This is a genomic window from Stenotrophomonas sp. ESTM1D_MKCIP4_1 (assembly GCF_003086895.1).
Classification (GTDB): domain Bacteria; phylum Pseudomonadota; class Gammaproteobacteria; order Xanthomonadales; family Xanthomonadaceae; genus Stenotrophomonas.
Genome location: NZ_CP026004.1, coordinates 965,663 through 1,020,391, shown reverse-complemented (window position 1 = coordinate 1,020,391; position 54,729 = coordinate 965,663). Strand labels below are relative to the sequence as shown.

The 54,729-nt window shown below is 64.6% G+C and carries 57 protein-coding genes, 3 tRNA genes, 1 other RNA gene and 2 pseudogenes (1 of these 63 running past the window's edge); 23 read left to right on the top strand and 40 right to left on the bottom strand.

Annotated elements, in window-relative coordinates:
• The 7 genes and pseudogenes from C1924_RS04760 to C1924_RS20450 form a co-directional block, all read right to left on the bottom strand.
• Positions 1-1,306 carry the 5' portion of a PepSY-associated TM helix domain-containing protein gene (locus C1924_RS04760; protein WP_108764258.1) on the bottom strand. It extends 200 nt beyond the left edge of the window, so the window shows 1,306 of its 1,506 coding nt (coding positions 1-1,306); it begins with the start codon at positions 1,304-1,306; its stop codon lies off the left edge, out of view.
• 11 nt (positions 1,307-1,317) lie between these two features.
• A complete protein-coding gene (locus C1924_RS04755; protein WP_108764257.1) occupies positions 1,318-3,453 on the bottom strand; it encodes a TonB-dependent receptor in 2,136 nt (711 codons plus the stop codon).
• Positions 3,454-3,572: 119 nt separating this feature from the next.
• A complete protein-coding gene (locus C1924_RS04750) occupies positions 3,573-3,986 on the bottom strand; it encodes a DUF2946 family protein (protein WP_108764256.1) in 414 nt (137 codons plus the stop codon).
• 213 nt (positions 3,987-4,199) lie between these two features.
• On the bottom strand, positions 4,200-4,580 hold the full coding sequence (locus C1924_RS04745; RefSeq protein ID WP_108764255.1) for a tautomerase family protein: 381 nt from the start codon (positions 4,578-4,580) through the stop codon (positions 4,200-4,202).
• 102 nt (positions 4,581-4,682) lie between these two features.
• Positions 4,683-5,003 (bottom strand): HigA family addiction module antitoxin, encoded by a 321-nt coding sequence (locus C1924_RS04740; protein ID WP_108764254.1) that lies wholly within the window; start codon positions 5,001-5,003, stop codon positions 4,683-4,685.
• Positions 5,004-5,134: 131 nt separating this feature from the next.
• Positions 5,135-5,302 (bottom strand): annotated as a pseudogene (locus tag C1924_RS04735) (type II toxin-antitoxin system RelE/ParE family toxin); the annotation flags it as partial.
• Between the two features lie 701 nt (positions 5,303-6,003).
• Positions 6,004-6,162, bottom strand: coding sequence for a hypothetical protein (locus tag C1924_RS20450; RefSeq protein ID WP_216821577.1), 159 nt, complete (start codon positions 6,160-6,162; stop codon positions 6,004-6,006).
• A gap of 66 nt (positions 6,163-6,228) precedes the next feature.
• On the opposite strand from C1924_RS20450, the gene C1924_RS04725 reads away from it, so the two are divergent.
• Complete coding sequence (locus tag C1924_RS04725; RefSeq protein ID WP_108764252.1) at positions 6,229-6,792, top strand: hypothetical protein; 564 nt, start codon at positions 6,229-6,231, stop codon at positions 6,790-6,792.
• Between the two features lie 72 nt (positions 6,793-6,864).
• On the opposite strand, the gene C1924_RS04720 is transcribed toward C1924_RS04725, so the two are convergent.
• The 14 genes from C1924_RS04720 to C1924_RS04655 all read right to left on the bottom strand — a co-directional run bounded on the left by C1924_RS04720 (position 6,865) and on the right by C1924_RS04655 (position 18,404).
• Positions 6,865-6,939: transfer RNA gene (locus C1924_RS04720), tRNA-Val, on the bottom strand.
• A gap of 135 nt (positions 6,940-7,074) precedes the next feature.
• On the bottom strand, positions 7,075-7,428 hold the full coding sequence (locus tag C1924_RS04715) for a PilZ domain-containing protein (RefSeq protein ID WP_079220849.1): 354 nt from the start codon (positions 7,426-7,428) through the stop codon (positions 7,075-7,077).
• Positions 7,425-8,381, bottom strand: coding sequence for a DNA polymerase III subunit delta' (locus C1924_RS04710; RefSeq protein ID WP_108764251.1), 957 nt, complete (start codon positions 8,379-8,381; stop codon positions 7,425-7,427). The genes C1924_RS04715 and C1924_RS04710 overlap by 4 nt, the downstream gene beginning before the upstream one ends.
• Complete coding sequence (tmk, locus tag C1924_RS04705) at positions 8,378-9,043, bottom strand: dTMP kinase (RefSeq protein ID WP_108764250.1); 666 nt, start codon at positions 9,041-9,043, stop codon at positions 8,378-8,380. Before tmk ends, C1924_RS04710 begins: the two co-directional genes overlap by 4 nt.
• Positions 9,040-10,101 carry an endolytic transglycosylase MltG gene (gene mltG, locus C1924_RS04700; protein ID WP_108764249.1) on the bottom strand — a complete coding sequence of 354 codons (1,062 nt, stop codon included), beginning with the start codon at positions 10,099-10,101 and terminating at the stop codon, positions 9,040-9,042. Before mltG ends, tmk begins: the two co-directional genes overlap by 4 nt.
• Positions 10,102-10,351: 250 nt before the next feature.
• On the bottom strand, positions 10,352-11,716 hold the full coding sequence (locus tag C1924_RS04695) for an aminodeoxychorismate synthase component I (RefSeq protein WP_108764248.1): 1,365 nt from the start codon (positions 11,714-11,716) through the stop codon (positions 10,352-10,354).
• A 228-nt stretch (positions 11,717-11,944) separates the two neighbouring features.
• Positions 11,945-13,207, bottom strand: a complete 1,263-nt coding sequence (gene fabF / locus C1924_RS04690) for a beta-ketoacyl-ACP synthase II (RefSeq protein ID WP_108764247.1) — start codon at positions 13,205-13,207, stop codon at positions 11,945-11,947.
• Positions 13,208-13,349: 142 nt separating this feature from the next.
• Entirely contained in the window at positions 13,350-13,589 is a 240-nt protein-coding gene (gene acpP / locus C1924_RS04685; protein WP_005415509.1) for an acyl carrier protein, read from the bottom strand.
• A gap of 153 nt (positions 13,590-13,742) precedes the next feature.
• The gene (gene fabG, locus C1924_RS04680) at positions 13,743-14,486 is read right to left on the bottom strand and encodes a 3-oxoacyl-ACP reductase FabG (protein ID WP_108764246.1); all 744 of its coding nucleotides are present in this window, start codon (positions 14,484-14,486) and stop codon (positions 13,743-13,745) included.
• A gap of 81 nt (positions 14,487-14,567) precedes the next feature.
• Positions 14,568-15,512, bottom strand: coding sequence for an ACP S-malonyltransferase (fabD, locus tag C1924_RS04675; protein ID WP_108766968.1), 945 nt, complete (start codon positions 15,510-15,512; stop codon positions 14,568-14,570).
• Between the two features lie 141 nt (positions 15,513-15,653).
• Positions 15,654-16,436: a serine/threonine protein phosphatase gene (locus tag C1924_RS04670; protein WP_108764245.1), complete on the bottom strand. Its 783-nt coding sequence runs from the start codon at positions 16,434-16,436 to the stop codon at positions 15,654-15,656.
• Between the two features lie 74 nt (positions 16,437-16,510).
• Positions 16,511-17,491 (bottom strand): beta-ketoacyl-ACP synthase III, encoded by a 981-nt coding sequence (locus C1924_RS04665; RefSeq protein WP_108764244.1) that lies wholly within the window; start codon positions 17,489-17,491, stop codon positions 16,511-16,513.
• A 91-nt stretch (positions 17,492-17,582) separates the two neighbouring features.
• Positions 17,583-17,777: a 50S ribosomal protein L32 gene (gene rpmF, locus C1924_RS04660; RefSeq protein ID WP_004154640.1), complete on the bottom strand. Its 195-nt coding sequence runs from the start codon at positions 17,775-17,777 to the stop codon at positions 17,583-17,585.
• Positions 17,778-17,894: 117 nt separating this feature from the next.
• Positions 17,895-18,404, bottom strand: a complete 510-nt coding sequence (locus tag C1924_RS04655; protein WP_108764243.1) for a YceD family protein — start codon at positions 18,402-18,404, stop codon at positions 17,895-17,897.
• A gap of 114 nt (positions 18,405-18,518) precedes the next feature.
• Between C1924_RS04655 and C1924_RS04650 the strand changes: the two genes are divergently transcribed.
• A complete protein-coding gene (locus C1924_RS04650) occupies positions 18,519-19,091 on the top strand; it encodes a Maf family nucleotide pyrophosphatase (RefSeq protein ID WP_108764242.1) in 573 nt (190 codons plus the stop codon).
• Between the two features lie 89 nt (positions 19,092-19,180).
• Here the strand turns inward: C1924_RS04650 and C1924_RS04645 are convergent, their stop codons facing one another.
• Positions 19,181-21,025: a glycosyltransferase family 39 protein gene (locus C1924_RS04645; protein ID WP_108764241.1), complete on the bottom strand. Its 1,845-nt coding sequence runs from the start codon at positions 21,023-21,025 to the stop codon at positions 19,181-19,183.
• A 44-nt stretch (positions 21,026-21,069) separates the two neighbouring features.
• On the opposite strand from C1924_RS04645, the gene C1924_RS04640 reads away from it, so the two are divergent.
• Genes C1924_RS04640 through C1924_RS04625 form a run of 4 tightly spaced genes read left to right on the top strand, consistent with a single transcriptional unit; the run spans position 21,070 to position 25,436 of the window.
• Positions 21,070-22,023, top strand: a complete 954-nt coding sequence (locus C1924_RS04640; RefSeq protein WP_108764240.1) for an AAA family ATPase — start codon at positions 21,070-21,072, stop codon at positions 22,021-22,023.
• A 2-nt stretch (positions 22,024-22,025) separates the two neighbouring features.
• Complete coding sequence (locus C1924_RS04635) at positions 22,026-22,970, top strand: DUF58 domain-containing protein (RefSeq protein WP_108764239.1); 945 nt, start codon at positions 22,026-22,028, stop codon at positions 22,968-22,970.
• Complete coding sequence (locus C1924_RS04630; RefSeq protein WP_108764238.1) at positions 22,963-24,912, top strand: DUF3488 and transglutaminase-like domain-containing protein; 1,950 nt, start codon at positions 22,963-22,965, stop codon at positions 24,910-24,912. Before C1924_RS04635 ends, C1924_RS04630 begins: the two co-directional genes overlap by 8 nt.
• A complete protein-coding gene (locus tag C1924_RS04625) occupies positions 24,909-25,436 on the top strand; it encodes a Slp family lipoprotein (RefSeq protein ID WP_108764237.1) in 528 nt (175 codons plus the stop codon). The genes C1924_RS04630 and C1924_RS04625 overlap by 4 nt, the downstream gene beginning before the upstream one ends.
• Before the next feature lie 119 nt (positions 25,437-25,555).
• On the opposite strand, the gene C1924_RS04620 is transcribed toward C1924_RS04625, so the two are convergent.
• From C1924_RS04620 to dnaX, 4 genes are all read right to left on the bottom strand, one after another.
• Positions 25,556-25,915 (bottom strand): histidine triad nucleotide-binding protein, encoded by a 360-nt coding sequence (locus C1924_RS04620; protein ID WP_108764236.1) that lies wholly within the window; start codon positions 25,913-25,915, stop codon positions 25,556-25,558.
• A gap of 55 nt (positions 25,916-25,970) precedes the next feature.
• Positions 25,971-26,570 carry a recombination mediator RecR gene (recR, locus tag C1924_RS04615; protein ID WP_108764235.1) on the bottom strand — a complete coding sequence of 200 codons (600 nt, stop codon included), beginning with the start codon at positions 26,568-26,570 and terminating at the stop codon, positions 25,971-25,973.
• A gap of 175 nt (positions 26,571-26,745) precedes the next feature.
• A complete protein-coding gene (locus C1924_RS04610) occupies positions 26,746-27,066 on the bottom strand; it encodes a YbaB/EbfC family nucleoid-associated protein (protein WP_005408298.1) in 321 nt (106 codons plus the stop codon).
• Positions 27,067-27,072: 6 nt separating this feature from the next.
• Positions 27,073-29,130, bottom strand: a complete 2,058-nt coding sequence (gene dnaX, locus C1924_RS04605; protein ID WP_108764234.1) for a DNA polymerase III subunit gamma/tau — start codon at positions 29,128-29,130, stop codon at positions 27,073-27,075.
• 144 nt (positions 29,131-29,274) lie between these two features.
• Between dnaX and C1924_RS04600 the strand changes: the two genes are divergently transcribed.
• The 4 genes from C1924_RS04600 (at position 29,275) to C1924_RS04585 (ending at position 31,776) form a co-directional block, all read left to right on the top strand.
• Positions 29,275-29,367: transfer RNA gene (locus tag C1924_RS04600), tRNA-Ser, on the top strand.
• 84 nt (positions 29,368-29,451) lie between these two features.
• Positions 29,452-30,924 carry a site-specific integrase gene (locus C1924_RS04595; RefSeq protein WP_108766967.1) on the top strand — a complete coding sequence of 491 codons (1,473 nt, stop codon included), beginning with the start codon at positions 29,452-29,454 and terminating at the stop codon, positions 30,922-30,924.
• 90 nt (positions 30,925-31,014) lie between these two features.
• Positions 31,015-31,302: a hypothetical protein gene (locus C1924_RS20445; protein WP_216821603.1), complete on the top strand. Its 288-nt coding sequence runs from the start codon at positions 31,015-31,017 to the stop codon at positions 31,300-31,302.
• Positions 31,303-31,776, top strand: a complete 474-nt coding sequence (locus C1924_RS04585; protein WP_108764233.1) for a hypothetical protein — start codon at positions 31,303-31,305, stop codon at positions 31,774-31,776.
• Positions 31,777-32,327: 551 nt separating this feature from the next.
• On the opposite strand, the pseudogene C1924_RS04575 reads toward C1924_RS04585, so the two are convergent.
• Positions 32,328-33,791, bottom strand: a pseudogene (locus C1924_RS04575) (MobA/MobL family protein); the annotation flags it as partial.
• 263 nt (positions 33,792-34,054) lie between these two features.
• Here C1924_RS04575 and C1924_RS04570 point away from each other — a divergent pair.
• The 3 genes from C1924_RS04570 to C1924_RS04560 all read left to right on the top strand — a co-directional run bounded on the left by C1924_RS04570 (position 34,055) and on the right by C1924_RS04560 (position 37,234).
• Positions 34,055-34,414, top strand: a complete 360-nt coding sequence (locus tag C1924_RS04570; protein WP_108764231.1) for a hypothetical protein — start codon at positions 34,055-34,057, stop codon at positions 34,412-34,414.
• Between the two features lie 3 nt (positions 34,415-34,417).
• On the top strand, positions 34,418-35,530 hold the full coding sequence (locus tag C1924_RS04565) for a hypothetical protein (protein ID WP_159094751.1): 1,113 nt from the start codon (positions 34,418-34,420) through the stop codon (positions 35,528-35,530).
• Positions 35,531-35,842: 312 nt separating this feature from the next.
• Entirely contained in the window at positions 35,843-37,234 is a 1,392-nt protein-coding gene (locus C1924_RS04560; RefSeq protein ID WP_108764229.1) for a site-specific integrase, read from the top strand.
• A gap of 92 nt (positions 37,235-37,326) precedes the next feature.
• On the opposite strand, the gene C1924_RS04555 is transcribed toward C1924_RS04560, so the two are convergent.
• From C1924_RS04555 to C1924_RS04545, 3 genes are all read right to left on the bottom strand, one after another.
• Positions 37,327-38,337 (bottom strand): DUF3800 domain-containing protein, encoded by a 1,011-nt coding sequence (locus tag C1924_RS04555; RefSeq protein ID WP_108764228.1) that lies wholly within the window; start codon positions 38,335-38,337, stop codon positions 37,327-37,329.
• A 101-nt stretch (positions 38,338-38,438) separates the two neighbouring features.
• Positions 38,439-39,110: a helix-turn-helix domain-containing protein gene (locus tag C1924_RS04550; protein ID WP_254051211.1), complete on the bottom strand. Its 672-nt coding sequence runs from the start codon at positions 39,108-39,110 to the stop codon at positions 38,439-38,441.
• 378 nt (positions 39,111-39,488) lie between these two features.
• A complete protein-coding gene (locus C1924_RS04545; RefSeq protein ID WP_108764227.1) occupies positions 39,489-39,827 on the bottom strand; it encodes a helix-turn-helix transcriptional regulator in 339 nt (112 codons plus the stop codon).
• A gap of 106 nt (positions 39,828-39,933) precedes the next feature.
• Here C1924_RS04545 and C1924_RS04540 point away from each other — a divergent pair, with 106 nt between their 5' ends.
• From C1924_RS04540 to C1924_RS04520, 5 genes are all read left to right on the top strand, one after another.
• Entirely contained in the window at positions 39,934-40,707 is a 774-nt protein-coding gene (locus C1924_RS04540; protein WP_108764226.1) for a hypothetical protein, read from the top strand.
• Positions 40,708-40,778: 71 nt separating this feature from the next.
• On the top strand, positions 40,779-41,093 hold the full coding sequence (locus C1924_RS04535; RefSeq protein WP_108764225.1) for a hypothetical protein: 315 nt from the start codon (positions 40,779-40,781) through the stop codon (positions 41,091-41,093).
• Positions 41,090-41,428 (top strand): hypothetical protein, encoded by a 339-nt coding sequence (locus tag C1924_RS20525; protein ID WP_108764224.1) that lies wholly within the window; start codon positions 41,090-41,092, stop codon positions 41,426-41,428. Before C1924_RS04535 ends, C1924_RS20525 begins: the two co-directional genes overlap by 4 nt.
• 598 nt (positions 41,429-42,026) lie before the next feature.
• Positions 42,027-42,989 carry an Abi family protein gene (locus C1924_RS04525; RefSeq protein ID WP_159094750.1) on the top strand — a complete coding sequence of 321 codons (963 nt, stop codon included), beginning with the start codon at positions 42,027-42,029 and terminating at the stop codon, positions 42,987-42,989.
• 486 nt (positions 42,990-43,475) lie between these two features.
• Positions 43,476-44,621 carry a DUF3667 domain-containing protein gene (locus tag C1924_RS04520; protein ID WP_108764222.1) on the top strand — a complete coding sequence of 382 codons (1,146 nt, stop codon included), beginning with the start codon at positions 43,476-43,478 and terminating at the stop codon, positions 44,619-44,621.
• 11 nt (positions 44,622-44,632) lie between these two features.
• Here C1924_RS04520 and sugE read toward each other — a convergent pair whose 3' ends face one another.
• Positions 44,633-44,950 carry a quaternary ammonium compound efflux SMR transporter SugE gene (sugE, locus tag C1924_RS04515; RefSeq protein WP_108764221.1) on the bottom strand — a complete coding sequence of 106 codons (318 nt, stop codon included), beginning with the start codon at positions 44,948-44,950 and terminating at the stop codon, positions 44,633-44,635.
• Between the two features lie 300 nt (positions 44,951-45,250).
• On the opposite strand from sugE, the gene ffs reads away from it, so the two are divergent.
• Positions 45,251-45,347, top strand: an RNA gene (gene ffs, locus C1924_RS04510) — signal recognition particle sRNA small type.
• A 90-nt stretch (positions 45,348-45,437) separates the two neighbouring features.
• Here the strand turns inward: ffs and C1924_RS04505 are convergent.
• Genes C1924_RS04505 through C1924_RS04495 form a run of 3 tightly spaced genes read right to left on the bottom strand, consistent with a single transcriptional unit; the run spans position 45,438 to position 47,340 of the window.
• Entirely contained in the window at positions 45,438-45,827 is a 390-nt protein-coding gene (locus C1924_RS04505) for a DUF4440 domain-containing protein (protein ID WP_108764220.1), read from the bottom strand.
• A complete protein-coding gene (locus C1924_RS04500; protein ID WP_108764219.1) occupies positions 45,824-46,591 on the bottom strand; it encodes an MBL fold metallo-hydrolase in 768 nt (255 codons plus the stop codon). The genes C1924_RS04505 and C1924_RS04500 overlap by 4 nt, the downstream gene beginning before the upstream one ends.
• Positions 46,591-47,340 carry a 3-deoxy-D-manno-octulosonic acid kinase gene (locus C1924_RS04495; protein ID WP_108764218.1) on the bottom strand — a complete coding sequence of 250 codons (750 nt, stop codon included), beginning with the start codon at positions 47,338-47,340 and terminating at the stop codon, positions 46,591-46,593. The genes C1924_RS04500 and C1924_RS04495 overlap by 1 nt, the downstream gene beginning before the upstream one ends.
• Positions 47,341-47,361: 21 nt before the next feature.
• Here C1924_RS04495 and C1924_RS04490 point away from each other — a divergent pair, with 21 nt between their 5' ends.
• On the top strand, positions 47,362-48,408 hold the full coding sequence (locus tag C1924_RS04490; protein ID WP_108764217.1) for a glycosyltransferase family 9 protein: 1,047 nt from the start codon (positions 47,362-47,364) through the stop codon (positions 48,406-48,408).
• 51 nt (positions 48,409-48,459) lie between these two features.
• Here C1924_RS04490 and C1924_RS04485 read toward each other — a convergent pair whose 3' ends face one another.
• Together C1924_RS04485 and C1924_RS04480 are read right to left on the bottom strand one after the other, a co-directional pair.
• Positions 48,460-48,846 (bottom strand): DUF6165 family protein, encoded by a 387-nt coding sequence (locus C1924_RS04485; RefSeq protein WP_108764216.1) that lies wholly within the window; start codon positions 48,844-48,846, stop codon positions 48,460-48,462.
• Positions 48,847-49,104: 258 nt separating this feature from the next.
• Positions 49,105-49,195: transfer RNA gene (locus C1924_RS04480), tRNA-Ser, on the bottom strand.
• 166 nt (positions 49,196-49,361) lie between these two features.
• On the opposite strand from C1924_RS04480, the gene C1924_RS04475 reads away from it, so the two are divergent.
• The gene (locus tag C1924_RS04475; RefSeq protein WP_108764215.1) at positions 49,362-50,066 is read left to right on the top strand and encodes a protein phosphatase 2C domain-containing protein; all 705 of its coding nucleotides are present in this window, start codon (positions 49,362-49,364) and stop codon (positions 50,064-50,066) included.
• A 133-nt stretch (positions 50,067-50,199) separates the two neighbouring features.
• On the opposite strand, the gene dnaQ is transcribed toward C1924_RS04475, so the two are convergent.
• The 3 genes from dnaQ to C1924_RS04460 are packed head-to-tail and all read right to left on the bottom strand — an operon-like array spanning position 50,200 to position 52,042.
• Complete coding sequence (gene dnaQ, locus C1924_RS04470) at positions 50,200-50,928, bottom strand: DNA polymerase III subunit epsilon (protein WP_108764214.1); 729 nt, start codon at positions 50,926-50,928, stop codon at positions 50,200-50,202.
• A 4-nt stretch (positions 50,929-50,932) separates the two neighbouring features.
• Complete coding sequence (gene rnhA / locus C1924_RS04465) at positions 50,933-51,385, bottom strand: ribonuclease HI (protein WP_108764213.1); 453 nt, start codon at positions 51,383-51,385, stop codon at positions 50,933-50,935.
• Positions 51,386-51,397: 12 nt separating this feature from the next.
• The gene (locus C1924_RS04460; RefSeq protein ID WP_108764212.1) at positions 51,398-52,042 is read right to left on the bottom strand and encodes a class I SAM-dependent methyltransferase; all 645 of its coding nucleotides are present in this window, start codon (positions 52,040-52,042) and stop codon (positions 51,398-51,400) included.
• 11 nt (positions 52,043-52,053) lie between these two features.
• On the opposite strand from C1924_RS04460, the gene gloB reads away from it, so the two are divergent.
• A complete protein-coding gene (gloB, locus tag C1924_RS04455) occupies positions 52,054-52,818 on the top strand; it encodes a hydroxyacylglutathione hydrolase (protein ID WP_108764211.1) in 765 nt (254 codons plus the stop codon).
• A complete protein-coding gene (locus C1924_RS04450; protein ID WP_108764210.1) occupies positions 52,815-54,020 on the top strand; it encodes a lytic transglycosylase domain-containing protein in 1,206 nt (401 codons plus the stop codon). The genes gloB and C1924_RS04450 overlap by 4 nt, the downstream gene beginning before the upstream one ends.
• A 177-nt stretch (positions 54,021-54,197) precedes the next feature.
• On the opposite strand, the gene C1924_RS20520 is transcribed toward C1924_RS04450, so the two are convergent.
• Positions 54,198-54,729, bottom strand: a 532-nt coding sequence (locus C1924_RS20520) for a transposase (RefSeq protein ID WP_254051210.1), incomplete at its 5' end; no start/stop codon positions are given.

Below are 54,729 nucleotides of genomic sequence, written 5' to 3'. Positions count from 1 at the left end.
TCAGCAGCGGATCGCCAGTGGCCAGATCGAAGTACACCCGCGTGGCATGCGCATCGCCGAAGTCGGCCACCGCCACCGGGAAACGCCGCACCGCCGCGCCGTTCATCGCCTCGGGCGCGCGCGGGTAGAACCAGGCATCGGGCGTGTGCAGGATCGCGAACGTCCGCAGCGGGGCCGTGCTCATCGCCTGTGCGCGCTGCTGCAGCCACGACATGCGCAAGGCCCGGGCGACGTGGAGCCGCCCATCCGCGAGCGACACGATGCGGGTACCGCCCCGCCCGTCCAGCAACACCGCGAACAGTTCGCCACCGATGCGCCGCCATTGGACTTCCACTGGCGCAACGCCTTCCTTTGCCGCTGCATGCAGCAAGGCCTGCGGCTGGGCCACCGCAGACTCCAGCGACACCGGCGCACCGCGATAGCGTGCGGCATCCACCGTACCCGCAGAAGTAGTGAACACCTGCAGCGGATTCATCGACATCAGCCCGCTGAAGATCCAGGTGAACACGAAGGCCGATGCCATCAATCCAACCAGATGGTGCCAGCGCATCCACGGCTCGACGTAGGGCGTTTTCGCGCCCGAGCGATACCGGCCACGGAAGCGCCACCGCCACACGCCCACTACGATGCCGCTGATGGCCGCCAGCGTGCACAGCCCGGACAGCGCGATCACCACCCACGTCCACACCGGGTCCACCGACTGCATGCGCAGGAAGTACAGCCAGTGCAGCCACGCGCCCACGTAGTTCCAGCGCTGCTGGTGGTACGGCGCATCCAGCACCACTTCACCCGTGTGAGAGGACACGTACACGCTGCCCGGCTGCGGGCCGCCCACCTCCACCTTGTACAGCGGCCGATGGGCGTCCAGCCCTCGCGAATGCGTCCAGCGATCCTCGTCCACGCGCACGGCGCCCAGGAAGGCAGGGCCACCGGCAAACGCCGCCGCCGCAAGTTCGGCACGCTGCGCCGACACCGGCAGCAGCGCGTGGCCGGTGTCGGCCGACCACACGCCGACGTTGGCCCCGCTGCGCACCACGTACACCGGCTTACCACGCAATGTGGTCAGTGCGATGCTTTCCGGTTCGGCCTGCACCGCGTTGGGCAGCACCGACAGACCCTTCATCGTGTGCGCACCATCGAGCACCGGCAACGCGGCCAGCCGCTCGCCCGGGGTCAACTTCGGGTAGCCGATGAACAGCATCACCATGCCGCTGACGAACCACAGCAGCATCAGCAGGCAACCGCCGATGCCCAGCCATCGGTGCAACAGGTAGGTCCAGCGCTTGGCGGTGGATCGCAGCGACATCAGCGACGTCCTCAGAAGCGATGGTCGACGGTGAATTCGACGCGGCGGTCCGCGCCCAGCAGCCACTGCGTGCTGGTGTAGTACGCCGTGGCGTAGTACGCCTTGTCGAACACGTTGAACAGTCGCGCGCTTACCCGGGTACGCGGCGCCGCCTGCCAGGTCAGGGCCAGATCGGTGGTGCTGTAACCCGGCAGTTCCAGGGTGTTGGCGTTGTCCGCGTAACGCTTGCCGACATAGTGCGCGCCACCAGCCACGGTCCAGTCCGGCAGGAACTGCCAGCTCAGCCACACGTTCGCCATCCGCTCGGCCACGTTCGGCGGCACGTTGCCATCGCGCGAGACCACCACCGCCGGCGAGCCGGTGGTTTCCAGGAAGTCCTCGAATTCGGCCTTCAGTACCGTGGCATTCGCATCCAGCGACCAGTGCGGTGCGAACGCCCAGTTCAACGATGCCTCGATACCACGCGAGGTCTGCGCGCCCACCTGCACGCGGCGATCCGGCTGCAGCGGGTCACGGCTGAGCAGGCCGGTCTTGCGGATGCGGTACGCGGCCAGCGTCCACTCGCCGCCATCGAAGGCCTGCTTCATGCCCACCTCGAACTGGCGGCCCTTGGCCAGGTCGAATGCACCGTTGGCCGGGCTGATCATCAGCAGGCCACTGACCGGATCGGCCGCCTGCGAGTACTGCGCGTACAGACTCAAGGTCGGCCGCAGCGCGAACACCGTACCCGTGCGCCAACCGGTGCTGCTGTAGGTCTTCGAAAACGCTGCCGCGCCGCTGATGAGATCGGTGCGGTCGATGGTCGCGCGGTCATGGCGCAGCCCGCCCAGCACCGACCAGCGCTCAGTGAGCGTCAGGTGGTCTTCGGCAAACAGCGCGTACTGCTCGGCGCTGTTGCGGTAGCGCGGCAGGTTGGGGGCATCGCTCGCGAACTCGCCCGGCACCGGATGGAACGGATCGACCGGCCCGGAGCTGCCGGCGTAGGTGTTGTTGGTGTGCTTGAAGTGCGCACGGTTGGCGTCCAGGCCCACTGCAAAGCTGTTGTCGAGGCCACCCACCCGCCCCTGCACACGCAGCGTCGAGGTCAGCCCGGTCTGGTCCTGGTTGTGGGTGATCTGCGTGTTGTCCGAACGATCGATCAGCCCCGTGGCATCGTTGTAGACGTAGGCCTCGGCGTTGCGCCAATCGCGCTGGCTGTCGATCTGGTAGACACGCGTGCGCCACTCGACGTTCGCGGTCGGCGTCCACAGCGCATCCAGCTGGGTCCAGCGGTCGCGGAAGCGGATCTCGCTGTCGGCCACGTTGTAGTTGCGATGGCGCAGCGCATCCAGCTGGCGGCCCTCCACCAGCGGCGTGCCGAAGTAGCGCATCGGCTGCTGGTAGCCCTGCGCGTGGGTCAGGGTCAGCTGCAGGTCCGTGCTCGGCTGCCACAGCAGTGCGCCGGAGAACGTCGCATCGTTGTTGCGGCCACGGTCGACCCAGCCACCGCTGTAGTTGCCGCTGACATCCACGCGGTAGGCCAGCGCCGGCGTCAGCGCGCCACCGCTGCCGACGCCCAGGCGCGCAGTGTCCTCGCTGCCCACGGTCACGCTGATCTCGTTCTCGATGGCACCGCGCGTCGGCTTCTTCGGCACGATGTTGATGACCCCGCCAATGGCGCCATCGCCATGGATGACGGAGGCTGGACCGCGCAGCACTTCGATGCGCTCGATGGACCAGGTATCGAAGGGGAAAGTAACGCCCACCCCGCCGTACTGGCGCAGGCCGTCGTACAGGCGCATCACCGACGCGCCATCGGTGAAGCCACGGCTGGACAGCGCACTCAGGCCATTGCCCGGGTGCGGCATCGCACTGATGGCACCGGCACGGCTGATCGCATCATTGAGGTTGCTGTCACCACGCTGTTCCAGCTTGTCGCGGTCGATGACGGTGAGCGCAGCCGGCGTCTGCAGCACGCTCAGGCCGAGCGCGGAGCCCGCACTGGCCGAGGCCGACAGCTCGCCATGGCGGGTATCGACCACGCGCACGGTGTCCAGGGTGGTGGGGTCTGCCGCATCGGCATGGGCCGGTGCGGTGTACAGGGCGCAGGCGCACAGCGCCGGCAGCGTCGCCCAGCGCAGGGCAACGACGTTCGGGTTGGTTTTCATGTTTCCACGGCATGCAATGCCGCCCCATCAGCGAGGGCAGCAGAAAGAAAAGCGCACGCAGTAGTGCCAGGCCATGCCTGGCAGCTTTGAATCCATCAGGGAACGACCGCGTGCGCGGCTCAGCCAGCCAACACGCCCGGCGGCCCACGCGCACCCAGCGTTCCCGCCAGACTGACCGGCAAGGCCAGCAACGTACCCAACCGCGCCCGGCACACGGGCAGCAGAGGCACCAATAGCAGAAACACCGCCACCAACAGCGTGATCAACCGCGCTGCAATCAGGCAGTACTCGCAGTCCACGCCCATCTCATGTTCGGCATGTGGATCGACGGCCGGCGTGCGGGCGGTTTCGTCGTGCGTCATCGCCATCGCGTGGTGGTCGTGATGCCCTTCCATCGCGTGCTGCGCGTGTCCGGCGTGCGCGCTGTGATCCATCGCGCCGTGGTCCATCGCCGCCATCACCGGCGCTTCGGCGGGCGCCGGTCCATGCGCCATCCAGCGGCTCACCAGCGGGGCAAGCAGCACCAACAGCATGGCAAGCCATGCCAGGGTCTGGAACCGGCGGTGGAATCGGGGGCGACGCACCCGCCCATTCTACGGCGCAGCGGCCAACCCTGGACCACGCTCAGGGTTTTACCCCTGCGACACGGTGACGCAGGTCCACATCCTGGCCACGCCCGCGAACCCGCACGCTCGGCGCTCACCAGTAGATCCACGCCATGCGTGGATGCTCTTGCTCCTGGCGAATCAACTCACGTACTGCGCCACCCCATTCCCGAACGACCAGTTCTCCCGCTTCACTTCCACCAGATTGATGAATACGTCCTCGCGGCGGATACCCACCGCCGCATGCAGGCCATCGGCAATTCCGAGGTACAACGCCTTCTTCTGCTCCACCGTCCGCCCCTCGTTCCACGTGATCTGGATACAGACGAAATCGTCGGTGCGGTCCACGCCCAGATAGCCGGGGTCGTAAACAAGGGTGCCGGCCTCGTGTTCCTGGAACACCTGGAAGCGGTCGTTTTCCGGCACCCCCACCGCGCGCATGGCCTGGTAGATCACCTCCCCCACGCGCTGCAGATAGTCGGCGGATTTACCTTTGCGAAGATCGATACGGGCGAGCGGCATGCTGACACTCCAAGGCCTGAAGGGGACAACCGTGGGCCGAGCCTACGCCCGCCGGGGGCGGCGGCACAGTGCCGTGATGAGATCCTGCGAAAGTACCTGGGCTCAAGCCGCTCGTGGGCGGATATGCGCCAGGACATCACCCAGCTCGCGACGGGCAATTTCAAGATCGAAATTCGTCTGCAGATTCAGCCACAACTGCGCAGTAGTGCCGAAGTATCGGCCAAGCCGCAATGCGGTATCAGCCGTTATGCCGCGACGGCCAGCAATGATGTCGGACACGCGGGCCGGTGTTACCTCGATGGCCGCAGCGAGTGCCCGGGCAGACATGCCAAGTGGCGTCAGGAAATCTTCGGCAAGAATTTCTCCTGGGTGGACCGGCGGGAGCGGGTTGGCGGCACGCTTGTTCGCGATGACGTTCGACATTCATTTTTTGCTGCAGGTTGACCTGCAACTCCTCCACTAAAGGGCCAGAAATCCTCTATCGGCTCGCACATGCCGGCGCGGGTCGACCGATGCATCGCGTGAACGCATTCATTGCACGGACGGCGCTTGCATCAATGGTAATCAGTCACTTCGACGTCGTAGGCATCACCGTCTTCCCATCGAAAGCAGATTCGGTACTGATCGTTGATCCTGATGCTGAACTGCCCTTGCCGGTCACCCTGCAACTGCTCCAGCCTGTTGCCGGGCGGGGCCCTCAGATCACTCAGTTCAACGGCGGCCTTGGGGCTTGCCCGCCTCTGACAGCATTGGCATCACCGTCCACCTGCCGTGTCGCGATCAGCACCTCAGTTCATGGATGGAGCGCGTTCCATCGGACCGGTTGCTGAAGTGCCTGTTTGTACCTGTCCACAGTAAACGAGCCGGTGAACAGAATGATGGAACTCTCCAGCGCCAGCGCAGATTTGCAACTTTCCTCACTGACTCGGCAGATTCCGCGGGTCGATGATCGCCCCGCCAAGGCAGCAGCACGCCTCGGTCGGGATTGGCGTCTCGAATAAACGAACAAGCTTCAAGGGCCGCGATAGCAATCGCAGCTGAGAGAATGGACCTACTGCCTTCAATGGCGGCCGGTGCGTGGGGATCGACAGATCCGCCAGGCCTTCTTCTCCCTTGAAGTTTGTTTGCCTTGGTACGCCAACCCGCACCGTCCGCCACCTTCATTCCGAAGGTGGCCCTACGCCAGTGAGGGTTTTGCCATGACCGACCGAGCCGCATCGCTTCCACGCCTCTACGCGCTGATTGACGACATCGCCGATCAGGTTCCCGACGACATCGCACGCGAGATCGAGTGCGCGTTGGACGAACATAACCTGCCCCTTCAAGCCCCCACATTCTTCGCCTGCCTCGACGCCATTCGGCGAGCCGAAGGTGCAAACGGGCAGCCCTGCAGCCCCGCAGGCTGGCGGCCAACGAGCACGCCTCACTCAGCCGTTCGCTGGCCGGGCTCTCCGCGCTGCTCGACATTCTGCAGGCCGCCGAGCGCGCGCGTGTCGAAGGCGGCCCGGACGAACAGATGGGCGGCTTCCACACCGATGGGCTGATCGTGGCCGCGCGGCAGCTGGTCTGCGAGGCCACCCATTGCCTGGAAAGCGGAACGCCCTGAACGCCTTGGCTACAATCGCGCAGGGATTCGCAGGAAGCCGAAATGGAAGCCGAACACCTGGAGTACTTCAAGGCGGCGCTGGAAGGCCGCGCAACCATCGGCTGGAAGGTGTGGTTTGCCGCCAACCAGCAGGCGTTGTCACAGCTGTTGAGCCGCCCTGCCCTGCTGCGCTTGAAGTTCAACCAGCTGGATGAAGCCGAACGCCTGCTGGCCGAGGCGGGCATCGTGCCCGACAGCACGGCGGGCAAGCGCTATGAAATGTACTGCGCGCAGTTCGCATTGGATGTGCTGGATGAACGAGGCAGGCCGCTGCCAGCCATCTGGCGCGCCGCGCACGGTGGTGCCATCGGCCTGCTTGCCGATGGCGAACACGAAGCGGGCCAGGCGAAGCTGCTTGCGGAATTCCGCCGCGCCCGCAAGCGCGGTCTGCCGCAGGCACACAAATGGCTGGGCGATCTCTGCTTCGAGGGAGAGATGGAACTGCACGGCGGCAATGCCGAGGTGGGCCGTCAGCTGCTGGCGGTGGTGGTGCAGGCCGGTAGCGGCCACGACCTGCTGGACAGCACGGCGATGATCGCGCGCGAGTTGCTGGAGGGTCTCGACTAAGGCAATGCGGCTGCGTGGAATGCGGCCAACAAAAAAGCCCCCATTGCTGGAGGCTTCTTTCGTTCTGCAACATGGTGGGCGGTACAGGGATCGAACCTGTGACCCTTGCCGTGTGAAGGCAATGCTCTACCGCTGAGCTAACCGCCCGGTGTGTTGCTGAGCCGCTCATTATAGGGGCTTTTCAGAGGCCGTCAACCGTTTTTCACATTCGTGTTCACGGGCGTTTCGAGGGGCGCAGCCGAGCATGGGCTCGGCTCTAGCAGGGCGGCGATGCGCGCCCCGTTACATCGTGTGCGTCGGCTTGTCCGAGCTGGTCAGGCCGGCCAGCAGGGTCTCGATCTTGTGGCGTACGTTCTCGCCTTCCTGGCCATCGGCCAACTGCACGCCGATGCCGGCCACGCGGTTGCCCTGTGCGCCAGCCGGGGTCACCCAGATCACCTTGCCAGCCACCGGCAGGCGCTCGCTGGAATCGGGCAGGGTCAGCAGCAGGAACACTTCGTCGCCCAGGAAGTAACGCTTGGGCGTGGGCACGAAGATGCCGCCATTCTTCACGAACGGCATGTATGCGCTGTACAGCGCGGCTTTGTCCTTTACAGCCAGGGACAGGATGCCCTGGCGGGCGTTGCTGGCACTCATCGATTTCCCCTTGCGGCAGGCCGCTCGTTCACCTTGTTCCAGGCCAGCAGCAACTCGACCACCGCAAGGTCTGCACGCACGGTGGTGCGCAGCAGGTCGCGGGTGCGGTTGGCAGCATCGAACCACGCTGCAAGCTTGTGCAATCGGTCCGGCGCGGTCAAGGCGTCGGTGCTGGCCTGGGCCAGCGCCAGATCGGCGGCAAAGCGCAGGCGCAGGGCCGCGTTCTCATCACCACACCACTTCTGCGCCAGCTCCACCGCACCGGTCTTGCCAGCGGCCAGCTGTTCCAGTTCACGGCCCACTTCGCGGCGCAGGCTCAGGCCGTCTTCGCGCAGCCAGTTGTCGGCCTGGCCCGGATGGCCACGCGCCGCATCCAGTGCTTCGCGTGCGGACGCTTCGCTGTGGCCCTGTTGCTGCAGCCAGGCCATCGCTTCATCGCGCGGCGGCAGTTTGAATTCCAGGCGCTGGCAGCGGCTGCGCACGGTCTGCGGCAGGCGCGCCGGGTCACTGCTGATCAACCACAGGTAGCGGCCGGGCTGCGGCTCTTCCAGGGTCTTCAGCAGTGCGTTGGCAGCCGAGCGGTTGATGGCATCGGCCGGGTCGACGATCACCACCTGGGCCACGCCGTACTGCGGGGTCAGCGCCAGCTTGTTGGTGATCTCGCGCACCTGCTCGATGACGATCTCGGTGCGCAGCTTGTCGCCGCTCTTGTTCGGAATGAAGCTGACCAGCTGCAGGTCCGGGTGCGTACCGGCAGCAATCAACTGGCGCGTGCGCGTGGCATGCGCGGCATCGCCACGGGCCAGCACGTGGTCGGCCAGGGCCAGCGCCACCTCATGCTTGCCCAGCCCGGCCGGGCCGCAGATCAACAGGCCATGGCCGAGCCGGTCGGCATCCAGCGCGGCCACGGTCTGGTCGAAGGCGCGCTGCTGCCAGGGGGAGAAACTGCTCATGCGCCCTCCCCGGCCTGCAGCCAGCGTTCCACCGTGGCCACGACATCGGCGGCCACGCGCTCCTGCACCTGACCGGCATCGATCAGGGCGAAGCGCTGCGGGTCCTGCTGCGCGCGGCGGCGGAACACTTCGCGCACGCGCTGGAAGAAATCATCCTGCTCGCTTTCAATGCGGTCCGGCCACAGGTCGCGGCCATTGGCCCGGGCGCGGCCCACGGCCACGTCCACATCCAGCAGCAGGGTCAGCCCCGGCAGCAGGCCCACGGCGCGGCGCTCCAGGTCGGCAATCCACTGCGGGTCCAGGCCACGGCCACCGCCCTGGTAGGCATAGCTGGAATCGGTGAAGCGGTCGCTCAGCACATAGGCACCGCGCTGCAGTGCCGGCTGGATGACCTGGCGCACGTGCTGGGCACGCGCGGCAAACACCAGCAGCAGCTCGGCTTCGGCGCTGAGTGGTTCGGCGGCGATCTCGGCGTCGGGCTTCAGCAGCAGCCCGCGGATGCGCTCGGCCAGCGGCGTGCCACCCGGTTCGCGGGTCAGCACCACCTCATGGCCGTGGCTGCGCAGGCAATCACGGATGGCATTGATGGCGGTGGTCTTGCCCGCGCCCTCGCCGCCTTCCAGGCTGACGAAACGCGGGTGGCGAAGCAGCGCGGAACTCATTGCGCCGGGGTCTCCTTGGTGCGTTGCTGGCGCAGCTGCTGCAGGTAGCGGGCAACGGCGGCGTTGTGCTGGTCCAGGCTGGGCGAGAACACGTGCGCGCCACTGCCGTCGCCCACGGCGACGAAGTACAGCGCATCGCCTGCGGCCGGCTGTGCGGCGGCCATCAGCGCATCGCGGCTGGGCATGGCAATCGGCGTCGGGGTCAGGCCCGCACGGGTGTAGGTGTTGTAGGGCGTATCGGTGGTCAGGTCGCGGCGGCGGATGTTGCCGTCGTAGGCCGTGCCGATGCCGTAGATGACGGTGGGATCGGTCTGCAGGCGCATGCCGATCTTCAGGCGGCGCATGAACACCCCGGCAATCTGCGGGCGCTCGCTGGCCAGCGCGGTTTCCTTTTCGATGATCGAGGCGAGGGTCAGCAGCTCATACGGGCTGTTGATCGGCAGGTCGGCGGCGCGGCTTTCCCAGGCCTCGTCCAGCGCTTTTTCCATTGCGGCATGGGCGCGCTTGAGCACGTCCATGTCACTGTCGCCGCGCTGGTAGACGTAGGTTTCCGGCAGGAAGCGGCCTTCCGGATGCTGGCCGCCGAAACCCAGGCGCTGCATCAGCGCGGCATCATCCAGCGAATCGGTGGTGTGCAGCAGCGGTTCGGCGCGCTTGAGCGCGGCACGCACCTGGCGGATGTTCCAGCCTTCGACGAGGGTGACGCGATGCTGCAGCACCTTGCCCGCACGCATGCGCAGCAGCAGCTCACGCGGGGTCAGGCTGCCGTCCAGCGCGTACTCGCCCACCTTCAGCTTGCCGGCGGCATCAAGCTGGCGCGCCAGCAGCTGCCACTGGGTGTCCTGGCCTTCGTCCACACCGGCCTCGCGCAGCTTGCGCAGCACGCTGTTCATGCCATCGCCGCTGGCGATGACCACGCTCTCGGCGGAGGGGGTGATGTGGCGGTCGGCGAACTGGCTCTGCTGGTAGAAGAACCACGCGCCCGCGCCCGCCAGGACGGCGCCCAGCACCACCACCAGCATGACCACGAACAGACACCCGCGCTTGGCTCCCGCCATGGACTACCTCTGAATGCGATTCCGCCGTGCAGGATACCGTGCCGGGTGGTGCGGGGTCATGACCGGCGCCCCGGTAGTGCCGGCCGCTGGCCGGCAGGGGCCTGGTGGGTGCCGACCGTTGGTCGGCACGGGCACCGATCCGCGCGATTGCCGGCCAGCGGCCGGCACTACCTGGGATCCGGTGACCCCTGCCAGCCCAGCGTGGGGTCAGAGCCCTCGCGCGTGGCGCGCGGGATCCGACCTCGGCCGGTTACCCCTGCTGGCCCAGCGCGCGCAGCAGGCCGCGGGCCTTGGCGCGGGTTTCGTCCAGTTCCTTGTCCGGGTCGGAATCAGCCACGATGCCGGCGCCGGTACGGAAGCTCACCTCATGCCCGTCCACTTCGGCGGTGCGGATGAGGATGTTCAGGTCCAGGTCGCCATCGCGGTTCAGCCAGCCGAAGGCACCGGTATAAGCCCCCCGCGGCACCTGCTCCAGCTCGCTGATGATCTGCATGCAGCGCACCTTGGGGCAGCCGGTGATGGTGCCGCCCGGGAAGGTCGCGGCAATCACCTCGCCCGGGGTGACCTCGGGGCGCAGATGGCCGCTGACGTTGCTGACGATGTGGTGCACGTGGGCATAGCTTTCCACGGTCATCAGTTCATCGACCACCACGGTGCCGGGCAGGCAGATGCGGCCCAGGTCGTTGCGCTCCAGGTCGATCAGCATCACGTGCTCGGCGCGTTCCTTGGGGTGGCCGACCAGCTCCTGGATGCGCGCGGCATCATCATCGCCTTCAAAGCGTGGGCGGGTGCCCGCAATCGGCCGGGTCTGCGCGTGTCCGGCATGCACCGATACCAGCCGTTCCGGCGAGGAACTGACCACGTGGCGGCCATGCGCACTGAACAGGCCAGCGAACGGTGCAGGATTGGCGCGGCGCAATTGCGCGTACAGCGCCTGCGGACTGACCGGCGCGGCGAACTGCGCGCTCCAGCGCCGCGACAGGTTGACCTGGAACACATCACCAGCACGCAGGTAGTCGATCACCTGGCGCACGCCGTCGGTGAAGCGCTGCGGCGCGTCCTCGCCCACCGACTGCGGTGGCTGCCAGCCCTGCCCGGCCTCGGGCAGCGTGGCCGAGGCCTGTGCCACCAGCGCGTCCAGCAGGGCCTGCTCGCTGGCTTCGGCGATGACGAAGCTGGCATCGTTCTCGTGGTCATGCAGCACGGCCGCCGGGCAACGCAGGGCCAGCGCGGTCGGGCGGCCGTCATCGCGTGCACGCGCGGGCAGTACCGGTTCGATCTGGCTGGCCACTTCGTAATCGAGCATCAGCGCCCAGCCGCCACGGAACGGCAGGCTGTGGCTGCCGTCGTGCGGCAGGCGTGCGGCCTGCCAGGCGCGGTCCAGTGCCTGCAGGAAGCTGCCCGGCTGCACGGCGTCGTGCTGGTCGCGCACCTGGCCGTCGGCATCCAGCCGCAGGCGCTCGCCCTGCGCGGCCAGCAGCAGGCTCCAGCGCCCCTGGGCGGTGCCCGAGGCGGTGGATTCCATCAGCAGCGGGAAGCGCGCGGGGTCGTGCTGTTGCAGGGCCAGCAGATCGATCGGGTGTGGCAGCGGGTGGATCAGCGGGGCGTGGGTCATGGCAGCCAGTGTGGGGGTTCAGATGCACGGAAGCCGCCTTGCGGCGGCTCCGTGGTGCTCCGGATGCCGACAGGTAGAGTCGACTGTCAGTCGACTGCTCTTCGCGGGAAGCCATCCCCCCGCGCTGCGCGCGGTAGTCGACTGACAGTCGACTCTACCGCGCACCCATCAGCGATCATTACGGCGGCTCGAAAGGCAGTCGACCCACGGTCGACCCCGCCGCGTCGGTCAGACGCGCTTGAAGATCAGCGTGCCGTTGGTACCGCCGAAGCCGAAGCCGTTGGACATCACCACGTCGACCTTGGCCTGGCGCGCTTCGTTGGGCACGTAGTCCAGGTCGCAGCCTTCGCCCGGCTGTTCCAGGTTGATGGTCGGCGGAATGATGTTGTCCTGCAGCGCCATCACCGAGAAGATCGCTTCCACGCCGCCAGCGGCACCCAGCAGGTGGCCGGTCATCGACTTGGTGGAGCTGACCATCATCTTGTAGGCGTGGTCGCCGAAGGCGGTCTTCATGGCCATGGTTTCGCCCAGGTCGCCCAGCGGCGTGGAGGTGCCGTGCGCGTTGAGGTAACCGACCTGCTCCGGGGTCACGCCGGCATCGCGCATGGCCATGGCCATGCAGCGGGCGGCGCCTTCGCCGTTCTCGCTCGGGGCGGTCATGTGGTACGCGTCGGAGCTGGCGCCGAAGCCGGCCAGTTCACAGTAGATCTTGGCGCCACGGGCCTTGGCGTGTTCGTACTCTTCCAGCACCAGGATGCCGGCGCCGTCACCCAGCACGAAGCCGTCGCGGTCCTTGTCCCACGGGCGCGAGGCCTGTTCCGGGGCATCGTTGCGGGTGCTCATGGCCTTCATCGCGCAGAAGCCGCCCAGGGCGGTCGGCGAGGAGCCGCGCTCGGCGCCACCGACCACCATCACGTCGGCATCGCCGTACTGGATCATGCGCATGGCGGTGCCGATCGAATGGTTCGAGGTCGCGCACGCCGAGACCGCCGAGAACGACGGGCCCTTCAGGCCGGTGATGATGCTCAGCTGGCCCGGCAGCATGTTGATGATGGTCTTGGGCACGTAGAAGGGCGAGATCTTCTTGCCCTCGTGGAACTCGATGGTCTGCTCTTCGATACCCAGCAGGCCGCCGATGCCGGCGCCGACGATGGCGCCCATGCGCTCGGCATTGGCTTCGGTGATTTCCAGGCCCGAATCGTGCAGGGCCATGAACGAGGCACCGAGGCCGTAATGGATGAACGGGTCCATCTTCTTGGCATCCTTGCCGCTGACCCGGTACTTGCCGAACAGTTCGTTGTCGGCGGTGATGTCAAAGCTTTTGACCTCACCTGCAATCTTGGTGGTGAACCGATCCAGGTAGGCATCCGAAACGTTGGTCAGCGGACCGATGCCCGAACGACCCTGGGTGATGCCTTCCCAGCTGCTGGCCAGATCATTGCCCAACGGCGAGACGATACCCAGGCCGGTTACGACGACGCGACGCTTCATTGCTGATTCTCCTGACCCGATGAACTCAACGGGCGACTCGGTTCTACTGCGGTTTGATGCTCAAACACACGGGGCCGCAACTGCGGCCCCATGGGGTGCGGTGCGCGGCGAGCGGAACCCGCGCGCGCACTGCCGTCTGACATCAGGCCTTGACGTGGGCCTTGATGTAGTCGATGGCGGCCTGCACGGTGCTGATCTTCTCGGCTTCTTCGTCCGGGATCTCGCACTCGAACTCTTCTTCCAGGGCCATCACCAGCTCAACGGTGTCCAGCGAGTCAGCGCCCAGGTCATCGACGAACGATGCGCTGTTGGTGACTTCTTCTTCCTTGACGCCAAGCTGTTCGACGACGATTTTCTTGACGCGTTCTTCGATGGTGCTCATGGGGTATCGCTCCAGATGGAGTAGTGGTTCAAAAGTGGTCGCCATCGGATGGCGATGGCCGTGGGATAGTGTAGTGGAAACCGGCGCGGCCTTGCATGGATGCAAAAAACCCCGCAGATCAACCACTTGCGGCGCAATCCGTGCGCCCCTTGCTTACGGCATGTACATGCCGCCGTTCACATGGAGGGTTTCGCCGGTGATGTAGCCGGCCGCCGGGCTGGCCAGGAAGGCCACCGCATGGGCGATGTCTTCCGGCGCGCCCAGGCGTTCGAGGGCGATGTCGTTGATCAGGGCGGTGCGGGCTTCTTCCGGCAGCGCCTTGGTCATGTCGGTGTCGATGAAGCCGGGGGCGACGACATTGACGGTGACGCCGCGCGAGCCGATTTCCTTGGCCAGCGACTTGCTGAAACCGATGATGCCGGCCTTGGCGGCCGCGTAGTTGGCCTGGCCGGCATTGCCGGTCACGCCCACCACCGAGGCAATGTTGATGATGCGGCCCTTGCGCGCCTTCATCATGCCGCGCATGACCGCCTTGCTGGTACGGAACACGCTGGTGAGGTTGGTGTCGATGATCGACGCCCAATCGTCTTCCTTCATGCGCATCAGCAGGTTGTCGCGGGTGATGCCGGCGTTGTTGACCAGGATCGAGATCGCGCCGAATTCCTTGGCGATACCGTCCAGCACGCTTTCAAGCGCGGCGGCGTCGGTGACGTTCAGCGCGCGGCCGTGGCCGCCGTGGGCCGCCAAGCGCTCGCCGATCGCGGCGGCGCCGGATTCGGTGGTGGCGGTGCCGATGACCGTGGCGCCCTGGGCGGCCAGCAGATCGGCGATGGCGGCACCAATGCCGCGGCTGGCGCCAGTGACCAGTGCGATTTCACCCTGCAGGGGCTTGCTCATGATGTTGTCCTCAGACGTGGGCAGCGACCGCGCCCGTACCGCTTGCAGCGGCCACCGGCACGGTCGGCAGGAACAGGGGAATCAGGCCGACCACGCCTCGCGGGCGCCTTCAAAGTCGCCCGGGGTGGCCAGGGAACGGCCGTCGATGGTCTTGTCGATGCGCTTGACCAGACCGGTGAGCACCTTGCCCGGGCCGCACTCGGCGATCCGGGTGACGCCACGGGCGGCCAGCGCCTGCACGCAACCGGTCCACTGCACCGGCTGGTACAGCTGCTGCACCAGCGCGGTACGGATGGCATCGACACCGTCGTGCACCTTGGCATCGACGTTCTGCACCACCGGCAGCTGCGGGGCCCGCCAGGACAGGCCAGCCATCACCTCGGCCAGGCGGTTGGCGGCTTCACGCATCAGCGGGGTGTGCGAGGGCACGCTGACGGCCAGCTTCACGGCCTTGCGCACGCCCTTTTCAGCCAGCAGCGCCAGCGCGCGGTCGACCGCGTCGGCGTCGCCACCGATGACGATCTGGCCCGGCGAGTTGAAGTTGGCCGGTACCACCACCTGGCTGCCGGCGGCTTCAGCGCAGACGTCCAGCACCAGCTGGTCCTCGGCACCCAGCACGGCGGCCATGGCACCGACGCCGGCCGGCGCGGCTTCCTGCATCAGCTGGCCACGCAGGCGCACCAGATGGGCGCCGTCATGCAGGCTCAGCGCGCCAGAAGCGACAAGCGCGGTGTACTCGCCCAGGCTGTGGCCGGCCAGCACCGACGGGCGCGGACCGCCGACGGCGTTCCAGGCACGCCATGCACCAATGCTGGCTGCCAGCAGCGCAGGCTGGGTGTACTCGGTACGGTTGAGCATTTCCTCCGGGCCGCCCTGGGACAGCGCCCACAGGTCGACACCGGCACCATCGGATGCTTCGGTGAAAGCGTCACGCACCTGCGGGTGCAGCTCGGCCAGCTCGGCCAGCATGCCCACAGACTGCGAGCCCTGGCCGGGGAAGACAAAAGCGAGGGTGGATACGGTCACGCGGTCATCCGCTTGTTGCAATCGAAGCGGGCCATGATAAGGGCGAATCCCTCATGTCGTCTGTACGTGCGCGTATGCAGGGCGTATGGACCGGGGTCAGAACCCTTTCCGCAGGAAAAGGGCTCTGACCCCCAACGACCATCAGCAGAACAGCTGCAGGATGTCCAGCTCGCCATCGGCGAAGAAGTCCACGCACAGCCCGACCACCATGATCAGCCCCAGCGTGGTGGCGCCATGGGTGATGAAGATCGACTGCGCCAGCGCGCGCGCTGAGCGGCCAAGCTTCATGCAGACGCGGGCCAGGCCCTGCAGGCGGCCGCTGACCGAGTGCACGTGCGCGCGCACCGGGGCCTGCACGCCGTCCATCGCCTCGGCCATCATCGCCTGCAGGTGCTGGGGCCGGTCGGCGTAGTACTTGGCCACGCCATAGCCGAACATCAGCCAGTCGCGCGCCTGTGCCTCGGCCAGGTCCATCACTTCCAGCGGGTCTTCCTCGAAATCGATGAAGCCCACGCTCTGCCCGTCCCAGGTGAGGTTGCGCGGCACCGGCTGGCCAAAATACGCGCCGCGGGCATGTGCCTCAGCCAGCGCATTCATGGCGGCCGCCACCAACCGGTCACGACCGGCATCATCGGCTTCGCGCAGACAGGTATTGAAGGAGCCACCGTTGTCGCCGATCACCAGCGCGGCGTGGCCGCTGCCGATCACTTCGGGCACGTTGACGCCCTGCGCATGCAGTTCGCCCAGGCGCCGTGCCTCGGTCTCGCGCGCCGCATCACCTCCGCGGTGCGGGGGCGGACGCAGGGCATCAAGGTGGAAGCGGCGGGCGATGAAATTGAGCAGGCCCAAAGCAAAGGCCCGGCTTCCCTTGCCGTACTGCTTCAGCCAGGCGCGCTGCCCTTCGATGACGATGGGCTCAACCATGACAGATCTCCTGAAACGCGTTACGGCCCCAGAGGGGCCGTAACGACAGACTTCACGTTGTCGTAACTGCGCTATCAATAGCGCAGCAGAGCCGAACCCCACGTGAAGCCGCCACCGAAGGCTTCCAGCAGCAGCAGCTGGCCGCGCTCGACCTTGCCCGAACGCACGGCGGCGTCCAGCGCCAGCGGCACCGAGCCGGAGGAGGTGTTGCCATGGCGGTCGACGGTGACCACGACCTGGTCCATCGACATCTCCAGCCGCTTGGCGGTGGCTTCGATGATGCGCAGGTTGGCCTGGTGCGGAATCAGCCAATCCAGGTCGGACTTGCCCAGGCCATTGGCCTCCAGGGTTTCGTCCACGACCGAGTCCAGCGCCTTGACGGCGTACTTGAACACGTCGTTGCCCTTCATGTTGATGGTGCCGCCGCCGTTGCCGCTGCCGTCCTTGAAACCGACCGACACGCCAACCGGGTTCCACAGCAGCTCTTTCTTGCTGCCATCGGAATGCAGGTGGGTGCTGAGGATGCCGGTTTCTTCGTCGGCCTTGAGCACGACCGCGCCGGCACCGTCGCCGAACAGCACGCAGGTGGTGCGGTCTTCCCAGTCGACGATGCGGGTGAGCGTTTCGGCGCCGATCACCAGCACGTAGCGGGCGTCACCGGAACGGATGAACTTGTCGGCCACGCTGAGCGCGAACACGAAGCCCGAGCAGGCAGCGTTCACGTCGAAGGCGGGGCAGCCCGACGCACCGAGCTTGGCCTGGATGAGGCACGCAGTGGACGGGAAAATAAGGTCAGGGGTGGTCGTACCGACCACGATCATGTCGAGCTGCGAAGCGTCGATACCGGCCGCTTCAAGCGCACGCACCGCGGCGTGGTAGCCGAGGTCGCTGGTGGTCTCGCCTTCGGCCGCGATGTGCCGTTCACGAATACCGGTGCGCGACTGGATCCACTCGTCCGAGGTTTCGACCATCTTTTCCAGGTCGGCGTTGGTCAGGACTTTTTCCGGCAAATAACTACCGGTGCCCGCGATCCTCGAGTAGATCCGCTTGCTCATCATGTTTCCTGTTGCGCAGGCTGCCGGTCACCGGCATGCCCGGGGAAGAAGGCAAAGGCCGCTGCCCTGGGGCAGCGGCCTTATCGGCACATCAATCTTCTTCGACGGCCGAGGTCTTGGTCTGGATGACCTTCTTGCCGCGGTAGAAACCGTCAGCAGTGATGTGGTGACGCAGGTGCACTTCGCCGGTGGTCGGGTCGGTCGACAGCTGCTTGGCGCTCAGGGCGTCATGCGCACGGCGCATACCGCGGCGGGACGGGGTGACACGGGATTTCTGGACAGCCATGGGATTGCTCCAAACTCGGTTCGTTTTTGCTTCGTCGTATCGTCGCGCAGGACGCCAGCGCCCAGCACACTTTCGCTTTCGCCGCAGCCGCCGACGACAATCCGGCTGCTAATGCTTTTACTCTTTCTTCAGTGCCGCCAACGCCGCAAACGGGTTGGCCTGCTTTGTTTCTTCTTCGCTCGGCGCCCAGTCCCTGTCGACTGCTTCACCGTCCGGCGACAGCGGTACCACGGGCACCGCCAGCACCAATTCATCTTCAACCAGGTCCAGCGGACGCAGCTGCCCATCTTCCGGCACCAGCAACGCCTCGTACTCCTCCGGCAGGGACGATTCCTCGTCCTCGTCGCGGATCAGGCCCAGCCTCTGGGTCATCTTCACCGGCAACAGGAATCGCTGCATGCTGCGCTGACAGGTCAGCGGCAACGCGGTGTCGATGGTCAGTTCCACATAGGATACCCGCAAGACGTCGTCGCGACCGAATTCAAGCGAGTAATTGCACTCACCGTCGGTATCGGCGACCAAGCCCTGCAGGCGGGTCATTTCAGCCAGTGGGACCTGGCCGTCGAAGCGCCTTCGCGCTACAACCATCCGCCAGGCATCCAGCGTTTCGGGCACGTTCGCGGACATAAGCCGCTGAATACTAAGGATCGGGGCCGCCGCTGTCAAATACCCGCCATATAGGGGCTTGCTGGCAGCGCCGGGCACGGGCCAGACTGCCGCGCCCTGCCCCGGAATTGTCGCATGCCTGCCCTGCTCCTGGCCTCCACCTCGCGCTACCGCCGCGAACTGCTGCAGCGCCTCGGCCTGCCCTTCGACTGCGCACGCCCCGACGTGGACGAGACCCCGCAGGGCGGCGAGACGCCGCTGGACCTGGCCAGCCGGCTGGCTGCCGCCAAGGCCGCCGAGGTGGCCGCGCGGCACCCCGGCGCCTGGGTGATCGGCTCGGACCAGGTGGCCGACCTGAACGGCCAGCCGCTGGGCAAACCCGGCACGGTCGAGGCCGCCTGTGCGCAACTGGCGGCGATGGCCGGGCAGACGGTGCGCTTCCACACCGCGATCAGTCTCACGCGTGATGGAGAATCGTTTGCGGCCATGGACCTGACCGAAGTGCGCTTCCGGCCATTGCAGGCCGAAGAGATCGCCCGCTACGTGGCCGCCGAGCAGCCGCTGGACTGCGCCGGCAGTTTCAAATGCGAGGGCCTGGGCATCAGCCTGTTCGAGGCGATCGACAACCGCGACCCCACGGCCCTGGTCGGGCTGCCGTTGATCGCGCTGTGCGGGCTGCTGCGCCGGGCCGACTTCGCCGTGCCGTAGGTAGAGTCGAGCTTGCTCGACTGGATGTTGGAAGCAGTCGAGCAAGCTCGACTCTACAAGAGCGGAAAGCAGTCGAGCGCGGCTCGACGCTACAGAACCGGAACCACCTCGAACGGCTGCTCCTGCCAGTCCTCCACGCTGCCATCGCGACCATGCAGGCGCAGGCCCAGCCAATGCCGCCCGGGCGAAAGCCCGCGCGTTTCCACACTGGCATCGAAACCGGCATGTGGATGCTGCGGGTCATTGGACATCGGCCACATCGGGCGGATGTCGAGCTCGCGGCCGTACTGCGCATCGCCCACTGGCTGACCGTCCACCAGCACTTCCACCCGCGCCAGCCCGACACCGTCCTTGAATGCCCAACCCTTCACCGCCAGCGTGCCCGACACCGCTTCGCCGTTGCCCGGCGAATCCAGATACGCCACGGCCGGCGTCACACACTCGCCTTCGGCACGCTGCGCAGGCAGACGGAACAGCAGGAAACGCTGGAAGCCGTGATCGTTGCTGACCACCTTCGGCGGCGGCAGCGGTCCGACCTGTTCGCAGACCGCGTGGTAGCGCTGCACCAGATCACGGAAGCGCTGGTCGCTGGGTGACAGTACCAGCAGCATCGGCGTACTGCGTTCGCCTTCATGCACCTGGCCCCACTGCGCGAGCTGGGCGGTACGTCCATGCTTGTCGTTGAGGGGATGCGGCAGCACCAGGATGTCGGCGTCACCCAGCTGGAAGCCGAGTTCGGCACCCACCTTGAAGTTGCCGGCCAGCACGCGCGTGCCTTCCGGCATCCGCTTCAGTTCGTCGCGCACGGCAGCCGCCAGCGGTTCCCAGCCGGCAAAGTTGCGCGGGTAGTACTTGTCACCTGCCAGCTGCTCACGCAGCGCCGGCGTGGAGGCCATCAGGTAATAGCCGAAGGACAGCGCCATGCCGATGCCGGCCAGCCACCAGCCGGTGCGGCGCAGCCAGCGCGGCCAACCGTTGAGCACCACCGGCACCGCCACCAGCAGCGCCAGGTAGCCCGGCAGCGGCCAGTGGAAGCTGATGCGCTCGACATCGGTGAAGAATCCCAGCAGGAAGATACCCAGCGTGGACACGCCACCGACCAGGCCGAAGTAGCGCCACTGCACGCGTGCACCGCCACCGCTGCGCGTTCCGGCCAGCGCCACCTTCCACATCGCAATGCACAGGATGGGCGTGACCAGCATCGGCTGGATGACCAGGAACCACAGCCCGCGCCATTCAAACGCCCAGGGATGGCGCTCGACCACCTGGAATTTCAGGCCGGCGTCATGGTTGTCGGCATTCCAGGCCAGCAAGGGCAGCCAGGCCAGCACGCCCACCGCAAGCGCGACCCACACGCGCGGGTCGGTCAACATGCGCCGGCCCTGCGGCAGCGCCAGCAGTGCGATGAAGCCAACACCGATCACACCGATGAAGCGGTAATGGCTGAGCGCGCCGATCAGCAGGCCCAGGCCCAGCTTGATGGCCGAGGATGCATCGACGCTGCGCAGCAGGCGCGCGCCGGCATCCAGGCACAGCACCGCAGCCAGCGCCATCGGCACATCGGGCACGGCCAGCAGGCCCAGCGTGGCCGACAGCGGCATCAGCAGGGTCAGGCTGCCAGCCTGCCAGCCGGCCACGTTGCCGAACCAACGCGTGGCGATGCGCACAACCAGCAACGGCAGCAACGCACCGATGGCCAGGAACGGAAGACGCAGCGCCAGCACGTGCTGGCCGCCGATCTCCACGCCCAGGCGCGCCAGCCACGCGGTCAGGCCCGGCAGATCCGAGTAAGCCGCGGCCAGGTGCTGGCCTTCCTGCCAGTAGAACGCTTCGTCCACGAACAACGGCAGACGTGCGGCCACAAGCAGCTTGGCCGCTGTGACCAGCGTCCATAACCAGAAAAATATCGTGCGTGCGCGTTGTTCGCCCTGCATTGCTCTATGGATAGAATCAAACGGTTCCCGAACGTGAGACGACCATGTCAGCTTCGTCCCCCATGCCCCGCATGCTAACCGATCAACTGCGCCACGCCCTGCGGGAGGCACAGGATCAGGTCAATGCACTGGTGCTCGGCAAGGTGCCGGAAGTCAGGTTGGCGTTTGTCGCCCTGCTTTCCGGTGGCCATCTGCTCATCGAAGATCTGCCCGGCCTGGGCAAGACCACGCTGGCCCACGCACTGGCCAGCAGCCTCGGGCTGACCTTCCAGCGCGTGCAGTTCACCTCCGACCTGCTGCCGGCCGATGTGCTGGGCGTGTCGGTGTACGACGCCGCCACGCGCCAGTTCCAGTTCCACCCTGGCCCGGTGTTCTCGCACGTGCTGCTGGCCGACGAGATCAACCGCGCGCCTCCCCGCACCCAGAGTGCGCTGCTGGAGGCGATGGCCGAACAGCAGGTGACCCTCGACGGACAGACCCATCCGCTGCCCGATCCGTTCTTCGTGATCGCCACGCAGAATCCGGTTGATCTGTCCGGCACATTCCCGCTGCCCGATTCGCAGCTGGACCGTTTCCTGCTGCGGCTGGCGATGGGCTATCCCAGCCCGCAGGCCGAGCGCGAGCTTCTGCGCGGCACCGACCGCCGACATCTCATTGCGCGCGCCGTGCCGAAGCTGGATGACGACCAGGTGCGGCAGCTGCGCGAAGCGGTCGGCCAGATCCACGTCAGCGATGCACTGGTGGACTATGTGCAGGCGCTGCTGACCCGCAGCCGCCAGCATGCCGGCGTGCGCGTGGGGCTGTCGCCGCGTGCCGGCCTGGCCCTGCTGCGCGCGGCCAGGGCCCACGCCCTGCTGCTTGGCCGCGACCACGTGGTGCCCGAAGACGTGCAGACCCTGTTCGTCGCCGTGGCCGGCCACCGGCTGGTGGGCGAGTCCGAGTCGAGCACGGGCCCGGCACTGGCGCGCGCCATCCTGCAGACCGTCGCGGTGGATTGAGGATGCCCGCGCGCGGCTCCCGCCTGCTTCGCCTGGCGCGCCCTCGCGCGCCCGAAGCACTGCCGCAACGGCTTGGCCGCCAGCGCATCTACGTTCTGCCCACGCGCTTCGGGCTGTTCGTGGCCGTGCTGCTGTCGGCCATGCTGCTGGGCGCACTGAACTACAACAACAACCCGGCCCTGCTGCTGGCCCTGCTGCTGGCGGCCGCCGCCATTGCCAGTGCCATCGCGGCCCACCTGCAGCTGTCGGGTGTGCAGATCGATGCCATCTCGGCCGAACCGGTACCTGCAGGCCAACCACTGCGCATGCGCGTGGATCTGTCGCTGCGTGATCAGCGGCCACGCCATGGCCTGGAACTGCAGGTCGGCGACAGCCAGGCCTGGACCGATCTTCCGGCGCAGGGTCGTGGCGAGGTCGAGCTGGATGTACCCACCGAACGCCGCGGCTGGCTCGACCTGCCGCGCATCCGCCTGTCCAGCACGCAACCGCTGGGCCTGGTGCGCGCGTGGTCGTGGGTGTGGCCCGAACAGCCGCTGCTGGTGCACCCGGTAGCCGAAGCCGTGGCAACGCCGCTGCCCGAACGGGGCAGCGACCCACTGCACACGCGCGCCCATGCCAGTGGCGAAGAACTGCATCAGCTGCGCCCTTACCGCGCAGGCGATCCGCCGCGCAGCATCGCCTGGAAGCACTCGGCACGGCGTGACACGCTGCTGGTACGCGAGTACGAAAAGCCGGTCGGCATCGAAGTGGTGCTGGATTGGCGCGCGTTGGCCTCGCTGGCACCGGAAGCGCGCATCTCGCGCCTGGCGCGCTGGGTCGACAGCGCTGAACGCGAAGGCCGGCGCTACACCCTGCTGCTGCCATCGCAGCCCGCGCTGGGCCCCGGCCAGGGCCCCAGCCACCACCATGCGTGCCTGCGCGCACTGGCCCTGATGCCCCATGACTGAGCCCGCCCTCCTGCTGGACCGCAACGCGCGCGGCTGGACCCTGGCCAGCGCAGCGCTGGCACTGCTGCCCCTGCTGCTGCAGCTGCCCGGCCCCCTGGCCGCGCTTATCGCCGTGGCCGGCCTGGCCACGGCTGCCCTGTCACTGCAACGGGTGCTGCCGATGCCGGTGCGCCTGCTGCTGGTGCTGGGCATGCTGGGCGCCATCGTCTGGCAGATGGGCGCGGTGCGGCCGGGGCGCGACACCGGCTGCGCACTGCTGGCGGCGATGCTGGCGATCAAATCCAGCGAACTGCGCAGCGTGCGTGATGCGCGCAGCCTGCTTGGCTTTGCCTTGTTCGCCCCGTTTGCCGCCTTCCTGCTGGACCAGGGACCGTTGACCACACTGCTGGCCGCGCTGGCCGGCATCACCGCCCTGCTCGCCCTGCAGCGGCTGGCACACAACGAAGGCCGCAGCGCCCCGCTGCCGCTGGCCGGCCAGGTGCGCGGCGTCGGCCGCCTGCTGCTGATCGGCCTGCCCCTGGCCCTGGTCTGCTTCTGGCTGTTCCCACGCCTGACCTCACCGCTGTGGGGCGTGCCCGAACGCGCCGTGGGTACGCCGGGCCTGTCCGATTCGATGGAGCCGGACCAGTGGCTGGACCTGATGGCCGACGATACCCCGGCGCTGCGCGTGCAGTTCTTCGGTGCCACACCCGAACCGGAGCAGCGTTACTGGCGCGGCCCGGTCCTGACCCGGTTCGATGGCCACGTCTGGACACGCGAGCGCAGCGCCGACCGCCGGCCGCCCCCGCAGGTCACCTACGAGGGCCAAGGCTGGGACTACCAGATCGACTACGAGCCCACCGACCGACGCCTGCTGGTGGCGCTGGATCTGCCCACGGCCGCGCCCGACGGGGCGAGGCTCAATGCGGAGATGAGCCTGGCCAGCCAGCGCTCCCTGTCCGCGCTGACCCGCTGGCGCATGCGCTCCGCCCCTGCGGCACGGTTCGATATGGACCTCTCGCCCTACCAGCGCCAGGCAGCGCTGCAGCTGCCGGGCAATTTCAACCCACGCACGGCAGCACTGGCGCGGCAGTGGCGACAGGAGGCAGGTGGCGACGATGCCGCCGTGGTCCGCCGCGCACTGACCTGGATCACCGCTGATTTCTCCTACACGCTGGAAACACCGATGGCCGGGCGCGATCCGGTGGACGCGTTCCTGTTCGACTACAAGGCGGGCTTCTGCCAGCACTTCAGTTCGGCCTTCGTGGTGCTGATGCGCAATGCCGGCATTCCCGCACGCGTGGTGACCGGCTTCGCTGGCGGCACCCGCAACCGGTTGGGCAACTACTGGGTGGTGAGGCGCATGGATGCCCACGCCTGGGCCGAAGTCTGGCTGCCCCAGCGTGGCTGGGTGCGGGTGGATCCGACCGCCGCGGTGGCCCCCGAGCGCATCCTCGATACGCTGGAGGACCGCCTGCCGGCCGGCGCCGACCTCGATCTGCGGCAGCGCTGGCTGCAGGCCGGGCAGATCGGCGATTGGCTGCGCCGCGGCTGGAACGACGTGGTGCTGTCCTTCGATGCACGACGCCAGCAGCAGTTGCTGCGGCCGCTTGGCCTTGGCGAGCTGGGCCAGGGCCAGCTGCTGGCCGGTTTCGCAGCCACCGCGCTGCTGGCACTGGGCTGGATGGCCTGGCTGCTGGCCCGTGGCGAACGCGAGCGCGACCCCTTGCTGCGCGCCTGGCACCGGCTGGGCCGCCGCTACGCGCGGCTGGGCCTGGCCCGCGAGCCGCACGAACCGGCCCTGGCGTGGGCCCAGCGGGTGCACGCCCAGCGGCCCGATCCCGGCCTCATCGCACTCAGCCAGCGTTTCGCCGAAGCGCGCTACGCTGGCACTCGTACCGAGCTCGCCCCATTATTGCGGGACCTGCGCAGGCATCGCCCGACTTCCGGAGCTACTTCATGAACACCAAGTTCCTTCTCACCGCCGTGGCCGCCCTGGCCCTGTCGGCCTGCGCCACGGCCCCCAAGCCGCTGCAGGGTCAGTTCAGCGTGGTTTCCCCGCGCGACTCGGTTGCCACCCAGCAGGTTGGCACCCCCGTTCGCTGGGGTGGCCGCATCATTGAAACCCAGCCCGGCCAGGGCGAGACCTGCTTCCAGATCATCTCGCGCCCGCTCAACGGCAGTGGCCGCCCGAACACCACCTCGGCCGATGCCAGCGACGGCCGCTTCATCGCCTGCCGTGCCGGCTTCTACGACCCGGCCGTGTTCGAGGAAGGTCGTGACGTGACCTTCATCGGCAAGATCGACGGTTACGCCAACACCCGCATCGGCGAGTACGACTACCGCCTGCCCAAGCTGGCCGCCGACGTCATCTACCTGTGGCCGGAACAGCGCCAGGTTGATGTGGTGCCCTACCCGTACGGCCCGTGGGGCCCGGGTCCGTGGGGCCCGTACTGGGGCGGTTACCGCGGCTGGGGCTGGTGGTAAACCTGCCACGGTTCGCATGACACAGAAGGCCGCCCTCGGGCGGCCTTCTTGTTGGTGCCATCCACGCATGGCGTGGATCTACTGGGCCATCCACGGTGGGTGCCGACCGTTGGTCGGCACTACTGCCCCGGCGTACCGAAATGCCCCAGCGGCGCACCGGCCAACAGGTGCATGTGGATGTGGAAGACAGTCTGCCCGGCATCCTCGCGGCAGTTCATCACGATGCGGTAGCCGTCGTTGGCAAAGCCTTCGCTGCGCGCATACGCGGCGGCGGCCAGGGCCAGTTTGCCGATCAGGTGCGCCTGCGACGGCTGCAGGTTGTCCAGGGTCGGGATGATCTCGTTCTTCGGAATGAACAACACGTGCACCGGCGCCTGCGGTGCGATGTCCTTGAAGCCCAGCACCTCGTCATCCTCGTAGACGATGGTGGCCGGAATCTCGCGACGGATGATCTTGCTGAAGAGGGTTTCGGTGGTCATGGTCGGCCTCGGCGGGATGTCGTCCGCATTGTAGGCTCGCCACGCACAGCCGCGATCAATCGCGGAATTCGCTGCGCGTTCCAAAAGCGTGCGACAGCGTGCCGCGATCGACGTACTCCAGTTCGCCCCCCAGCGGCAGGCCCTGCGCCAGGCGGCTCGGCTGCACCTGGCGTGCCCGCGCCAGCTGCGCCAGATAGTGCGCGGTTGCTTCGCCTTCAACGGTTGCGCTGGTGGCGATGATCAGTTCCTGCACTTCGCCCTGCGCCAACCGCTGTTCCAGCTGCTCCAGGCCCAGCTCGCGCGGGCCGATGCCATCCAGCGGCGACAGCCGGCCCTGCAGCACGAAGTAGACACCGCGGAAACCGGTGGCGTTCTCGATGGCCAGGCGGTCAGCGGGTGATTCGACCACGCACAACTGGCTGCGCTCACGGCTGTTGTTGGCGCAGGTCGGGCACAGTTCGCTTTCGCTGAAATCGCGGCACTGCGCGCAATGGCCGATACGTTCGACCGCCAGTGCCAGCGCTTCGGCCAACCGCTGCCCGCCCTCGCGCTCGCGCTCAAGCAGGTGGTACGCCATGCGCTGGGCGGTCTTCTGGCCCACGCCAGGCAGCACCCGCAGTGCATCGATCAATTGTTCAAGCAGGGGTGCGGACACGGCAGCATGCTTTGTAGAGTCGAGCTTGCTCGACTGAAGGGCTTGGTAGAGTCGAGCTTGCTCGACTTGGGGGGGGGTGGAGCAGTCGAGCAAGCTCGACTCTACGAAAAGACAGTCGAGCAAGCCCGACCCCACGCGGTTGTTGGCACCCGGCAACCGGGTGCCAAACCCGGCATCAGAACGGCAGCTTCATGCCCGGCGGCAACTGCATGCCGGCGGTGGCCGAGCCCATCTTCGACTTCGACTCGGCGTCGATCTTGTTCGAGGCGTCGTTGAACGCCGCCGCGATCAGGTCTTCCAGCATTTCCGGGTCGCTGGTCAGCGACGGGTCGATGCGCACCTTGCGGCATTCCTTGGCACCGGTCAGGGTCACGCTGACCATGCCGCCACCGGCACTGCCGGTCACTTCAATCTTTGCGATTTCTTCCTGGGCCTTCTGCAGGTTTTCCTGCATCTTCTGGGCCTGCTGCATCAGTTGGGCGATGTTGCCGCGCATGGTTGCTTACTCGTCAAAAGAACGGATGGAATCGGAAACAACCCGGGCGCCATGCTGCTGGATCAGCAGCTGCACTTCCGGATCGTCCATGAAAATGGCCTCAGCGGCCTGTTGCCGCTCGCCACGCTGGCGGTCGGCACGCTGGTGCAGCGTCTCGGCCGGAACGTGCTCGGTTTCCACGGTCTCGACCACGATCCTCGGCGCCTGGCCCAAGGCCTTTTCCAGCATCTCGCCCAAGGCGGACAGCGCGCGTTCGGAACGCAGATACTCAAATCCGGGCGAAAGGCCCAGTTTCAAGGTGCCTCCCTGGCAGCTGATGAAGGCCGCGTTGGCCGCCAGCTGCCGCGAAGGGCCGCTCAGGCCACTGTTGGCCACCAGATCGAGCCAGTCCTCGGCCGTGGCCAGATCGGAGACGCCCTCCTGCGCCACGGGCGCGGGCGCCGCCTTAGGCACGACCGGGGCGATCTCGATGCCCTCGGCCTGGAACGGGCGTTCCGGTTCGGCCGCTGCCGGAACCGGCGCCGATGGTTCCTGCCACGGTGCGACCATGGCCGCCTCCGGGGCCGCCATTACAGCCGGCGCGTCCAGTTCCGCCGCCAGCACCTGGTCGCGTGCGTCGGCTTCATCAGTGGCCCACGGCGGCAGATCGTCAGTCGCGACCTCCTGCGGCGCCGTTTCGGCCTTCACCGGCGGCGGTGACACGGGTTCTTCCACCGGAACCGGTTCAGGCTCCGGCGTGGGGTCCGGCTCCGGTTGCGGGGCCGGCTCAGGTTCGGGTTCAGGCTCACGCGGCGCGGCCTGCGCGGGGGCAGCTACGTCGGCCACCGCTGCCGGGCTCGCCGCAGCGGCTGCAGCCACAGGCGCAGCGTCCTGGCTGCCAGCGCCGACCTGACCATGGCCGCCGCTGCCACCCGCGACGCCCCCACCCACTGCCCCGTCGACCGCCTTCGGTACCGGCGGTACCGCGGCGGCCGGGCGGAACGCCAGCATGCGCAGCACGGCCATCTCGAAGCCGGCACGCGGGCTCGGCGCCAGCGGCAGGTCACGGCGTCCGTTCAGGGCCATCTGGTACCAGAGCTGCACCACTTCCGGGCGCAGGCGCTCGGCAAACGCAGCTGCATCCAGGCCTTCGGCGGGAGCGGCGGTACCGGGCACCAGCTGCTGCACCTGGATACGGTGCAGGCCTTCGGCCAGCGCTTCCAGCACACCACTCCAGTCCGGCGAAAATTCGGCCAGGGCCGCCACCACCTGCAGCAGGCGCGGGCCATCGCCCTCGGCCAGTGCATCCAGCATGGCCGCTACCTGGGTACGATCGACCGTACCCAGCATCGTGCGCACCACGTCCTCGCGCAGCGCGCCGCCGGCATAGGCGATCGCCTGGTCAAGCAGCGACAGGCCGTCGCGCAGGCTGCCATCGGCCGCCTTGGCCAGCTGCACGATGGCGGTGGAATCGGCCTCGATCTCCTCGGCGGCGAGGATGCGGGTCATCTGCCCCTGGATCTGGTCCTCGTCCAAGCGCTTGAGGTTGAACTGCAGGCAGCGGCTGAGCACGGTGACCGGCAGCTTCTGCGGGTCGGTGGTGGCCAGCAGGAACTTGACGTGTTCCGGCGGCTCTTCCAGCGTCTTCAGCAGCGCATTGAAGGCTGCCTTGGAGAGCATGTGCACTTCGTCGATCAGGTAGACCTTGTACTTGCCACGCGAAGGCATGTACTGGGCGTTCTCGATCACCTCGCGCACGTCATCCACACCGGTGTTGGACGCGGCATCGATTTCCAGCAGGTCGATGTAGCGGCCGGCGTCGATGTCCAGGCAGGCCGCACACTGGCCGCACGGGTCGGCGCTGGTGCCCTGCTCGCAGTTAAGCGATTTGGCGAAGATGCGCGCGATGGTGGTCTTGCCCACGCCGCGGGTACCGGTGAACAGGAACGCGTGGTGGACCCGGCCGCTGTCCAGCGCATTGCTGAGCGCACGAACCACGTGTTCCTGGCCCACCAGCTCGGCAAAACGCTTCGGACGCCACTTGCGGGCAAGCACGAGATAGGACATCAGGCCACCATCTTCCATCGGATGTTCCATTGTGCCATGCCTGTCCAGCCCCCTCGCCCCCGACGCGCCCTGCGCGGAATGTTGCCTGGGGTGCTTGTGTACGGCCGCGCCGCCCGCTAGAATCTGCGCCCCTGCTGAGGCGTTTGCCGATGGCAGGGATCCGGAGAGGTGTCCGAGTGGTTGAAGGAGCACGCCTGGAAAGTGTGTAAGCGTCTAAACCGCGCTTCGGGGGTTCGAATCCCCCTCTCTCCGCCAGATTACGCAAACCCCTGTTTACGCAGGGGTTTTTGCTTTTCTGGGGTGACCTTCGGCGGGACACAAATCGGGACACATCTCTCGATGCGCATCCCACACCATCTTGTTCGCGCGCCCTCTGGGCTTTGGTCCTTCCGGCAACGGGTCCCCGCCGATCTCCAGACCATCATTGGCCGACGCATCTTTAAGCGCACCCTTCGCACGTCCGAGCTGGCCGTGGCCCAGCTGCGCGCCCTCGGCTTGGCTGCGCGCTATGCTCAGGCGTTCGAGGCGCTGAGGGAGCAACGCATGGGAATCAAGGAAGAGGACATCGAGGCGCTGCTGGATCGCCTGACCAGTGGCGACCCGCTCCAAAAGCTGACCTTGAACCGGACCAAGGCCGCAGACGGCACGATCACTGAGCACTGGCAGATCGACACTCCAGAGGACGTGACGCTCTATCAGCAGATGATGGAACTGACGGCCCAGCGGCCCAGCCCCCTTTCTGAGCTTATTCGCAACGAGGTTGCGCCCCTCCCCACGCCCAACCGAATCTCAAGGCCCGCCGTGGAGACCATCACCCTGGGCAAGGCCCGGGACGCTTGGCTGGCCAGCATCCAACCCGGCTGCCTGCCCAAGACGTTCACCATTAAGAAGACCGCCATTGAGGCACTGGTGTCCTTCCTGGGCGATAAGTCCAAGCTCCACTCCATCACCCGCTCCGACTTGGCCCGCTGGTATCAGCACATGCGGGACGGGGGCGCAGCCACCCCCACCTTGACCAACAAACAGTCTTACATTGGCGGCAAGGGTGGGTTCCTCGAGTGGGCCATGGCCTCGGGCCACTATCCCAAGGGGGACAACCCGGCCGCAGGCCATGTCACCTACTCCACCCGCGAGAAGCGGGCGCGGAAAAAGTTCGGCTTCAAGGCCTATGACAGCCATCAGGTCCAAGCACTGTTTGCACCGGCCGCGTTCGAAGAGCTGGCCCTTTCCGCCCGTTGGGCGGCCCTGATTGGGCTTTACACGGGTGCCCGGGCGTCAGAGGTCGGCCAGTTGCTGGTCGAAGACGTGTTGAGGGTGGACGGCCTCCCCTGCATCCGCATCTCGGACGAAGGCGAGCACCAGAAAGTAAAGACGGAAGTCAGCCTGCGCACCATTCCCGTGCATCCGGACCTCATTGAGCTGGGATTTTTGGATTGGGTGGACACCCTGCGCGCCGACAAGGCCCCAAGGCTCTTCCCCGCCGCCAAGGCGAACGCCAAAAATGGGGCGGGCAACTGGATTACCAAGGCCTTTGGCCGGCATCTGGAACAGGTCGGGGCGAACTGGCCAGAGGCCAAACGCGGCTTCCACTCCCTCCGCAAAACGCTGATTCAGGAGCTCCAGGGGGCTGGCGTGGTGTCCGAGCTGCGCGCCCAGCTGGTCGGCCATGAACTGGACGATGAGCACCACGCGACCTACAGCCGCAGCTTCACGGCCAAGGAAAAGCTGGAAGGCCTCAAAGGCGTTTCGCCAGGGCTTGCAGTGCTTTCATATGGATTGAATCTACCCGCGCTCGCCCGGCTGCTCAAATAATGAATGGGCCTCAGCTTGCGAACGTTCGACAAAGTGGTAAATAGGAAAGCGTAGGAACCGAAGACCACCTATACCTTCCAGGGGGCCATGATGTCTCTCAACGACGACAAGTATTCTCGCTCCATCACCTTGACCTGCCCGACTTGTGCCGGCACGCAGTTTGAATACGACGAAGCGGAGACATCCGGAGAAGCCCCGATCAAGTGCGCGGGCTGCGAGCGGGAAATGACGCGCGATGAGCTCAAAGAAGCAAATGCCGAGAACATCGACGAGCACGTCAAAGAGATCGGAAAGCAAGTCGCCCAGGATTTTCAGAAGCAACTGCACGACTCCCTGAAGAAAGCATTCCGGGGCAACAAGAACTTCAGGATTAGGTAGATGCCAATAGCCTTTGAAACCGCAGACGTAATCGCGTCTGCAGCCTTGCTGCTGTCGGGCTTCGCTACTTGGACGACCCTCCGGTTCAACAATCGGCAGAAGAAGCTGAACGAGAGCCAAGAACGCTTGAACAAACTTCTTCTGGAAAAGGAGTCAGGTGAAGCAGCAAACGCGAAAAAGGCCGACTTGCACGCCTCGTTCAACAAGCTGGGAAGCAACAAGTATCGCCTCAGGGTTTTCAACAAAGGCAAGGCTGTTGCCCGCAATGTGCGCGTGGAGCCGCTCGAAGGCACCGACTGCCTAAGTCAGTCCGACATCAACTCAAAGTTCCCCTTGGAATACATGGAACCCCATCAGTCAGTCGAACTTATGGCGATGGTTCACCTCGGCACTCAAGGCAAGCAACCTATTCGCCTCATCTGGTCCGATGACCACAGCGACCATAACGAGAAGATCGCATATCCCACCATCTAGGGTATGGCGGTGAACTCTTGGGGCAACGGCAGTGAGCTTGGAAGCCCGAGCAGTCACTAAGCGCCTAGGCATCAAGCATCACTTCTCATATCTGTGAACCAGAGCAGATTCCGTCCCTTGCGGATCTCCAGATCGGTGCTTCGATGTGAAGACCCTTCACACTGAGAGCTTCAGAGATCCAATGCCTGCCAACGTAGAACTTCGTATCGCCAGCCGCCTTCTTGCCGCGCTCATTGCGCAGGGAGGAACAAGAGATGTTGCTGAACGCAAAGCCGATATCCAGCACGCCCTCGACGTTGCGGCCGCGCTAGTGCGTCGATTCGCCGCGTCTCCTGCCGGCCAGGTGCAACAAGCCTATGCCCCCAGCCCAGGAGACCGCGCGCCTGCGCGGGCAGCAACCGTTAACCGTGAGCAAGGGCCGCCAACGTTGCTTTCGCTGGAAGAATGGCGCAAGGCGCGCGGACTGGCTCCAGCGCCGTCCCCTCGAAAGCCTTCCACTGGCCCGACCGTCCACTGAAAGACAAAGCCCCGCTTCTGCGGGGCTCTTTCATTCAATGGAGGGTTGGCGGCCTCGGCTTGAAAACTGGCACCGGGGATTCCGCGGCAACGGGCGGAATGACCTGGGATTCAAGGACGATCTGTGACGGTGGCGGCATCGCCTCCAGCTCGGCTGCTTTACGAAGAATGTCCGCATCCACTTCCGCCAGCGCCTCGGCCGAGCCACGCAATCCAGCCTTCTCCAACTCTTTTGTCCGCTGTTCGAGGGCCGACAGGCGACGCTCACGCCGCCGCGTCCATTCGGGTCGGGAATAGCCGTGGGTCCCCATGGGATAGTCGGCGTTGCAGCGCTCCCACTCGTGTTGTGCCATGTGGTGGAGGCGCTCCGCCCTGCCCAGGGCGACGAGACGCATGGCTCGACCGAGGATCGCGGATCGCAGTGCACGCACCCGAAGAACGGCCTTAGTGATCCACTGCCGCAGTGGAACAGTTTCACCCACACGGTCAAGCTCGGTTTGCGCCCACTCCAACCCCTCACGAATGCGCTCGGTCGAAAGGTCTGCTCTGGCGCGCGCAATGTCATGAAGGTCGCGCAGAGCTTGAACAACGCGTTCGGCCAAGCTGACGGGCCCTTCTACTGTTTGGTCGTGGTGACCAAGGACTTTAGGCAACCGAATCCCGGAAACGCCTCGAATCTCCAGACCAGGAGCCAATCCCCGCACGTGAGGCGTTGAACCAGCTTGAGCACGATCGTTGGACGCCGGAATAGAAGCCACCCTGCCCTCACGCCCAAGCTGCATGGACAGATGGTCCAAGTGCTCAACGTTGGTCAGTGCTATAGCCTCGTTCTCTGCCACTAGCCGGCTTTCCATGCCCTTGCGGCCCAAGGCCGTAGCCGCCTTGCCCAGGTGCTTAGTAGGCTCTCGAGACAATGCCACGGCCTGGAGCTCGTCCCCTCGATCCGAGGCGGCCCGAGCTTGCTCAGCCAGGCTGCGGTGATCGATCGTGACTGTCAGGCCAGCTTCTTCAAGGTGTGCGTTGGTCGTTTCAGCGACCATTTCCCGCACCCACTGGACTTGTACTTTTCCAGATACGCCGCCGTCGAGCTCACGCGTTTTCTCCCCGAACCCGTCCGGCCCGATGCGCCGAGTGCTGGCCAGCAGATGGACGTGGTGGTTCAGCCCGTCGGTGGACCCGGGAGAGTGGATACTGGCTTGGATGGCGAACTGGTAGCGTTCAACCAACGCCTCGGCAATGGAAAAGGCGAGGCGCGCCCGCTGTTCATCCGAGAGCTCGTGGGGCAACGACAGTTCGAACTCCCGCGCCACCGTGGCGTCCTTTCGGCGCTCGGCAGCTTCCGCGACGGCCCAGAGCTCGCCGGGCACCAAGGCCCAATCAGGAGCATCCTGGGGGGCCAGGCAAAAGGTCTCCACCACCCCGCTCCGGCGGCGGTAGTCGTGCTGTTGTCCGGTGATGACATCGGACAACAGCAGACCGCCCCGGTAGGCGGCTGCGGCGACTGCGGATTGGCCTTTGCCTCGTCCGAATCATATTCCTGGCAGCCGGCCTGGCGGCCATTGTCTTCCCAATATTAAATATAGTTATGTCTTGGTCTACGGACAAGACATTTAGCCTTTCGGACGGAGCAGCTATCGCAGCGGGCATTGGAGCCATTGCGGCCACCTTCCTAGGATCCTCGAAAGAAAAGGCGAGTGTAAGACATGACCGAGAGATTTTCGCAAAGTTCTTGAGGGACTTCCCCCATAACCCTAGCATTCAAATGCTCAAAGAGCACGACTTCGGCGGGGACTACTACAAATCCCAAGTGCAAAACCTATTCGACTTTGTTCGAGAGTGGGACCGTCCAGAGCTCGAGTTCCTGGACAAGAAAATCGAAAAAAGGCGGAAGTCTCTCTATGATGCCGCACATGGCCTCTTTGAAGACTTCATGCGCGAAACCGTGCCCCATGATCGCAACCCTGAAATGAGCACGGTCTACCCCTGGAATCAGCGAGGCGGCCAGCGGCCAGAGTGGATCATACAGAGCGCCGCAACTCTGAACGCAAGCGCACGAGATTTTGCACCGAAATACGACGAGTTCGTTCGCTACACGCGCAAGCGTTTGTCTATGGAGTCTTGACTCATGCCAATCTCTGCTTACTCAAAGACGCTGAAGGGCGAATACGATGTAGTGCAGCTGCTCACATGGTTGAATCCCAACAGCTCGACCAAACCCGACCCCACTGACATTGCGCAAGCGGATAGAGCCTTTATCACTGGCGATGTTGTTTGCCCAGGCTGCGGCCTTGGAAGCCCGGCTGTCGTCGCCTCTGGTCGCTCCAAATCCAATCCAAAACACATTACAAGCCAGCCTCATTTCCGCTTTCCGGAACATCTTGAGCTCTGCGAGTTTGAGACCAATGGCACCACTTCATCCCTGGATGACCATCTTGTCACGTTTAACTCGACCAAATCGGCACTGACGAGAATGATTGGAGACAGGGTCTCCAAGGGGATCGAACTGGGTATTTTTACTCAGGAGACCATGCGCAACATGCGCCAATGGTTCCTTGAAGTCAGACGGAAGCACTCATATAAGTGCGAGATAGACCAAGACTTCCTCGCGGAGATCTTTAAGCTACCTTACGACTATCAATCACCCTCACCTAGGTTCACGCCCGCGATGGCTAGGCTTCCGGACTTCGATCCAAACGAGTTTGGAAACCAGAAGTTTATAGATGAAAACAAGGACATTTATGAGGTCCTCAATCGCGAACGCCATGCTCTCTATTTCATGCGCCAGAACCAAAGCATCATCACCACCCGCATCAAGCGAAGTGACGGCGCTCTCATTTTTGACCCTTCCTCGACCCAACTGAAATACAAGCAAGTCAGACAACTGGCGCATTTCATCGTTGGGCAGGAGCGGTCGGTCAAGTGGCCTTCCAGGTTCCTCTCCGAGGAGCGGAAGCCCCTGTATAGCCTAGTCTCTGCCTTCTCTGCCCTGCTTCTCTTCAGCAACAATGGCGACATGGACAGAGCGATTGAGGCTTATGTCAGCATTCGGACCAGCGGGGACCCTATCGATCGAATGGCCGGCAACATCATTGGCCTCAACCCATTTTTTGACCACGGGGTCTTGTCGGCCATTGCCATGGCGCATGAAGTTAGAAAAATTCGACCGAATGGCCTGGTCGTAGCTAGCCGTATCGAGCAAATAAGGAAGGAAATACGATCGCTTGCATTCCCATACTGACAGGAAAACTAAAACAAGCTAACAAGCAGATTGATCATTTATCTCGGGTTCATGACAATGAAGATGGTTTGTTAGTTTGATTGCATTAAACAGTACGGTAATGACTCCGAAAATGGGCCATGCCCGCTGAAGCAAGCCATTGATTTAAATGTAAATGTCAGCGCATTTTGGGGCGGTACGATTGGCTAGGCCGAAACGCAAAACGGCACCTCTCAGGTGATGCCTAAGGCCGTGAATAAAAAGCCGATTTTTCGTTGACGATTTTTAGGCCCGCAGTATCTGTACTTCCATCCTTCAGATGGAAGCAACGCAGTGACCTCCCCCACCTCGAAACACCTCGACTCCTACCTCGCAGACCCAACTGGCACTCTCAAACTGACAGACGTGCGCATTGGCCGCGTCCGCATCGGCGAAATGATCGTGACTGGCAGAGAAGCCGCCATCCATGCTCAAGAGATCATCAACGACGCCTGCGAGCGAACCCGTCGAACACTCCTTGGAAAGAATGGCACGCGCCACCCTGAGCCTCTCCCCGTCGCCGCCCCCGCTCGATTGCTGTCCATTGAGATCCGGGACTACTTGGCTGACCGCGAGCGCATGGGCCTGACACGCAACACCATCGAGGCCACAGCGCGGTCATTGAAGATGCTCCTGATGGCCTGCGGGGATATTCCGGTGTCCCGGGTCGACCACGTGCATATCTACCGACTCTGGGAGCTGATGCGTTGGGCTCCACCGCTTCTCCAGTCGGACCCTCAGTATCGGAACTTCACGTATGAGCAGGCGGTGGCTCAGGGGAAGGCGCTCTGCGTCCAGCCGCCCGCACCGGCCACCGTAGAAAAGCACCGAAGGTTCCTGGTCACCTTCTTTGGCCGGCTGGATAAAGCAAAAGCCATTGTGGGCTCTCCCATGCACTTTTTCCCAGAGGCGAAAAAGGACCTGGTCATTGACCCCGACAAGGCAGAGCGCTTGTTTGACGAGGAAGATTTGCGTCGCATTTTTGCCCCCAACACATTCATCCCTTGGGCCATGAAAGCGCCCCACCGGTGGTGGGTGCCGATGATTGGACTCTATACGGGCGCACGCATAAACGAAGTTGCTCAGCTGAAGCTCGCAGATGTCGCACAGGAGAGCGGCGTTTGGTGCATCAAGATTCGAAAGACGGTGGACGCGGACCTGAGTCACAGAGACAGGAACCGGAGCCGCCAAAGCCTAAAAGGCAAAGCAGCCGTCCGGACGATCCCCATTCCCCAACCGCTGCTCGACGCTGGGTTCCTGGCATTCGTGGAGGACATCCGAGCTTGCGGCCATCCTCGCCTCTTCCCGCATTTGTCTGCCGGCGTGCGACGCGACAATGGCGACACCAACGCCCGTTACAGCCAAGGCGTGCTCAACCAGTTCAGCCGATACATGAAAGACCTGGGCTTTTCTAAAGGCGTCGGGTTCCATGCCTTCCGACACACCATTGCCACGGAACTGCACCACATGGGGGTGGCCGATGAGGACATCGCCTTGGTCACCGGCCACTCCATCAGCAAGCGGGTCCCTGTGCTGCACGAGGCCTATTTCCACAAGAAGCCAGCGCAGGCAAGAACGAAGCAGATCGCAGCCCTGGAGAAGTATCGCCCTGATGTGGTGCTTCCGGTCTACCAGACGGGTCAGTTCCGCGCCGCCCTAGCAGACCGAAGTAAGTTCTACCCGTAAGCCACTTGGCGAAGATGAGGCGTCTCGGGCGAGCCCGGGACTTCCCACCCCTGAGTAGCCCACACACGCGGAGGCTCTCGTGAACAGGGGGCCTAACGCTTGCGCAGCATGGCCCTTGCACTGCTTCTAGCTATCAAGGCTGCACGATAGGCTGACCCTTCTGCTAGCCGCTCTTCGCCCAGCAACAACAAATGGATGGGCGGGTTCGGCTTCTGCCGCTGAACCGTCAGTCGGCCCAAGAGATGCGCGATCCCGTCGTTGTCATCGAACTCTCCCCTCAAGAGCCTGCGCCATGCAGACGCCAATAGGTCCGCCACTTGAACGCCAGGAACATCATGCGAGCGCACAAACTTCGAATCCCGCAGGACTGCGCCCAAGTTGACCGCTGACTTGATGGGGTGGCCAACCGCTTCTTGAAGGTAGGTTGGAATGTCCTCAGGTGCGGTTCTAAATCGCTTCTCGAAGTGAGAGTAATCGAAACCCTCCACAAAGATCCCAGGGTCGCGCAGCGACTTGGCCTGGATAAGTCCAGGGGCCATATGGGTCAGCGTTTGCTCAAACAGCGGACGGGCTGAGTTCTTCTCATCCATGCGCCACTTGAAGCTGCTAAGTGTGGCCGGCAGCCGTTGGGCGTAGTAGAGCGTAGTCGTCCGATAGACCTGATCCAACAGGTCTATCTGGGCCACCATCTGGGTGTATAGCTGCGGAGACAGGCGCTCCAGCCTCCCCGACAGATCATCTATGGAAGCACGCCCCTCTTCGTAGAGCATGTTGGGCCGGTTGGCTCGAACACTCTCGACCTGCCTCTTTTGATGGGCCAAAACTACTTTTGGGTCTTGATGGCCAAGGTCAATCGCAGAGATGAAGAGCGTTGCTTCAAACTTGCCAAGCTCGCCTAGGAAACGCTTCAGCTGCGCTTCCGACAAGTCTTTCAGTTTGACCTCATCCTGAAATACGCGCCCCAAGCCCCGTTTGAGCAGGTTTAGCGACTGCTCTACGCGCCTCCGGGCCACCTCTGGGACGGCATACCCCGCAACGACGCACCAACTGTCGCTCTTCGCAGCAGGAACAAAGCTGCCAGACTCATCTACGTAGATGAACATGTCCCCTCCCAGCTAAAGAAAAGTAGTTGGCCTTCACTCACGACATTGGCTAGCTGCTCTGAGTCGCTGGACGCACGCAATCTCCGACTAATCGCCGCTAGTTAGAAGGGGACAGTGCTTGGCTTCAGCACGGGAATGACCGGGTTGCCGCCCTCAATGGCCCCACCACCGAAATCCCCCATCAGTCGGTAGACGAAGCTGGGATGACCGTTTCGGTTGCTCTCAGTAGGCCGGTGCCTAACGAGCCCCCACTCCACCAACTGTGAAATCCCAGCACTTACGTGTTCGGGCCGCACTCGCGAGTAGCGTTGCAGCGTGTCATGGGTAGCCAGAGACTCTCCGGTTTTACCATCACGCAAGAAGAGCAGGACGAGCAGCAGCTTCCACGCTGCCAAAACAGTCACTCCTCTGTTGAACTTGAACTTCAGCGCCTGACTAGTCACCACCCTTGGGACCTGCCTAAAGGCGTTCGGCTCGTGCAGAAGTTGCGTATAGCGGTTCCGATAGCCGTCACGCTCCACCTGCAACACGCCAGCCTGCTCTAAGGCCGACAGCGCCCTGCTCAACATTGGCCTAGCAAGGGCGGTGCGCTCCTGCAGGAAAGACATACCCATCTCAACCTGGCGAGTATGAAAGTTCACGTGTAGCGCTAGCGCCAAGTAGACCTTATGGGCGGCGATGTGCGCCCCCACCTCCCCATTGGCCCCGGTGAGGGAAGCCAACTTTCCAGAGTCCACTGCCGCTTTCGGGAAGCTCCCCCACTTGGTGCTCATTCTTTACGCCTCCTAATCGCGGTCAAGACCACGTAAAGGGACATCCCCACCAGAGAGAGGGCCATTACGACGAGGAGCAATGCCGCAGCAAAGACCGGGTCCGTCTGGGAGGCCATGCGTTCAAAGAGTTCGATGATGGACTGGATAAGTGCCATAACTTGCCGCTCGGAGATCGATGCTGGAAGTTTTTCTTATCCACGGTTTCAGTATCTAGATAGAGCTACACCCTATCAGAGGTATATTTTTGACGCAAGCTATTGATATTCAAGGGCCAAAGGTCTCACTCGGGCGCATTCAACATGGTTCATGAGAGGACGCGTGTTGGTCACTCCCGTGAACCATGTTGGTCGTGGCTTGGCAGCTTCTTGCGCCTTTTCGTCAATCCTGGGCTGACGGAGGGCGCGCCTCAATCAACGCTCGCAGGGCACGCACCCGCTCCTTACGACTCATTCGGGAGAGAGCCAAAATGGCATCCGCAATAACTTCGTCTTCGGCTACCAGATAAGCCATTGGCAAGCCCAGCACGTCGGCCAGCTTCCCCAGCCCATCCAGATCGATGCCGCTGACCTCGGTCTCATAACGGTTGACCCGGCTACTGGCCAACTTCTTATCAAGCCCCATCAGCACCCCCAGCGCTCGCTGGCTGGCGATGCCACGCAGTTCCCTGGCCTGCTTGAGGCGGGCAGCGAAGAGGGAGCGGGGGGAAGCTTTGGGCACGTGAACGGATGTTGAAAACTCGGGTGGACAGCATGACGTGGTCCCTCAATGCATGGCAGACTCTTCATGAAATGTAGCACCCTCCCGACCAACCACAGGGGTTTTCATGAAGAAGATCGAGACAAGGATGGCCGCCGGCCTGGCTGCCGCGCTGCTGTTGACCTCCCACGCTGCCGGGGCACAGAGCCACGCCGAGCAGGAGGAGTCGCCCAATCGACCGGGCTTTTTCCGTCAGCTCGGGAGCAGCCTGAAAGACGCAGGGCAGCAGATGGTTGGAGTCAAGCCGGCTCAAGGCACGAAGGCCACTGTCGGCGGCGGGGACATCTACACCCCGGTCAGTGGGGCCGGAAATATCCGCGGCCTGTTCAAGACCGACAACCATCAGCTTGCCCAGCAGGGCAGGCTCGACTGGCCCCGTGTTGCGCTCACCTACACCGAGTGGGGTGCTTCCCTGCCCTGCTGGACGGTGGAGGCCCGAATCTGGTCCAACGCTTCGACCTCAACCACAGAGACCTTCCGGACTTGCGCCAATGCCGCCGTGACCGAGACCGACGACCTGGGCGATGTGGCGGAGCTCAATACGGCGGCGCTCTGGAAGGGGCGCGACAGCCTGATGGGCGTTCGGGTGCCGTCGGGCAAGGCGAACACGGGGGCCAGCCGGTCTACAGGCCCCAACCCGCCCGCCCAGCCGTTTGTCGTGAATGTGTCCCGCCCGGGCGTGTCTGACAGGGCCGTCGATGTGGCACTGAGGGCGGCTTGGGTCTCTGGGTTCATCCAGACCGCTGACCTGCACCCGGGGGCCTCCGGGATGTTGACCCCGTTCAAAGACAGCCGGATGTGGATCGCGGGCTTCAAGCCTGAAGGAAACCGGGAACGGTAATCCGGCCCACTGGTTCGTCTAGTCCCCAGGGCGGCCCACCGCCGCCCCTGGTCAACTCTCAAGGAATGATTATGAAAGCACCGAAGAATGCCTTCGCCGGCTTGGCTACCGCGTTTGCACTGACCGCCTGCGGCGGCCCGCCTTCCAACGGCGATGCCGAGAAAGCACTGGTCAACCTGTTGGAGCAAAGCGGGGCCGGACGGGTTGGCGACATCCGCGACTTCGAGCTGACCGGATGCGTCGAGGCCCAGGACGTCGAGGGCTACCGCTGCGACACGAAGGGAAAAGTCTCCATCGACATCGGTGGCCGCCAGGTGCCCATTCCGGTCAGCAAAAATCTTCGATATGCGAAGGAGTCCGGGAACTGGAAGGCCTACGCAAAATGAACGCGCCCCCTCCGCTGCTTGACCAGCCCACACCCGCCCGGCGGAAGTTGATGACTCCCAGAGACCGGTTCTTCTGGTGGTATTCGGGAAGCCTGCTCTTCCTGGGACCTTTTGGGTTCATTGTCGGGCCGCTTATGGCCCGGCGAGGAACACGAAAGGTAGGACGCCTCTACCCGGCCGAAGCTCGAGTGGCTCAGGCTAGGGATACTGGGTTCGCGTGGTGGCAGTGGTGGGTCATGACCATCCTGACCCTAATGGGCGCTGCTGGAGCCTTCGCAGTCCTGAGCGGGTTGCCGATGTTCTTGCTTATCATGCATGCCATGCTGACCCAATAGGGCGCTCTGCTATGGCGAAAAGCGCAAAACCGACCTGGCCTGCTTGCGCCTACTTCTGATGCATATGCTGTAGGCAATAGAGAATCGACTTATTTTTGCCCCCCCCCCTCATAGAATCGATCCGCTTCCACATTAGTCTCGAGCAAAAGCCCCGATACTTCGGGGCTTTTCTTTGATTTGCTATTGCTTCAGCGCCAAGGATCTGGCAAAAAGCTGAAGAAGCTGGCCGGCATGCACTGATGACGGACATTGGCTTCGCTCATCATGGAAGAATCCGCGTATGCCCTTAAGAAGCCGCCTACATGCCCGAATGGCATCGCATTCAGAGCCTAACACTGCCGTGAGCAATGCCAGGCTTCACGATCGGCCACTAGACCACAAGCCCAAAAAAGCGAAACCCCGGGAGAGGCTATGCCTGACCCGGGGCTCTAAGACAGGTGCTTGGCAACAACGTCTACAAGTCGTCATCCACCAAGCTGCTGTGTGAGAGAAGGTTAGCACCCCTATGGCCGAGTGTCAAAGCCCCCCCTTCCTGTATGGCCCTGCCAATACAGCATCCATCAAAAAATGCATCTCAGATCCCCGCTTCAACCCGTTCATGTTGAAAGCTGGCTTCAAGAGTGACGAACTTGCGTTTGAGTTTTACTTATACAACGCGAGATTATCCAAAGCACTGCTATTTCCAATACATATTCTTGAAGTATCGCTGCGAAATGCGATAAACGACCTTTTCAGCAGTAGATATACAGCAGCGTGGTGGCGGAACCCAGACTTCGAAATCCTGCTAAATGAAAGAAGCAAAATCGCACTTGGGAAGGCAATCGCAAGCCATCGCACATTCCCAAGCACAGATGACCTAGTGGCGTCGTTAACGCTTGATTTCTGGTCCAATTTATTTAGAACCGAATACGAGCCAGTTTTGTGGAGAGCGAATTTAAATCGCCTATTTCCCAATAATACACCAGCCTTCGACGAAATAAAGAATAAGATTCGTGACATAACTCACCTGCGCAACAGGATTGCACACCACGAATCCATACTTAATCTAAACATCCAAGATCTAATCGCAAAAATATATTCAGTTCTCGAACTAATATCCACCGACACCAAAGCATGGGTGAAAGCCCATAGCACCGTGCATGTCGCACTAAGAACCAGCCCATCTCCAAAACAGGAAAAGAATGATCTAGGCTCACGCTGCGACTCAACCTTTGATAAAGCGCAGCAGTCCGATAGAATGCAAGATATTGGCCTCCCCACAAAGAGGGCCTGCATTGTCGTTGACGAAAATGATGAGCCAACTGCCATATTTGACGGCCGGGATCTAGCACTATTCATTTTAACAAAATCGGAAGACTGGTGTTTTCTCGACTTTGGAGCCATGACCATATCGGATCTTATCAGCGCGATTCCAGCAACCAAAGATTTCAAAACAGCGCGCTCGACAGACAGCATCTCGACACTATCGAAGATTTTCAAGGGAACAACTAGATATGTGATTGTTCAGGACCCGAACTCAGCTTTGGTCGGATTCATCGAACGCGCGCACAAGCAATACTAACCTTGACCTTCTCGACAAGTTGCGCAACGACCACAGGGGTAGCAGCGCATCTCCAAAGGAATATTCTTGGTGTTAGGATTGTGGGACACAACACAGGACACATGTCCGGTTTGCGATCTGTTGCAGGGTCAAGAGGTTAGGTTCGGGTCGATCCGATCCCCCTCTCTCCGCCAGATAAATAAAAAAGGCTGCCCTTGGGGCAGCCTTTTTTATTTATCTGGCGCGGGACGCGAACTGCGCTGTGCGCGCTTCGCCCCATGCGTTGCTGCGCAACGAATGGGCCCCTCCCTTTGCCTGCCTCTCCCCGCCCCTGTCGGGGCAGCCCCTCAACAGAGGGGCTTGCTTCTCCAGACAGATCGGTAGATCCACGCCATGCGTGGATGTACCTCAATCCACACGCAAAAATTCGTCGCGCTCAAAAGCTGAACGAAACCTGAAAAATCGCTATCGTAGGCGCCTTCGCCCAACGCTTGGCCCTTCGCCCCGATGAGCTCGACCGACAGCGTGCACGCCGCCCTGCCTGACACCGAAACCCCGGCGCATGGCGCCTGCGAAAACTGCGCCGTCACACTGCACGGTCACTACTGCCACCACTGCGGGCAGTCCGCGCACAACCCGCTCAAGCATGTCGGCCACGCCATCGAAGAGGTCTTCGAATCCTTCTGGCACCTGGACGGGCGCATCTTCCGCACCCTGCGTGATCTGTGGATCCCCGGCCGCATCGCCCTGAACTACCTCAAGGGCCACCGGGTAAGCTACGTGCAGCCGCTGCGGCTGTTCGTCATCCTCACGTTGTTCACCTTTTTCATCGGCAAGATGTTCGTGCACGTGGATGACTTCAGCGTGGGTGCCGGCGGCAACTCGCTGTTCGGCAAGGCCACCACCGCAGAGCAGGTCGAGGCGGTACGCGCACAGCAGATGGCATTGATTGACCAGCAGGCGGGCACGGCCAATGCCGGCGCTTCTGGTTTCGCCATCGCCAGGGCCGCAGTGAATGCAGCCGCGGCGCAGCGCAAAGCCGAGCTCGGCACGCCCGCCGCCGCCGCGCAACCCGCCAACGACGATCAGGGCACATTCTTCAACTACTCCATCAACGGCAAGCCCTGGGACGCGGACACCAATCCCATCGTGCTCTCCGGCCTGCCGCAGTTCGCCAATCACTGGCTCAACCGTCGCCTGCAGAACGGCAATGCCAACATCCAGCGCATGGGCGGCAAGACCGATCTGTACATGCAGGCGATCCTTACCGCCCTGCCCGGCGCGCTGTTCTTCCTGATGCCGGTGTTCGCACTGGTCCTGCGCATCGCCTACATCCCGCGCACGATGGGCTACCTGGAACACCTGGTGGTGGCGCTGTACAGCCACTGCTGGTTGATGATGGTGGTGCTGGCGACCTTCTTGGTCGCCAGCGTCAGCCATGCGCTTGCTTCCCCGGCGTTCGCCACGCTCAGCCTATGGATCACCGCACTGCTGTGGCTGTCGGTGCCGGTGTACCTGCTGTGGATGCAGCAGCGCGTCTACGGCGGCAACAAGGTACTGACGCTGCTGCGCTATTCCCTCATCGGTGGCGTCTACTTCTTCCTGGTGAACGTCGTGGTGATGTATGCGGTGCTGGCCGGCATTTCCGCCTGATCGCCACCCGATCAGCTGCTGGAGAGCTTCATCAGCACCAACCCGCTGACGATCAGCACCGCCGCACCGATGCGCATCGGGCTCACCTGTTCACCCAGGAACACGATGCCGACCACGAAGGCGCCCACGGCGCCGATCCCGGTCCAGATGGTGTAGGCGGTGCCCAGCGGCAGGCTGCGCATGGCCACGGCCAGCAGCCAGAAGCTGGCGATCATGCCGACGAGCGTGACAACGGTGGGGGTGAGCTTGCTGAAGCCTTCGGACTGCTTCATGGCCACGGCCCAGACGATTTCCAGCAGGCCGGCGAACAACAGATAGATCCAGGCCATGACGGCCCTCCTCTTGGTAGGGCCAGGCCGTCCTGGTCATTGATTCCCGATGTGGGGGAGGCCGTTCCTCCTGCGGCCGCATTCTAGCAACGGGGGCGCGTAGTGACCGCCCTGCCGACCTCCGGGTTACAGCCGATTCATTGCATGACGCTGGCATCGAAGCCCACGCCTGCGCTAGAATGCGCGCCTGCCATCGGCCAGCCGATGCGCAGTCCGGCTGTGGTCTCTGGCGCATTGCGCGCTGCTTCCCCTGATCCGCGAACAGGCCGCCCTTGGGCGGCCAACGTCTCTATGGTGGCCCCGTCGGCCCCTCGCGACGCTAGGTCGAAAATCCCGCCAGGGCCGGAAGGCAGCAACGGTATCGATCGACGCGGGCGCCGAGGTCAGCCGGCGGGGCCACCGCCTTTTCTGCACTGGGGTCAGATCCCTTTGCACGGCGAAGGGCTCTGACCCCGGTTTCACATTCTTCACCAGGCAAGGCCCGGCCCTACCGCGCCTCGGGCGTGCCCTGGTGGAACACCACCCGCCATCCCTGCGCATGCCGGCGCCACAGCGAACTGCGCAGCACCCAGCGCTGCGGCTGGCCATCCAGGTGGTAGCGGCTGCGATAGCGCACCTGGGCCAGATCCGGCGTCAGCAGCGTGACCGCGTAGTGCTCCGATTCGATCTGCACCTGCGCGCGCTCCAGCGGTATCTCCGCCAATGCTGCTGCCCGGCCATAGCACTGGCCCGAGCTGCCGATCTCGCTGAAGTCCTCATCCAGCAGTTCCGACAGCCGCGCACGGTCACTGCGTACCTGCGGGGTATGCAGCGCGCGTTCCAGATGTTCCAGTTCGGTCGCCAGCGCCGCGTCGGCAGGCCGGCCGGACGTGTTCACGGCGGATCCTGCGCCAGCACGTGCGGCGCCGTCGGTGTCGCCAGCGTCACGCACTGCCCCGGCTGCGCCACGCGATGCCCGCGCGCGGCCAGCGCCTGGCCATCAGCCGCGCTGGCGTAGTGGTAGAGCATCATCCGCGACTGCAGCTCGGCGCTGTACTCGCGCTCCAGGTCATCCACACCGGTATGCGAGGGATTGCCATGCAGGCCACAGTCGTGGGCGATGAGTTCGTTGTCGTTGGCAAAGCGCGCCAGCATCTCCGGGATCGGCCGCGTATCGCCACTCCAGGTCAGCGCGCCCTGCAGGCGCAGACCATAGGCGGTTTCCGGCCAATGGTGGCGCGACGGAAACACTTCCAGGCGCACGCCTTCGTGCCAGAACGCATCGCCCACCGCGATCAGATGGAACGCATCCCAGAAATTGGCGCCGCCCTCGGCCAGCACGTTGGGGTAATCAGCCACGCGCTTGTGCAGCAGCGGCACCACGGTGGCCGGCACGTACAGGCGCACCTTGCCGCGCCGCTGTGCATTGAAGAAGGTATCCACGAACAGCCGCTCGAAACCGGCCACGTGGTCCAGGTGCACATGGGTGACGAACAGCGCCTGCGGCAGGTGGCCATAGTGCGCCTTGAAGGCAGTCAGGCCCTCGCCACCGCAATCGATGGTCAGCCACGGGCGGCCATCGCGTTCGATCACCGACATGGGGGAACCCAGCTCGACCGCCGACGCATTGCCGACGCCGAGGAAACGCAACGACCAGTCCATCAGGTGCCCCGGTTCCAGGCCATGTCATAGGCGCGACGCAGGCGCGCGTAGTCCTTCTGCACGTCTTCCACGCTGCGCTCGCCGCGCAGCTTGATCAGCGAGCGCAGCAGTCGCTTGAGGTTGCGCTCACGCCAGGCGGTGGCGGGAATGCGGATCACCCCCCGGTCGAAGTCGATCAGCCAGCCATGGCCGTTGCCGTCGAACAGGATGTTGTGCGCATTGAGATCGGCGTGGTCCAGGCCGGCGCGGTGGAACCGCGCGATCAGGCGGCCCGCCTCTTCCCATGGCGCGCCACGCCCGGCCACCAGCGCCCGGTCGGCCAGCGAGCGCACGCCCTCGATGCGCTCCATCAGGATGGCCGCGCGATAGCGCAGGCCTTCACGCATGTAGAACGCGGCGACCGGCCGGGGCACCGGCAGCTTCTGCGCGCGCAGGGCCCGCATCAGACGGAACTCGGCAAAACTGCGGGTGCGGTCGGCGCCGCGCCAGATGTACTGGTCCCGGCTCAGCTTGGCTGCCAGGCCACCGCGCAGGTAGTGGCGCAGCACCCCGGGCCCGAAGGAAGCGTCGACAAACCAGGCACTGCCCCGCCCGCCTTCACCCACCGGCCGGGCCTTGCTGCCCCAGTGCTGGGGCGAGAACAGGCCGACGTCGGCTTGCCGCAGCCGCTCGCGGTCGAACAGAATGGCCCCGATGCCGCGACCCTCGCGGCATGGCGTCAGCGCTTCATTGGCGTCAAATGCGACCATTATCTTTGAGTCTAACAACACATGGCATCAGCGTCCTCATCCTTGTGCCTCCTGCGCTTGTCTGCCCTGGGGGATGTCACCCACGTGGTTCCCCTGGTGCGCACCCTGCAGGCCGCGCGCCCGGACACGCCGATCCACTGGATCATCGACAAAGCCGGCCACAAGCTGCTTGATGGCCTGCCCGGCGTGGTGTTCCATGCGTACGACAAAAAGAGCGGCATGGCCGGGGTGAAGGAGCTGCGCAGGCAGCTGCCGCCCGGCCGTTTCGAGGCACTGCTGCAGATGCAGGTCGCCTTCCGCGCGAACCTGCTGTCGGCCTTCATTCCGGCCGAGCGCCGCATCGGCTACGACCGCAGCCGCTCCAAGGACCTGCACGGGTTGTTCATCAACGAACGTATTCCCGACCGCCCGGGCATCCATGTGCTCGACGCCATCGGCAGCTTCTGCGAACCCCTGGGCCTGCGCCAGACCGAGGTGAGCTGGGACCTGGCGGTGCCGCCGTCGGCCTACGAATGGGCGGCGGCGCAGTGGCCCGATGATGGCCGCCCGGTGCTGATGATCTCGCCGTGCTCCAGCCACGTACTGCGCAACTGGTACGCCGACCGCTATGCGGCGGTGGCCAACCATGCCAGCGCGCGTGGCTGGCAGGTGGTGCTGTGTGGCGGGCGCAGCGAACTGGAGCGCAGCATGGCCGATGCCATCCTGACCCAGCTGACGACACCGGCACTGGACCTGGTGGGCAAGGACACGCTGAAGCAGCTGCCGGCCCTGCTGGCCCGCGCCAACCTGGTCATGACACCCGACTCAGGCCCGATGCATATCGCCAATGCAATGGGCGCCAAGGTGCTGGGCCTGCACGCGGCCAGCAACCCGCACCGCAGCGGCCCGTACTCCGACCGCCGCTACTGCGTGGACCGCTACGATGATGCCGCGCGCAAGTACCTGGGCAAGACAGCCGCCGACCTCAAGTGGGGCACCAAGATCGAGTTCGATGATGTGATGGAGCTGATCACCGTCGAGGACGGCATCGCCGCTTTCGAGCGCTACGTGGCCGATCACCTCGGCTGAGCGATCGGTGCGGGCCACCTGTGGCCCGCACCTTCCACGCAGGGCGTGGGTTTACTTGTACGACTTCTCTTCCACGTACGCCGACCCCAGCGCCAGGTTGATCGCCTTCTTGATGCGCGCGCGCTCGTCGTTGCGCAGGTAGACGCTGCGGGCCAGATCGACGAAGGCCTGGTCGAAGGCCTGCGCCTTCTCCTTCAGGCGGACCTCGTCCTCGATGTCCCACAACTGCTCGTTGACCGCCTTCAGATCGGCCCGCAGCTTGGCGATATCCTTCACCGCCGCCGGGTGACCCATCCAGGTGGCATCCAGCGCGGACAGCTCGCGGCGCACATTGGCCAGCTTGCCTTCATCGCTGATGCGCTCGGACTTGATCTGCAGGATCGAGATCTTGTCCAGCAGCTCGCCGAAAGAAACAGGCACGAGGATTTCAGCGGTCATGGCAACGCTCCAGCAGGTGATGGCACATGGTAACCGCAGCGAAGACGTTGTTCCCGCGTGACAGCATCCCGATGGCGCATCCGGAGGAACAAGCCCCTCTGTTGAGGGGCTGCCCCGACAGGGGCGGGGAGAGGCAGGCAAAGGGAGGGGCCCAAACGTTGCGACGCAACGTTTGGGGCGAAGCGCGCGCAGCGCACTTCGCGTCCCGCGCCAGATAAATAAAAAAGGCTGCCCAGAGGGCAGCCTTTTTTATTTATCTGGCGGAGAGGGGGGGATTCGAACCCCCGAGGCGCTATAAACGCCTGCCTGATTTCGAGTCAGGTACATTCAACCGCTCTGCCACCTCTCCAGGTGTTCCCCGGCGAACCGGGGACGCGCATCATACGAGGAAGCGCGGCAGACCACAAGCCATTGCGGCCCAACATGTGAAAAATTTCTGACTGAACGCCTTGCCGGATGTCCGCTTGGCCGTGATGATGCCGTTCTCCCCGGCATGACCCCGCCCAGCAACCACCATGATCGAATTCGGACATCTCACCCACCCCGGCCTGCGCCGCGAGCTCAATGAGGACACCTACTACGGTGACAGCGAGCTGGCCCTGTGGCTGGTGGCCGACGGCATGGGCGGGCATGCGTGCGGTGAGGTGGCCAGTGCCCTGGCGCGCGAGACCATCGTCCGCGAGATCCGTCGTGGTGCGCCACTGGCCCACGCCATCCGCACGGCCGACGAAGAGATCATCCGCGCCTCGCGGCGGCGCAACGATACCCTGCCGATGGGCACCACCGTGGTTGCCGCGCGGGTGCAGGGCAACCGCTACGAAGTGGCCTGGGTGGGCGACAGCCGCGCCTACATGTGGCGCGACGGCCAGCTGGCCCAGCTCAGCCAGGACCACAGCGTGGTGCAGGAACTTGTTGCACAGGGCAACCTGACCGCCGAACAGGCACGGGCCCACCCGCACCGCAACGTGGTCACCCAGGCGCTGGGCGTGACCGATCCCACGCACCTGAACGTGGCAACCACCAGCGGCGAACTACGCCCGGGCATGCAGCTGCTGCTGTGCAGCGACGGCCTGACCGAGGAAGTCGACGACCGCGACATCGCCCGGACCCTGGCCTACGACGACGCCAGCGCCCAGGAATGCGTGGACAGCCTGGTCGCCTCCGCCCTGGATGGCGGTGGGTCTGACAACATCACCGTCATCCTGGTGCGCTGCCACTGATCGGTCTCCGTCGAACGGTTCTGCGCAGGCCCAAAGCCACGCATGGCGTGGCTCTACCCCAATCACCGGTAGATCCACGCCATGCGTGGATGACACATCGTGGATGCCGGTCAGCGGCCGGCAATACCACTGCTTACGCGCTCGCCGCTTCTTCCACCTTGGGGCCATCCCACAGGGCATGGCCGGCCTTCTTGCGCAGGCGCTCCAGCCGCGCGGCGTGTGCTTCCAGCTCCGATGCCGTGGCCACCACCCGCGGGCGCGGCAGCAGCGCGCTGGTGTCGAAGGCCTGCAGCGCCGCACCGGCCGCCCCACCCTCGTCCTCCAGGCCGAAGCCGATCTCTTCCTGGCCCGAGGTCAGCGCAATGTAGACATCGCCCAGAATCTGCGCATCGAGCAGGCCGCCGTGCAGCGCGCGGTGCGAGTTGTCCACGCCCAGCCGCTTGCACAGCGCGTCCAGCGAGTTGCGCTGGCCCGGGAAGCGCTCGCGCGCCATCGCCAGGGTATCGATGACCGTGCAGCGGTCGGTGATCTTCCCGTACTCCGGCCCGAGCAGCGAAAGCTCGTTGTCGAGGAAGCCCAGATCGAAGGCCGCGTTGTGGATGATGAGCTCGGCGCCGTCGATGAACGCCAGGAACTCCTCGGCGATCTGCGCGAACTCGGGCTTGTCGGCCAGGAAGTCCAGGCTCAGGCCGGTGACTTCCTGCGCGCCCTGCTCGAAGTCGACGTCGGGCTTGATGTACTGGTGGTAGTTGTTGCCGGTCGGGCGGCGCTTGAACAGCTCCACACAGCCGATTTCAACGATGCGGTTGCCCTTCTTCCATTCCAGGCCGGTGGTTTCGGTATCGAGGATGATCTGACGCATGGGCTCAGTTTACCGGGCTGCCGTCGCGGATCTGGATGGCGGCATTGCGCGCCAGGGTGTCGACCCGCTCATTGTCAGGGTCGCCGGAATGGCCCTTCACCCAGCGCCAGTCGATCTGGTGCCGCATCGTGGCCGCATGCAGGCGTTCCCACAGCTCCCGGTTCTTCACCGGGTCGCCACCGGCCGTCTTCCAGTTCTTCCGGATCCAGCCCGGCATCCACTGGGTCAGCCCCTGCCGCACGTACTGGGAGTCGGTGTAGAGCACGATGTCGCACGGTTCAGTCAGCGTCTCCAGGCCGGAAATGGCCGCCATCAGCTCCATCCGGTTGTTGGTGGTGTGCGCTTCGCCGCCGCTCAGTTCGCGCTCATGCCCTTTGTAGCGCAGCAGTGCAGCCCAGCCACCGGGGCCGGGATTGCCGAGGCAGGAACCGTCGGTATGGATTTCGATGGTCTTCAATACAACTCCAGATCAGGTAGCAACGGTGCCGTGCCAGCGCACCGCCAGCGGGGTCGGCCCTGGCAGGGCCAGCGTACGTTTTTCAGCATGGAACAGGCAGGCCGCACGCAGCGGTGCCCAGCCCGCGCTCCGGCTGCTGCCAGGGCCCTGCCACAGCGGCCCCAGGTACCGGGTGTCATCGCATTCCAGCCCATGGCGGGCCAGCAGCAGGCGCAGCCGCTGCGGCGTGCGCACCACCAGCCCATGCTGGCGCCAGCGGGTGCGGTAAGGGCTGAACGGGTTGAGACTGCTCAGCCACAGCTGGCCGCCGGGCATCAGCACGCGCGAACACTCGCCCAGCAGATGGTCGGCATCGGCCGCGGTGACGTGCTGCAGCACGATGGCGTTGACGCTTTCATTGGCCAACGGCAGCGGCAGCGCGCAGCGGGTCTGGCCGGCATAGCCGCTGCCATCGCGGTACAGGCGCAGGCCACGTCCGCCCAGCTGTGCATCCTCCAGCCACGACGCGGTGGGCGCGATCCACAGCCAGGGCTGGGAGGGCAGGCCCGCCAGCCGCGGCAGCAGCAGCTGGCGCTCAGCCACGCGCAGCGCTGCCGCCGGCTCGCTGTCGAACCACGGCACCAGGCTCGCTTGACGGTGGCTCTGCAGCAGGGGCATGGTCCAATTCTATGCGACTGACTGCCCTGCCCGCATTTGCGGATAACTACATCTGGATGCTGATCGCCGACGATGGCGCCGCCGTGGTCATCGACCCCGGCGATGCTGCGCCCGTGCTGGCGCTGGCCGACCAAGGGCTGCGCGTGGACACCATCCTGCTGACCCACCACCATGACGACCACATCGGCGGCGTGCCCGCGCTGCAGGCGCGTTTTCCCGGCGCGCGGGTGATCGCGCCGGTCGAGGAACGCATCCCCACCGCGACCGAGCGCGTGGGTGAAGGTGAACGCGTTCAGGCACTGGGCCGGATGTTCCACGTACTATCCGTGCCCGGGCATACCCGCAGCCACATCGCGTTTCACACTGCTGAACATCTTTTCAGCGGAGATTCGTTGTTCAGCCTGGGCTGTGGACGCCTGTTTGAAGGTACGCCGTCCCAGCTGCTGGCATCGATGCGCAAGCTGGGTACCTTGCCTGTGCAACTGCTGCTTTGTTGCGCCCATGAGTACACCGTGTCAAATGCCGTCTTCGCGCGGCATGTCGACCCCGCCAACGCTGCCCTGGTGCAGCGCCAAGAGGAGGCTTTGGCCATGCGCCGCGATGACCGTTCCACCCTGCCGGTAACCCTGGCCAACGAACTGGACTGCAATCCGTTCCTGCGTGTGCACACCGCGCCGATCCGCGCGGCGGTGTCGGCGCACCTGGGGCGCGATGTCGTGGACGACGTCGATGTCATGGCCGGTCTCCGGCACTGGAAAGACGGCTTCCGCGCATGATGCGCCGAAGTCTGCCGCTGGCCCTGGGCCTTGTCCTGGGGCTGGCCGGAAACGCGGGCGCGCAGTCTCTGGGCGCCGGCATCAGCCAGAACCTGACCGCCGCGTCGGCCGTCCCGATGGACCCGGCCATGCTGCCGGCCGCGTCGGTACGCAACGGCCAGGAGATCTTCGCCAGCTTCCGCGAGGGCCTGGCCGAACCCACCTGCGACGCCGAGGCCACCAGCCCGCGCTGGCAGAAGCAGTTCGCCCACGCCCCGTCGCGCCTGGCCAACCAGGACGACGACGCCCTGGTGCTGTTCGGCTACGTGGTTGAGGAACTGCGCAAGGCCAGCCTGCCCACCGAATTCGCGCTCATCCCGTTCGTGGAGAGCGGCTACCGCCCCAACGCCCGCAATGGCAGCGGCCCCACCGGCCTGTGGCAGTTCATCGCCACCACCGCGCGCAACCATCGCGTGCCGATGGCCAACGGCTACGACGGCCGGCTGTCGGCGGTCGATTCCACCCAGGCGGCGGTGCGTTACCTGAAGACCCTGCACGGCATGTTCGGCGGTGACTGGCGCCTGGCCACCATGGCCTACAACGCCGGCGAGTACCGCGTGCTGCAGTCGATGCGCAAGGCGGGGATGAACGCCCAGAATGCCAAACCGGCTGCCCTGCCCGGCCTGTCGCCGGTCACCCACGCTTACGTCGAGAAGCTGCATGCCCTGGCCTGCGTGCTGGAAGACGTGGAAGACGAACCCAGCGTGATGGCCTCGCTGGACCGCACGGTGCCGGTACTGAAGGATCACACCCTGCCGGCCGGCACCAGCGTGCAGCAGTGGGCCGCGCAGCGCGCGCTGGACCCGGCACGCATTGCCCGCCTCAACCCTGCCCTGGCCGGCAACGGCCGCCCGTCGGGCCCCACCCGCGTGCTGGCCCCGGTGGCCGCCGCATCCGCACCGGTCGCCGATGTCAGCACGGTTGCAAGCGCAGCCGCTTCTGCGGCCACCAGCGCAAGCCTGCAGCCGGCCGCGCCCGTCGCCAAGGCCGTGGCCAGCGTTGCCGACCGCCCGCGCAATCGCCGCCATACCGTGCGCAATGGCGAATCGGCGTGGACCATTGCCCGCCGCTACGGCATGCCGGTGAAGGCACTGCTGTCATTGAATGGCCTGAGCGGCAGCAGCGTGCTGAAGCCGGGTGCCGTGCTGCGTGTCGAAGACTGACGGCCGCTACCCGCACTCCGCAATGTCGAGCAGCCATGCTCGACTGCTTCTGCTCCCCGCTTTCGTAGAGTCGAGCTTGCTCGACTGCTTTTGAACGGCCAGTCGAGCAAGCTGGACTCTGCAGGACGGCCGACCACGCGTGACAACAAAAAAGGCCCGGCATTGCCGTAATGCTGTTCACTTAAGCGGTGCAGCCTTGCGATCTACCGGATAGCGGGTCTTGGAAATCTTCACCGTCCTCGGCGTTGTCGGCCGGGGACGGTGTTCCAGGAAGAGGCTGGCAACTCCTGACCGCAGTTGGGACAGGCGCCTCCCGGTAGCCGATGCCGGTTGCGCCGCAGCCATCACGATCAGCTGTGCGGCGATGTAGTGGCAGGCAGGTTTGAAGCGTATTTCCGAGGGTGCGCGGCCGTAGGCAACGGCCGCTTGGCTCGCCTCGCGGCGGATGATGTTGTACGCCAGCAGCAGGCCCCAGACTTCCTGATACACCAGCTCGACGGTCTTGCTGCGCAGGGTCACTGCATTTCGCTGCATCGAGCTTTTGAGATCGCGGAAGCCCAGTTCGATTTCCCAGCGCTCCTGGTAGAGCTCGGCTACGGCCTTTGTGCTGTATGCAGCTGCCGGCAGCGACGTCAGTACCGTCTTCATCTTGCCCTGATACTCGTAGCTCACCTCACGCACCCGCCAGTGCGTTGGCAGCGCGGGATTC

What these genes read in the sequence shown, in the direction of transcription:
- C1924_RS04645 (WP_108764241.1), bottom strand. Translation starts at nt 21,025, where the DNA reads ATGCAGGGCGAACAACGCGCACGCACGATATTTTTCTGGTTATGGACG.
- sugE (WP_108764221.1), bottom strand. Translation starts at nt 44,950, where the DNA reads ATGGCCTGGATCTATCTGTTGTTCGCCGGCCTGCTGGAAATCGTCTGG.
- C1924_RS04640 (WP_108764240.1), top strand. Translation starts at nt 21,070, where the DNA reads ATGTCAGCTTCGTCCCCCATGCCCCGCATGCTAACCGATCAACTGCGC.
- C1924_RS04620 (WP_108764236.1), bottom strand. Translation starts at nt 25,915, where the DNA reads ATGACCACCGAAACCCTCTTCAGCAAGATCATCCGTCGCGAGATTCCG.
- C1924_RS04635 (WP_108764239.1), top strand. Translation starts at nt 22,026, where the DNA reads ATGCCCGCGCGCGGCTCCCGCCTGCTTCGCCTGGCGCGCCCTCGCGCG.
- C1924_RS04740 (WP_108764254.1), bottom strand. Translation starts at nt 5,003, where the DNA reads ATGTCGAACGTCATCGCGAACAAGCGTGCCGCCAACCCGCTCCCGCCG.
- C1924_RS04475 (WP_108764215.1), top strand. Translation starts at nt 49,362, where the DNA reads ATGATCGAATTCGGACATCTCACCCACCCCGGCCTGCGCCGCGAGCTC.
- C1924_RS04585 (WP_108764233.1), top strand. Translation starts at nt 31,303, where the DNA reads ATGCCAATAGCCTTTGAAACCGCAGACGTAATCGCGTCTGCAGCCTTG.
- C1924_RS04650 (WP_108764242.1), top strand. Translation starts at nt 18,519, where the DNA reads ATGCCTGCCCTGCTCCTGGCCTCCACCTCGCGCTACCGCCGCGAACTG.
- C1924_RS04745 (WP_108764255.1), bottom strand. Translation starts at nt 4,580, where the DNA reads ATGCCGCTCGCCCGTATCGATCTTCGCAAAGGTAAATCCGCCGACTAT.
- fabG (WP_108764246.1), bottom strand. Translation starts at nt 14,486, where the DNA reads ATGAGCAAGCCCCTGCAGGGTGAAATCGCACTGGTCACTGGCGCCAGC.
- C1924_RS04460 (WP_108764212.1), bottom strand. Translation starts at nt 52,042, where the DNA reads ATGCCCCTGCTGCAGAGCCACCGTCAAGCGAGCCTGGTGCCGTGGTTC.
- C1924_RS04630 (WP_108764238.1), top strand. Translation starts at nt 22,963, where the DNA reads ATGACTGAGCCCGCCCTCCTGCTGGACCGCAACGCGCGCGGCTGGACC.
- C1924_RS04570 (WP_108764231.1), top strand. Translation starts at nt 34,055, where the DNA reads ATGCTCAAAGAGCACGACTTCGGCGGGGACTACTACAAATCCCAAGTG.
- C1924_RS04450 (WP_108764210.1), top strand. Translation starts at nt 52,815, where the DNA reads ATGATGCGCCGAAGTCTGCCGCTGGCCCTGGGCCTTGTCCTGGGGCTG.
- C1924_RS04540 (WP_108764226.1), top strand. Translation starts at nt 39,934, where the DNA reads ATGAAGAAGATCGAGACAAGGATGGCCGCCGGCCTGGCTGCCGCGCTG.
- acpP (WP_005415509.1), bottom strand. Translation starts at nt 13,589, where the DNA reads ATGAGCACCATCGAAGAACGCGTCAAGAAAATCGTCGTCGAACAGCTT.
- C1924_RS04535 (WP_108764225.1), top strand. Translation starts at nt 40,779, where the DNA reads ATGAAAGCACCGAAGAATGCCTTCGCCGGCTTGGCTACCGCGTTTGCA.
- mltG (WP_108764249.1), bottom strand. Translation starts at nt 10,101, where the DNA reads ATGGCGGGAGCCAAGCGCGGGTGTCTGTTCGTGGTCATGCTGGTGGTG.
- rpmF (WP_004154640.1), bottom strand. Translation starts at nt 17,777, where the DNA reads ATGGCTGTCCAGAAATCCCGTGTCACCCCGTCCCGCCGCGGTATGCGC.
- C1924_RS04625 (WP_108764237.1), top strand. Translation starts at nt 24,909, where the DNA reads ATGAACACCAAGTTCCTTCTCACCGCCGTGGCCGCCCTGGCCCTGTCG.
- C1924_RS04555 (WP_108764228.1), bottom strand. Translation starts at nt 38,337, where the DNA reads ATGTTCATCTACGTAGATGAGTCTGGCAGCTTTGTTCCTGCTGCGAAG.
- C1924_RS04525 (WP_159094750.1), top strand. Translation starts at nt 42,027, where the DNA reads ATGTTGAAAGCTGGCTTCAAGAGTGACGAACTTGCGTTTGAGTTTTAC.
- C1924_RS04750 (WP_108764256.1), bottom strand. Translation starts at nt 3,986, where the DNA reads ATGCTGTTGGTGCTGCTTGCCCCGCTGGTGAGCCGCTGGATGGCGCAT.
- dnaX (WP_108764234.1), bottom strand. Translation starts at nt 29,130, where the DNA reads ATGGAAGATGGTGGCCTGATGTCCTATCTCGTGCTTGCCCGCAAGTGG.
- C1924_RS04520 (WP_108764222.1), top strand. Translation starts at nt 43,476, where the DNA reads ATGAGCTCGACCGACAGCGTGCACGCCGCCCTGCCTGACACCGAAACC.
- C1924_RS20450 (WP_216821577.1), bottom strand. Translation starts at nt 6,162, where the DNA reads ATGGGTGGCCTCGCAGACCAGCTGCCGCGCGGCCACGATCAGCCCATC.
- C1924_RS04655 (WP_108764243.1), bottom strand. Translation starts at nt 18,404, where the DNA reads ATGTCCGCGAACGTGCCCGAAACGCTGGATGCCTGGCGGATGGTTGTA.
- C1924_RS04665 (WP_108764244.1), bottom strand. Translation starts at nt 17,491, where the DNA reads ATGAGCAAGCGGATCTACTCGAGGATCGCGGGCACCGGTAGTTATTTG.
- C1924_RS04715 (WP_079220849.1), bottom strand. Translation starts at nt 7,428, where the DNA reads ATGAGTGCCAGCAACGCCCGCCAGGGCATCCTGTCCCTGGCTGTAAAG.
- C1924_RS04755 (WP_108764257.1), bottom strand. Translation starts at nt 3,453, where the DNA reads ATGAAAACCAACCCGAACGTCGTTGCCCTGCGCTGGGCGACGCTGCCG.
- C1924_RS20445 (WP_216821603.1), top strand. Translation starts at nt 31,015, where the DNA reads ATGTCTCTCAACGACGACAAGTATTCTCGCTCCATCACCTTGACCTGC.
- C1924_RS20525 (WP_108764224.1), top strand. Translation starts at nt 41,090, where the DNA reads ATGAACGCGCCCCCTCCGCTGCTTGACCAGCCCACACCCGCCCGGCGG.
- C1924_RS04710 (WP_108764251.1), bottom strand. Translation starts at nt 8,381, where the DNA reads ATGAGCAGTTTCTCCCCCTGGCAGCAGCGCGCCTTCGACCAGACCGTG.
- C1924_RS04670 (WP_108764245.1), bottom strand. Translation starts at nt 16,436, where the DNA reads ATGGTTGAGCCCATCGTCATCGAAGGGCAGCGCGCCTGGCTGAAGCAG.
- C1924_RS04490 (WP_108764217.1), top strand. Translation starts at nt 47,362, where the DNA reads ATGGCATCAGCGTCCTCATCCTTGTGCCTCCTGCGCTTGTCTGCCCTG.
- C1924_RS04550 (WP_254051211.1), bottom strand. Translation starts at nt 39,110, where the DNA reads ATGAGCACCAAGTGGGGGAGCTTCCCGAAAGCGGCAGTGGACTCTGGA.
- C1924_RS04495 (WP_108764218.1), bottom strand. Translation starts at nt 47,340, where the DNA reads ATGGTCGCATTTGACGCCAATGAAGCGCTGACGCCATGCCGCGAGGGT.
- tmk (WP_108764250.1), bottom strand. Translation starts at nt 9,043, where the DNA reads ATGAGTTCCGCGCTGCTTCGCCACCCGCGTTTCGTCAGCCTGGAAGGC.
- fabF (WP_108764247.1), bottom strand. Translation starts at nt 13,207, where the DNA reads ATGAAGCGTCGCGTCGTCGTAACCGGCCTGGGTATCGTCTCGCCGTTG.
- C1924_RS04485 (WP_108764216.1), bottom strand. Translation starts at nt 48,846, where the DNA reads ATGACCGCTGAAATCCTCGTGCCTGTTTCTTTCGGCGAGCTGCTGGAC.
- C1924_RS04725 (WP_108764252.1), top strand. Translation starts at nt 6,229, where the DNA reads ATGGAAGCCGAACACCTGGAGTACTTCAAGGCGGCGCTGGAAGGCCGC.
- gloB (WP_108764211.1), top strand. Translation starts at nt 52,054, where the DNA reads ATGCGACTGACTGCCCTGCCCGCATTTGCGGATAACTACATCTGGATG.
- C1924_RS04565 (WP_159094751.1), top strand. Translation starts at nt 34,418, where the DNA reads ATGCCAATCTCTGCTTACTCAAAGACGCTGAAGGGCGAATACGATGTA.
- C1924_RS04695 (WP_108764248.1), bottom strand. Translation starts at nt 11,716, where the DNA reads ATGACCCACGCCCCGCTGATCCACCCGCTGCCACACCCGATCGATCTG.
- C1924_RS04500 (WP_108764219.1), bottom strand. Translation starts at nt 46,591, where the DNA reads ATGGACTGGTCGTTGCGTTTCCTCGGCGTCGGCAATGCGTCGGCGGTC.
- C1924_RS04610 (WP_005408298.1), bottom strand. Translation starts at nt 27,066, where the DNA reads ATGCGCGGCAACATCGCCCAACTGATGCAGCAGGCCCAGAAGATGCAG.
- dnaQ (WP_108764214.1), bottom strand. Translation starts at nt 50,928, where the DNA reads ATGCGTCAGATCATCCTCGATACCGAAACCACCGGCCTGGAATGGAAG.
- C1924_RS04595 (WP_108766967.1), top strand. Translation starts at nt 29,452, where the DNA reads ATGCGCATCCCACACCATCTTGTTCGCGCGCCCTCTGGGCTTTGGTCC.